This window comes from Paenibacillus sp. lzh-N1 (assembly GCF_002872435.1).
GTDB lineage: Bacteria > Bacillota > Bacilli > Paenibacillales > Paenibacillaceae > Paenibacillus > Paenibacillus polymyxa_C.
Genome location: NZ_CP025696.1, coordinates 1,128,358 through 1,186,028 on the forward strand (window position 1 = coordinate 1,128,358; position 57,671 = coordinate 1,186,028).

At 46.1% G+C, this 57,671-nt stretch carries 47 protein-coding genes, 19 tRNA genes and 3 rRNA genes (2 of these 69 only partly in view); 22 read left to right on the top strand and 47 right to left on the bottom strand.

What is annotated here, in order from left to right:
- Together C0638_RS05090 and C0638_RS05095 are read right to left on the bottom strand one after the other, a co-directional pair.
- On the bottom strand, positions 1-129 hold the start of the coding sequence (locus C0638_RS05090; protein WP_058710988.1) for a hypothetical protein. 1,038 nt of this gene lie to the left of the window's left edge; the window shows 129 of its 1,167 coding nt (coding positions 1-129); its start codon is at positions 127-129; the stop codon falls past the left edge of the window.
- A gap of 58 nt (positions 130-187) precedes the next feature.
- Positions 188-787 (bottom strand): dienelactone hydrolase family protein, encoded by a 600-nt coding sequence (locus C0638_RS05095; protein ID WP_040102258.1) that lies wholly within the window; start codon positions 785-787, stop codon positions 188-190.
- Positions 788-1,123: 336 nt separating this feature from the next.
- Here C0638_RS05095 and C0638_RS05100 point away from each other — a divergent pair, with 336 nt between their 5' ends.
- Positions 1,124-1,666, top strand: a complete 543-nt coding sequence (locus C0638_RS05100; RefSeq protein WP_025676229.1) for a GNAT family N-acetyltransferase — start codon at positions 1,124-1,126, stop codon at positions 1,664-1,666.
- A gap of 239 nt (positions 1,667-1,905) precedes the next feature.
- Here the strand turns inward: C0638_RS05100 and C0638_RS05105 are convergent, their stop codons facing one another.
- Both C0638_RS05105 and C0638_RS26130 read right to left on the bottom strand, forming a co-directional pair.
- Positions 1,906-2,721 carry a DUF2935 domain-containing protein gene (locus tag C0638_RS05105; RefSeq protein ID WP_025676230.1) on the bottom strand — a complete coding sequence of 272 codons (816 nt, stop codon included), beginning with the start codon at positions 2,719-2,721 and terminating at the stop codon, positions 1,906-1,908.
- A gap of 220 nt (positions 2,722-2,941) precedes the next feature.
- On the bottom strand, positions 2,942-3,082 hold the full coding sequence (locus C0638_RS26130; protein WP_442792755.1) for a hypothetical protein: 141 nt from the start codon (positions 3,080-3,082) through the stop codon (positions 2,942-2,944).
- Between the two features lie 208 nt (positions 3,083-3,290).
- Between C0638_RS26130 and C0638_RS05115 the strand changes: the two genes are divergently transcribed.
- Positions 3,291-4,211, top strand: coding sequence for an SPRY domain-containing protein (locus C0638_RS05115; RefSeq protein WP_058710989.1), 921 nt, complete (start codon positions 3,291-3,293; stop codon positions 4,209-4,211).
- A gap of 110 nt (positions 4,212-4,321) precedes the next feature.
- Here the strand turns inward: C0638_RS05115 and C0638_RS05120 are convergent, their stop codons facing one another.
- From C0638_RS05120 to C0638_RS05155, 8 genes are all read right to left on the bottom strand, one after another.
- Positions 4,322-5,377, bottom strand: coding sequence for an acyltransferase family protein (locus C0638_RS05120; RefSeq protein WP_058710990.1), 1,056 nt, complete (start codon positions 5,375-5,377; stop codon positions 4,322-4,324).
- Positions 5,378-5,572: 195 nt separating this feature from the next.
- The gene (locus C0638_RS05125; RefSeq protein WP_199771167.1) at positions 5,573-6,223 is read right to left on the bottom strand and encodes a glycosyltransferase; all 651 of its coding nucleotides are present in this window, start codon (positions 6,221-6,223) and stop codon (positions 5,573-5,575) included.
- 322 nt (positions 6,224-6,545) lie between these two features.
- Positions 6,546-7,274 carry a GntR family transcriptional regulator gene (locus tag C0638_RS05130; RefSeq protein WP_058710992.1) on the bottom strand — a complete coding sequence of 243 codons (729 nt, stop codon included), beginning with the start codon at positions 7,272-7,274 and terminating at the stop codon, positions 6,546-6,548.
- Positions 7,275-7,337: 63 nt separating this feature from the next.
- Positions 7,338-8,120: a fructoselysine 6-kinase gene (frlD, locus tag C0638_RS05135; RefSeq protein WP_058710993.1), complete on the bottom strand. Its 783-nt coding sequence runs from the start codon at positions 8,118-8,120 to the stop codon at positions 7,338-7,340.
- Between the two features lie 95 nt (positions 8,121-8,215).
- On the bottom strand, positions 8,216-9,229 hold the full coding sequence (locus C0638_RS05140; RefSeq protein ID WP_058710994.1) for an SIS domain-containing protein: 1,014 nt from the start codon (positions 9,227-9,229) through the stop codon (positions 8,216-8,218).
- Between the two features lie 161 nt (positions 9,230-9,390).
- On the bottom strand, positions 9,391-10,737 hold the full coding sequence (locus C0638_RS05145) for an amino acid permease (RefSeq protein ID WP_058710995.1): 1,347 nt from the start codon (positions 10,735-10,737) through the stop codon (positions 9,391-9,393).
- A gap of 16 nt (positions 10,738-10,753) precedes the next feature.
- Complete coding sequence (locus tag C0638_RS05150) at positions 10,754-11,581, bottom strand: TIM barrel protein (RefSeq protein WP_058710996.1); 828 nt, start codon at positions 11,579-11,581, stop codon at positions 10,754-10,756.
- 283 nt (positions 11,582-11,864) lie between these two features.
- A complete protein-coding gene (locus C0638_RS05155; protein ID WP_013369149.1) occupies positions 11,865-12,626 on the bottom strand; it encodes an SDR family oxidoreductase in 762 nt (253 codons plus the stop codon).
- Positions 12,627-12,789: 163 nt separating this feature from the next.
- Between C0638_RS05155 and C0638_RS05160 the strand changes: the two genes are divergently transcribed.
- The 4 genes from C0638_RS05160 to C0638_RS05175 all read left to right on the top strand — a co-directional run bounded on the left by C0638_RS05160 (position 12,790) and on the right by C0638_RS05175 (position 17,930).
- Positions 12,790-13,689, top strand: coding sequence for an AraC family transcriptional regulator (locus C0638_RS05160; RefSeq protein WP_058710997.1), 900 nt, complete (start codon positions 12,790-12,792; stop codon positions 13,687-13,689).
- A 258-nt stretch (positions 13,690-13,947) separates the two neighbouring features.
- Complete coding sequence (locus C0638_RS05165; protein ID WP_058710998.1) at positions 13,948-15,564, top strand: spore germination protein; 1,617 nt, start codon at positions 13,948-13,950, stop codon at positions 15,562-15,564.
- 12 nt (positions 15,565-15,576) lie between these two features.
- Positions 15,577-16,803 (top strand): Ger(x)C family spore germination protein, encoded by a 1,227-nt coding sequence (locus C0638_RS05170; protein WP_013369146.1) that lies wholly within the window; start codon positions 15,577-15,579, stop codon positions 16,801-16,803.
- 29 nt (positions 16,804-16,832) lie between these two features.
- Complete coding sequence (locus tag C0638_RS05175) at positions 16,833-17,930, top strand: GerAB/ArcD/ProY family transporter (RefSeq protein WP_013369145.1); 1,098 nt, start codon at positions 16,833-16,835, stop codon at positions 17,928-17,930.
- 305 nt (positions 17,931-18,235) lie between these two features.
- Here C0638_RS05175 and C0638_RS25975 read toward each other — a convergent pair whose 3' ends face one another.
- Positions 18,236-18,358 carry a hypothetical protein gene (locus tag C0638_RS25975; RefSeq protein ID WP_013369144.1) on the bottom strand — a complete coding sequence of 41 codons (123 nt, stop codon included), beginning with the start codon at positions 18,356-18,358 and terminating at the stop codon, positions 18,236-18,238.
- 195 nt (positions 18,359-18,553) lie between these two features.
- Positions 18,554-18,640, bottom strand: a tRNA-Thr gene (locus C0638_RS25135).
- Positions 18,641-18,910: 270 nt separating this feature from the next.
- Here C0638_RS25135 and C0638_RS05180 point away from each other — a divergent pair.
- The 4 genes from C0638_RS05180 to C0638_RS05195 all read left to right on the top strand — a co-directional run bounded on the left by C0638_RS05180 (position 18,911) and on the right by C0638_RS05195 (position 22,328).
- Positions 18,911-19,375, top strand: a complete 465-nt coding sequence (locus C0638_RS05180; RefSeq protein ID WP_226888891.1) for an HAD-IA family hydrolase — start codon at positions 18,911-18,913, stop codon at positions 19,373-19,375.
- Between the two features lie 175 nt (positions 19,376-19,550).
- The gene (locus C0638_RS05185; RefSeq protein WP_058711000.1) at positions 19,551-20,297 is read left to right on the top strand and encodes an SDR family NAD(P)-dependent oxidoreductase; all 747 of its coding nucleotides are present in this window, start codon (positions 19,551-19,553) and stop codon (positions 20,295-20,297) included.
- A 161-nt stretch (positions 20,298-20,458) separates the two neighbouring features.
- Positions 20,459-20,806: a winged helix-turn-helix transcriptional regulator gene (locus C0638_RS05190; protein WP_058711001.1), complete on the top strand. Its 348-nt coding sequence runs from the start codon at positions 20,459-20,461 to the stop codon at positions 20,804-20,806.
- A gap of 1,240 nt (positions 20,807-22,046) precedes the next feature.
- Positions 22,047-22,328: a tyrosine-type recombinase/integrase gene (locus C0638_RS05195; protein ID WP_082689631.1), complete on the top strand. Its 282-nt coding sequence runs from the start codon at positions 22,047-22,049 to the stop codon at positions 22,326-22,328.
- Positions 22,329-22,421: 93 nt separating this feature from the next.
- On the opposite strand, the gene C0638_RS05200 is transcribed toward C0638_RS05195, so the two are convergent.
- Together C0638_RS05200 and C0638_RS05205 are read right to left on the bottom strand one after the other, a co-directional pair.
- Positions 22,422-22,493 (bottom strand) — tRNA-Thr (locus C0638_RS05200).
- Between the two features lie 73 nt (positions 22,494-22,566).
- Positions 22,567-22,914: an MTH1187 family thiamine-binding protein gene (locus C0638_RS05205; RefSeq protein ID WP_040102273.1), complete on the bottom strand. Its 348-nt coding sequence runs from the start codon at positions 22,912-22,914 to the stop codon at positions 22,567-22,569.
- A 523-nt stretch (positions 22,915-23,437) separates the two neighbouring features.
- Between C0638_RS05205 and C0638_RS05210 the strand changes: the two genes are divergently transcribed.
- The 3 genes from C0638_RS05210 to C0638_RS05220 all read left to right on the top strand — a co-directional run bounded on the left by C0638_RS05210 (position 23,438) and on the right by C0638_RS05220 (position 28,749).
- Complete coding sequence (locus C0638_RS05210; protein WP_058711002.1) at positions 23,438-25,771, top strand: ribonucleoside-diphosphate reductase subunit alpha; 2,334 nt, start codon at positions 23,438-23,440, stop codon at positions 25,769-25,771.
- Between the two features lie 20 nt (positions 25,772-25,791).
- Positions 25,792-26,823, top strand: coding sequence for a ribonucleotide-diphosphate reductase subunit beta (locus tag C0638_RS05215; RefSeq protein WP_025676245.1), 1,032 nt, complete (start codon positions 25,792-25,794; stop codon positions 26,821-26,823).
- 171 nt (positions 26,824-26,994) lie between these two features.
- The gene (locus tag C0638_RS05220) at positions 26,995-28,749 is read left to right on the top strand and encodes a methyl-accepting chemotaxis protein (protein ID WP_058711003.1); all 1,755 of its coding nucleotides are present in this window, start codon (positions 26,995-26,997) and stop codon (positions 28,747-28,749) included.
- Positions 28,750-28,977: 228 nt separating this feature from the next.
- Here the strand turns inward: C0638_RS05220 and C0638_RS05225 are convergent, their stop codons facing one another.
- Complete coding sequence (locus C0638_RS05225; RefSeq protein ID WP_058711004.1) at positions 28,978-29,814, bottom strand: HAD hydrolase-like protein; 837 nt, start codon at positions 29,812-29,814, stop codon at positions 28,978-28,980.
- Between the two features lie 170 nt (positions 29,815-29,984).
- On the opposite strand from C0638_RS05225, the gene C0638_RS05230 reads away from it, so the two are divergent.
- Complete coding sequence (locus C0638_RS05230) at positions 29,985-30,479, top strand: hypothetical protein (RefSeq protein ID WP_025676247.1); 495 nt, start codon at positions 29,985-29,987, stop codon at positions 30,477-30,479.
- Here the strand turns inward: C0638_RS05230 and C0638_RS05235 are convergent.
- From C0638_RS05235 to C0638_RS05245, 3 genes are all read right to left on the bottom strand, one after another.
- A complete protein-coding gene (locus C0638_RS05235) occupies positions 30,463-32,109 on the bottom strand; it encodes a bifunctional ADP-dependent NAD(P)H-hydrate dehydratase/NAD(P)H-hydrate epimerase (RefSeq protein ID WP_058711005.1) in 1,647 nt (548 codons plus the stop codon). The genes C0638_RS05230 and C0638_RS05235 overlap by 17 nt on opposite strands.
- 33 nt (positions 32,110-32,142) lie before the next feature.
- Positions 32,143-32,775, bottom strand: a complete 633-nt coding sequence (locus tag C0638_RS05240) for an NAD(P)-dependent oxidoreductase (protein ID WP_013369130.1) — start codon at positions 32,773-32,775, stop codon at positions 32,143-32,145.
- 85 nt (positions 32,776-32,860) lie between these two features.
- The gene (locus C0638_RS05245; protein ID WP_058711006.1) at positions 32,861-33,334 is read right to left on the bottom strand and encodes a GNAT family N-acetyltransferase; all 474 of its coding nucleotides are present in this window, start codon (positions 33,332-33,334) and stop codon (positions 32,861-32,863) included.
- Positions 33,335-33,477: 143 nt separating this feature from the next.
- Between C0638_RS05245 and C0638_RS05250 the strand changes: the two genes are divergently transcribed.
- Both C0638_RS05250 and C0638_RS05255 read left to right on the top strand, forming a co-directional pair.
- The gene (locus tag C0638_RS05250; RefSeq protein WP_058711007.1) at positions 33,478-34,446 is read left to right on the top strand and encodes a hypothetical protein; all 969 of its coding nucleotides are present in this window, start codon (positions 33,478-33,480) and stop codon (positions 34,444-34,446) included.
- 273 nt (positions 34,447-34,719) lie between these two features.
- Positions 34,720-35,676: an ArsR/SmtB family transcription factor gene (locus tag C0638_RS05255; protein WP_025676046.1), complete on the top strand. Its 957-nt coding sequence runs from the start codon at positions 34,720-34,722 to the stop codon at positions 35,674-35,676.
- 120 nt (positions 35,677-35,796) lie between these two features.
- Here the strand turns inward: C0638_RS05255 and C0638_RS05260 are convergent, their stop codons facing one another.
- The 4 genes from C0638_RS05260 to C0638_RS05275 all read right to left on the bottom strand — a co-directional run bounded on the left by C0638_RS05260 (position 35,797) and on the right by C0638_RS05275 (position 39,753).
- Positions 35,797-36,849, bottom strand: a complete 1,053-nt coding sequence (locus tag C0638_RS05260) for a lactonase family protein (RefSeq protein WP_102163373.1) — start codon at positions 36,847-36,849, stop codon at positions 35,797-35,799.
- 224 nt (positions 36,850-37,073) lie between these two features.
- Positions 37,074-38,276 (bottom strand): MFS transporter, encoded by a 1,203-nt coding sequence (locus tag C0638_RS05265; RefSeq protein ID WP_013369125.1) that lies wholly within the window; start codon positions 38,274-38,276, stop codon positions 37,074-37,076.
- Between the two features lie 146 nt (positions 38,277-38,422).
- Positions 38,423-38,944: a GyrI-like domain-containing protein gene (locus tag C0638_RS05270; protein WP_102163374.1), complete on the bottom strand. Its 522-nt coding sequence runs from the start codon at positions 38,942-38,944 to the stop codon at positions 38,423-38,425.
- 47 nt (positions 38,945-38,991) lie between these two features.
- Positions 38,992-39,753, bottom strand: a complete 762-nt coding sequence (locus tag C0638_RS05275; protein WP_025676049.1) for an AAA family ATPase — start codon at positions 39,751-39,753, stop codon at positions 38,992-38,994.
- Positions 39,754-39,964: 211 nt separating this feature from the next.
- Here C0638_RS05275 and mprF point away from each other — a divergent pair, with 211 nt between their 5' ends.
- Positions 39,965-42,607 (top strand): bifunctional lysylphosphatidylglycerol flippase/synthetase MprF, encoded by a 2,643-nt coding sequence (gene mprF, locus C0638_RS05280; RefSeq protein ID WP_102163375.1) that lies wholly within the window; start codon positions 39,965-39,967, stop codon positions 42,605-42,607.
- Positions 42,608-42,713: 106 nt separating this feature from the next.
- Here mprF and C0638_RS05285 read toward each other — a convergent pair whose 3' ends face one another.
- Positions 42,714-43,340, bottom strand: coding sequence for a nitroreductase family protein (locus C0638_RS05285; protein WP_013369121.1), 627 nt, complete (start codon positions 43,338-43,340; stop codon positions 42,714-42,716).
- Between the two features lie 229 nt (positions 43,341-43,569).
- Here C0638_RS05285 and C0638_RS05290 point away from each other — a divergent pair, with 229 nt between their 5' ends.
- Positions 43,570-44,046 carry a disulfide oxidoreductase gene (locus C0638_RS05290; RefSeq protein ID WP_102163376.1) on the top strand — a complete coding sequence of 159 codons (477 nt, stop codon included), beginning with the start codon at positions 43,570-43,572 and terminating at the stop codon, positions 44,044-44,046.
- Between the two features lie 164 nt (positions 44,047-44,210).
- Positions 44,211-44,708, top strand: a complete 498-nt coding sequence (locus C0638_RS05295) for a CcdC family protein (RefSeq protein WP_040102282.1) — start codon at positions 44,211-44,213, stop codon at positions 44,706-44,708.
- A 229-nt stretch (positions 44,709-44,937) separates the two neighbouring features.
- Here C0638_RS05295 and C0638_RS05300 read toward each other — a convergent pair whose 3' ends face one another.
- From C0638_RS05300 to C0638_RS05400, 21 genes are all read right to left on the bottom strand, one after another.
- The gene (locus C0638_RS05300; RefSeq protein ID WP_102163377.1) at positions 44,938-45,900 is read right to left on the bottom strand and encodes a glycoside hydrolase family 26 protein; all 963 of its coding nucleotides are present in this window, start codon (positions 45,898-45,900) and stop codon (positions 44,938-44,940) included.
- A gap of 1,136 nt (positions 45,901-47,036) precedes the next feature.
- Positions 47,037-47,107: transfer RNA gene (locus tag C0638_RS05305), tRNA-Gly, on the bottom strand.
- A gap of 7 nt (positions 47,108-47,114) precedes the next feature.
- A tRNA-Pro gene (locus tag C0638_RS05310) sits at positions 47,115-47,191 on the bottom strand.
- A gap of 7 nt (positions 47,192-47,198) precedes the next feature.
- Positions 47,199-47,278: transfer RNA gene (locus tag C0638_RS05315), tRNA-Leu, on the bottom strand.
- Between the two features lie 12 nt (positions 47,279-47,290).
- Positions 47,291-47,367, bottom strand: a tRNA-Arg gene (locus C0638_RS05320).
- A gap of 5 nt (positions 47,368-47,372) precedes the next feature.
- Positions 47,373-47,447 (bottom strand) — tRNA-Gly (locus tag C0638_RS05325).
- Positions 47,448-47,458: 11 nt separating this feature from the next.
- Positions 47,459-47,539, bottom strand: a tRNA-Leu gene (locus C0638_RS05330).
- Positions 47,540-47,551: 12 nt separating this feature from the next.
- Positions 47,552-47,627, bottom strand: a tRNA-Lys gene (locus C0638_RS05335).
- A gap of 4 nt (positions 47,628-47,631) precedes the next feature.
- Positions 47,632-47,706 (bottom strand) — tRNA-Gln (locus tag C0638_RS05340).
- A gap of 102 nt (positions 47,707-47,808) precedes the next feature.
- Positions 47,809-47,894: transfer RNA gene (locus tag C0638_RS05345), tRNA-Tyr, on the bottom strand.
- Between the two features lie 4 nt (positions 47,895-47,898).
- Positions 47,899-47,974, bottom strand: a tRNA-Thr gene (locus tag C0638_RS05350).
- 13 nt (positions 47,975-47,987) lie between these two features.
- Positions 47,988-48,064 (bottom strand) — tRNA-Asp (locus C0638_RS05355).
- 25 nt (positions 48,065-48,089) lie between these two features.
- Positions 48,090-48,163 (bottom strand) — tRNA-Met (locus tag C0638_RS05360).
- A 29-nt stretch (positions 48,164-48,192) separates the two neighbouring features.
- Positions 48,193-48,268 (bottom strand) — tRNA-Val (locus C0638_RS05365).
- A 9-nt stretch (positions 48,269-48,277) separates the two neighbouring features.
- A tRNA-Glu gene (locus tag C0638_RS05370) sits at positions 48,278-48,349 on the bottom strand.
- Between the two features lie 19 nt (positions 48,350-48,368).
- A tRNA-Ser gene (locus C0638_RS05375) sits at positions 48,369-48,460 on the bottom strand.
- A 3-nt stretch (positions 48,461-48,463) separates the two neighbouring features.
- Positions 48,464-48,539, bottom strand: a tRNA-Asn gene (locus C0638_RS05380).
- Positions 48,540-48,543: 4 nt separating this feature from the next.
- A tRNA-Ala gene (locus C0638_RS05385) sits at positions 48,544-48,619 on the bottom strand.
- Between the two features lie 82 nt (positions 48,620-48,701).
- Positions 48,702-48,818: ribosomal RNA gene (gene rrf / locus C0638_RS05390) — 5S ribosomal RNA — on the bottom strand.
- 78 nt (positions 48,819-48,896) lie between these two features.
- Positions 48,897-51,822, bottom strand: a 23S ribosomal RNA gene (locus C0638_RS05395).
- 218 nt (positions 51,823-52,040) lie between these two features.
- Positions 52,041-53,594 (bottom strand): 16S ribosomal RNA (locus C0638_RS05400).
- The 16S, 23S and 5S rRNA genes sit together here with 17 tRNA genes alongside, the layout of an rRNA operon.
- A 576-nt stretch (positions 53,595-54,170) precedes the next feature.
- On the opposite strand from C0638_RS05400, the gene C0638_RS25295 reads away from it, so the two are divergent.
- Positions 54,171-54,512: an SDR family NAD(P)-dependent oxidoreductase gene (locus C0638_RS25295; protein WP_199771168.1), complete on the top strand. Its 342-nt coding sequence runs from the start codon at positions 54,171-54,173 to the stop codon at positions 54,510-54,512.
- 191 nt (positions 54,513-54,703) lie between these two features.
- On the opposite strand, the gene map is transcribed toward C0638_RS25295, so the two are convergent.
- A complete protein-coding gene (map, locus tag C0638_RS05410) occupies positions 54,704-55,450 on the bottom strand; it encodes a type I methionyl aminopeptidase (RefSeq protein ID WP_013369117.1) in 747 nt (248 codons plus the stop codon).
- Positions 55,451-55,642: 192 nt separating this feature from the next.
- On the opposite strand from map, the gene C0638_RS05415 reads away from it, so the two are divergent.
- Together C0638_RS05415 and gntK are read left to right on the top strand one after the other, a co-directional pair.
- Positions 55,643-56,338 carry a GntR family transcriptional regulator gene (locus C0638_RS05415; RefSeq protein WP_102163378.1) on the top strand — a complete coding sequence of 232 codons (696 nt, stop codon included), beginning with the start codon at positions 55,643-55,645 and terminating at the stop codon, positions 56,336-56,338.
- 239 nt (positions 56,339-56,577) lie between these two features.
- Positions 56,578-57,671 carry the 5' portion of a gluconokinase gene (gene gntK / locus C0638_RS05420; RefSeq protein ID WP_013369114.1) on the top strand. Its footprint extends 454 nt past the window's final position, so 1,094 of the gene's 1,548 nt are visible here — the first part of the coding sequence; its start codon is at positions 56,578-56,580; its stop codon lies beyond the right edge, outside the window.

Genomic DNA, 57,671 nt, shown 5'->3' on the forward strand with positions numbered 1-57,671 from the left:
GTTTCGATTTAGCATCGTTCGCCAAATCCGACTCTTCAACTTGAAAGCTTGATAAAAGGTAGCCACAGCCACATGCATCTCCTTTTCATAGTCAATGATGTATATACCTATGACTAATCGGCACATCATGACTGTGCGTTTCCCCAGAACAGTGAAAAAGGTGTGGGCTAGAAGCAAACGACTGCTTTTATTGATCAACCTTCCTGAAGAACTCTACCATTTCGTTAAATGATTGCTGCGCTGAGTGTACGTGATATCGGGTAGAGTAGGGGTCACTGAATCCGTGCTGTCCGTTGAATTTATGTACCCGGATATTATAGTTGTCTAAAGTTGAAATGAGCTCATCCACATTAAATGATTTTTCTTCCTGTGGGAAAAAAAGCAGTGTTGGACAATGTGGAGTTATTTCCAAATAATTTCGAATACGAGAGCCATAGTATCCTACGATTCCATCAGCATATTTTTCTTTGCTACACAACCAGGCAATCGTTGCCCCGATGCTAAATCCGACGATAAATATCTTTTTATAGCGAGCTCGAATACTTAATAATACACTTTCGATATGATAGGAAGCGCGTTCAAATCCTACACTCCCCATAAAATGGGCATAGGCCGCCTCCTCTTGCGAATAGTCAAAAGGCGTTTCTTTGCCAATTAAATTTGGACAAATGACGTCATAACCCTGACCCGATAATAAACTACAAAAATTTTGTATATGCTGGTTAATCCCATAAATCTCATGCAGCACAACAATTAGGGTGTCCGATTTTTTATCTATGCTTATCATGTTGCTCCCCCAACCAGGTTTGAATATGGTAAAACAAATCCTCCGGATACATATATTTATACTTAGCCGCCACTTCTAAGGATAACCGGTTGAACAGTTCAATGGATACAACCAGTGCTGCTCAAATATACGCTCCTCGAGCACTTGGTAAGCATTATTCATACTTTCCAGCCTCCCTTTTTTAGAAAATACTATATCCAATATGATCATTTCGCTATATATTTTTGGTTAAAATTCAGAGAAATGCTTCTCATATACATACTCATCAAGTCAGTTTCTGCATCCTCATCCTATGATATAATTCCTTCAATATCATCGTATGGAAGGATGGTGCAGATGTCGGAACAGCAAGTATACGTCCGATTCCCAGAAGAGGTGGACGTCACAGAATTGACAGCGATGTACAGACGCAATCGCGAGTTCTTTGATAAGTTTTCGCCAAACCACCAAGAAGAGCACTATACGGAGGAGCACCAGCTCCAAACGATTATTAAGAGTAAGGCTGACATGGTGGAGGATCGGAAATATTCCTTCGTGGTATGCCACAAGGAGGACGACCGGATTATAGGTAGCATAGGTCTATCGTTTGTGGTGAGGGGACCCCTTCAGAGCTGTATGATCGGATACAGCCTAGACCAAGCATATAACGGCAAAGGTTATATGACGGAGGCGGTGAAGCAGGTGGTTCGCTACGCTTTCGATGAACTAAAGTTTCATCGGATCGTCGGAGAAGCCTCCCCTCGAAATCCAGGATCCATCCGTGTGCTTGAGAAGGCTGGCTTTCACAAAGAAGGTATTTCTCGAAGCAACGTAAAAATTAATGGAAAGTGGGAGGACCATCAGGTTCTGGCGATTATAAATCCATCAGAGGATATCTAAGTTTAGTCAACGCTAGTAGAGCCGAGAGGTGTAGTAAATACCGGAGGATCGGAGTCAGAATTAACAGCAGCCAATGATATTGGACAACCTAACAGAATACGTTAGTTGAATAACAACAGCGGCAGTCTAAGACTTTATTTTTAAGTCTTGGTCCGCCGCTGTTTGATTTTTTTGCTCAATCTAAAACTTTATTTCCAATGCACATTTTACAGAAACTGTATTCGTTTTGTAGGGGGATCTCAGTGCATAATTTCATTCTTATTCACCTTGACACCGGATAAGGACTGATCAAACATATCGAGAATAAAAAGGAAACGCTCAGCCTCACGAAATACATGATCAGCTAATAAAGGATGGATAATGCTTTTTATTCGACACTCGTCGATCAAATCACGCGCTGTTTTCTTAAAATCTCGCAAGGACTTCACAGAGATACGGTTTTCATCCACAAATTGACTCAGAAGTGGAACCGTCTGCGACTGTGGGCGCATATAACTTAAATCAATCGCTTGAAACATCAGTGTATCAAAATCATTACTAAACTCCCTAGCTTGTTCAACCAGTTTACGTTCGGAGGGATCCAGCAGATGGCCTATGAATTTTGCGTGATCGGCCATAATCTTTAAGAAAAATACATTTTCGTCAATAATAGCATCAGGTAAGGGTTCAAGCGTTCCTGAATTGAGTTCCCCTAAACGATTTCTGAAGTAATTTGCTTCCCGGCTTACGTGATCTACCAGTAAGGGAAAATTGGTTTGCCCAGGAAGTTTGCATTGTAATATAAGGCCCAATACCATTCTCTTAAATGCCCAAATATTCGTCGCCGCATTCTGGACTTCCGTATTAAACTCTCTAATTGTATAAGGATCTGTGTCAGTCTTAAATTCATACGATCTTTTCTCAATATCCTCGAAAATGGCGTAAAACCGATTGGCTTCTGTTTTAAGCTGAGTATCTTCTGCTCTAAAACCTAACCCCAGAAAAAAGGAATGCTCCTTCATGATCCTCGACCAAAACCGTATTTCATCTAATGAACGCGCCACGAATGCATCCAATCATATCCCTCCTCTATGTGAGCCAAAAAGCACCTACTTAGTCATATGGGATATGCCAGGTTATTATGAATATCAAAGTTCCACGTCTCATACGAATCTAATTCCGAAAATTGAGCCGGAGTTATTAGATCATTCAGGGTTTTCTCCTGCTACCAGGTTTACGCGAAACTCAAGCTGGTTTCTCATAAAAATTTTACCTGCTATCTTGAACGATTCTGGCTTAATCCTCTACTATTCCCCCATAGTCCTCAAATGTCACGCGTAATTCCTCATTAACGGACACCACATATACATGCGCCTGGACCAAAGCAGCTCCAAACAACTCCATGTCTGTCTTCAATATTTTATATGTACATTTCACAACGATCACCTCAACTATTTTCATTCAGTAAATTATAAATAGCTTCCTTCTGCAACAAATATTTCTGCGTATGTTACTTATGTTCCTCCGAAACAAATTTATTTCCATAATTATACTCATATTTGAATATATATCATTTAATGTTTGGACAATTATCCCAATCCAGTTCTATAATTCACTTGTTATTACATAATTTTAGGAGGAAGTCATGAAAAATATTTATAAAAAACTAGGAACAATAGCGTTAGCCTTTCTTATTGGGATTTCGGTGTTCTCATTGTTCCCCACCGTTACAAAAGCGGAGACTACAAATGTGACTTGGACGAATGGATCTTTAGTAGCTTCTCTTGATGGGTCAGGAACAAGAGACAGAGCGAACGTGGGGAAAACAAACGGGAAATGGTATTGGGAAGTAAAAGTAAACAATGTTGCCTCATTCGTAGGAATAACAGGTGAATCAGATCAAGAGACTCAAACTATTTATGGAAATAATGGATCGATTTACAATAGTATCAAATCACCTGTAATTATAGGTTACAGTTCTGGCTTTGGGACTGGTGACATTATCGGCATCGCATTGGATTTGGACAACGATAAAATTGTTTGGTATAAGAATGGGGCTTCCCTCGGAGCTAATTCCATTAAACCATCTGAACTAGAGGGGACGCGGGTTTTCCCTGTGATTGCAAGTGGAACTGGTACGAAAATAAATTTTGAAGCTAATTTTGGAGTAAGTGATTTTAAATATCCAGTTCCTGAAGGGTTTTTGCCTTACCAAGAATCCGGTACATCTACAACACCTGATCCATCAACAAAACCCGACCCATCTACAAATCCCGATTCGTCTACAACACCTGATCCGTCGGATACAGATGGTTCCTCACCAACTGGTGACCGCGCCATTCTGACTGTAACGATGGACAATGGATTTGATAAAGAATTCGATCTGAGTAAGAAAGAATTGAATGCCTTCATCGCTTGGTACGACGCTAAAGATGCCGGCAGAGGTCCTTCATTTTTTGCCATTGATAAGCACAATAACAACAAAGGTCCATTCAGTAACCGTAAAGACTACGTTATCTTCAACAAAATTCTCACATTTGAAGTAAGTGAGTATTCAACCAGATAAACATAAGGTTTGCAACACGCTCATTTAAATAAAAAAGCGCAGCTTCCAAAAAGCATGGAGGCTGCGCTTATGTTTTATAAACTGCTCTTGAATGAATGTCAATAACCAAACTACACTTGGCTTCCAACTTGGTTTGGATTAAGATCCATATTTTTAGTGTGCACCTTGTTATTAATGAGACTGATGATGCTGTTAACAATAATTGAAGTAAGTACCGTTAACAAGGTTAACCACAACAAGATCAAGATAGATACCTTGGGGAAGAAAACAATACTCTGAAAATAATAATAACAAAAAAAGGTATGGGTTAACCAAATATTCATTGAATTTTTGCCTAGGTAAGCGAAAGGTCTGGTTAGTTTTAATTTATTCATTAAATGAATACTAACGAGGATAACTACAGGGGCTATGATCATATCAATCGTTGTCTTCTCAAACCATTGACTCGTAGTACGAAAACGGAATAACAGCACAAGAACAACAATATCAAATAGTATATTATTGAAAATAATAGAATTATAAATCTTATTCATCCATGAGTACAATTTATATTTCGCAAAGAACAGCCCTATCATAAACGGCAACTGCCAATACATAATGCTGTAATAGTTTCCTTGTGAATATGAATTATAAAAAACTAGGCCAGCAATTAGAAGGGTTACCCATGTGTTACGTTGGAAGGCTTGGAAGGTGACCGGAAAAATCAATAGCAGCAGAATATAATCATATAAAAACCACCACTCACCATTATATGAACTGGATAGCGCTATAAAATTTCGCAAAAAGTCCATTATTGAATTATGTTGAAATCTATCGGAAGTTCCAAAGAAGTACAAACCCACCGGAATAAAAAGTAAAAAAACAACCCAGTAGTTTATCATAATTTTGCTTAATCTTGTAAAGCTTTTCTGCATTAAATGCTGTGGATTTTGAACATTGCTCTTATATAAACCATAACCACTTAAAAATAAAAAAATAGAAATAGCGATCTGGCCAAAATGCCCTAAATAGAACTCTCCTCTTTCATGAAATAAACTAAATAATGAAACATAGTCGTACTTTAATCTGTCAGGAAAAGCAAAAAGATGATGAATCAAAAGTAGTATTACAGCAATCCCTTTCGCAATATTTGTTTCTACAAGCTTTAATTCCTTGTCATGGTGCACAGAATATCCTCATTTCTAGTTGTATTGGAATAGAGATATATTAGCACAAACAAATAATATAAAATATTTATTTTTTTGAGCACCATATCACATCCCATTATTATACAAAAAAGGGGGAGTATAAAAAAAGCTTTCCATAGCCACCCTTGGGGTGATTATAAAAAGCTATCTGCTTTGCAGCGTCTAATGCGCTCACTAAAATTTTCCAGGAAACTGTTTGACAATACCTTCTGTCAGGATGTCCGCTAAGTGAATCATATGGATCTCATTTTTATCGGTTGCTGCAATATCTGCTTTCCAATCTCCTTTGAGACAGTTAAGGACTATTTCCGTAATCAACTGAAGGTGCGTATACAGCATATCTTGTAGTGTTTTGAACTGCCAGTTCGGATTCGCTTCACTTAAAAATTTGGCAATATCGTCGGCGTTTGTATGCCAATCCGCATCTAGCTTTTTCATATCCGCCTGATTGCCCGCTTTGGCAGCGGCTACAATTTTTCCTGCGATCAGAATATGCTCTCTCAGAAGGTCAGCCAGCTTATTACCGGCAGCATCCCCATAATAAGGCTTGATCACATTGCCTATATCCTGCTGGTTCCGTAAAAGCCGGTCCAATACGTCCTTCTGGTCTAGGCGATTAGATATGGCGCTGACAATATAGCTTCTCGTCCATATCGTATGGTCGATCCATACCTTCTGCATATCTCCTTTCAGTTGCACCATTTTGGGACTTAGGCAAGTGGAACCCTTTTCCTCACCCGCCTTCGCTTGCGCGACTACTACCGGAGTCATGCTAAAAACGAGCGCCAAGGTTAACGACAATGCCAGTAACCATTTATTTTTCATATTCATCTGCTCCTCTTACGTTTGGAATAAACAGGCTGTCTTATTATGGTTGAAGTATACGATTCTATGCGCAGGAATATTTATAGCTTTCAGCCGTTTCCATCTAACATACTTATTACACTTGTAAATATCTCACAAAAACATGATCTCGTATTTCAAAACACAAAAAAGGCCTGCCGGCGCTTAGCCAGCAGAGCCTATGACTCCATTGATTCAAGTAAAAGGAGCTATCCTGATGAACAAAGCTACGTTCTGAAGTAGCCGTATACTCGTTTCGAAGCTAAATCCTTTTTTGAAAATAAGCCATGCCGATGGGCATAACTTATTTTGCCCGGTGGACCGTCAGGTTGACCCGATTCGTCTCACACATAAATGTGGAGAGATGAACAGGCTCATCTTTTGCGTCAAAAGCAATTTTCAATATCCGGAACAAGTTCGCTCCAATATCACATTCAAGCAATTTCGCATAATCTTTGGTCGCACCAATTACATCAATGATCTTATCATTGCTCACGATCTCGGTGTTATAATCCTCCGACAGAATCTTGTAAGTCGATTCTTTCATTGCGATCTTCTTTTCCAAATCTGGAAACCGGGTGAGTGAATAATGGGCTATATCATAGAAAAGCGGGCGGTCATCTACATACATCAACCGTTCAAGCTCCAACACAGGGCTGCCTTCTTCAATATGAAGATGTCCGGCCACCTCTCCAGACGCCGGGATTACTTCGCTTCTTAATATCCGTGAGTTTGGAATCATGCCCAGCTGGTGGCTGAACTCTGAGAAACCGCTTACTGATAACAGTTCATTATGAAATTTGTTGGAGGCCACAAAGGTGCCTCTACGAGGAATTCGCGTCAGGGTTCCTTCCCGCACAAGCTCCTCAATCGCTTTCCGTATGGTGATTCGGCTTACACTATAAGTATCACAGAGCTCTGCTTCCGTTGGAATCTGTTCATCCGGTTTGTATCGTCCGTCCTGGATATCGTTCTTCAACATTTGCCTGATCTGCATGTACAGCGGCTGGGGGGTTGAAGGATTCAAATTCATGGTAAATTCATCCTTATCCATCAATGATTATAATAAGTATTATACATTGATGATTATCTCCAGTCACCATGCACCGAAATAACCTATCGTCTTCCCAGCTGTGATTGTCCCAAGCTCCAGGCAGTTCTCGACTGAAAGCCCTTTCAATCGACCGTAAATGAATCCGGCAATGAAGGAATCCCCAGCTCCCATCGTATCTACGACGTTCACCTTACCCACGCCGTGCGGAAAGAATTGTTCCCCGTCGTAAGCAAGTGAGCCGTTCTCTCCCAAGGTAGCCACGGCAATCTGCGCTCCTCTTTGCTTGACCTCTACCAAGAGTTGGCGGATATAGTCATCATCCTGAGTGTACGAAAAGAATGGATAGTCTACATATGGCGTTAACGTCTGTACCCGATCATCCTGCAGTTGATCTGAAAAATCAAAGGAAGTGATCAGGCCCTTTTCCTTAAAGAGAGGAAAGTACGGATCGGCATGGCCCCATATCCCCGAGTGGACGAGCTGATAACTGCCAGCAAAATCGAGCTCTTCTGCTGTAAGGAAAAATTGTGCCATAACTCCCTCGTCGTAATCGCCGAACTTCCGGTCATTCTCCACCATCTCTACGTGGGTTACCGCTGTTTTTCCGTCCTTTTTTGAAATCCGGGAAGTATCCACGCCCTTGTCCTGAATAGCCTGGATCATGATCTCCCCATAAATGTCGGTGCCCACCCAGCCCAGATAGGCCGTCTTTGCACCCATTTCAGTTAAATAGACGGCAACATTCACCGGATTGCCTCCAGGATAGGCTTTGCCACTTGCTTGATAGACATCCATGCAGTTATCCCCGACTGTAATGATTCTCATCTTGCTCCCGCCTTCCCTACTATTAAAGAATGAGCACTACAAAGTAGTGCTCAAATCAAATGCATCAATATAGAATGAACTAAAGACTGCGTATCTTAATATTCCATTTGGCGATAGTATCTTCTAAGTGTTAACGGATGATTTCTCTCACGCTCCAGGTAGGCGCTGATACGGCTTAGTACAGACCAGTTGATACTTACGGCAAAATGCTTTCTGAATTCCTCGCTGATGCCTTCCAAGGCAAAGTCTTTGGTATCAATAATCGTCAGTTTCTTCGTAATCTTCTCGGCGAATCTCTCCACTCGGTCCATCAGAGGTCTGGTCTCATCTTCGCCTTTCAACAAAATAACACTGGTATCTTCAACCACAAGCTCAAGCGTGCCATGGAAGAATTCCGCCGCATGAATCGACTTGGCATGAATCCACTGCATTTCTTCCAGGATACACATCGCGTAGGAGTACGTATTCCCCCACAGGTTGCCGGAGCCAACCATCATATGATAGTCAGTATCTTTATGTTCTTTTGCAAAAGCTTCCGCTTTAGGGTCAAAGGTCTTGACTGCGTCCAGAATCGCACGCGGCAATAAGGCAACTTCCTTCGTGAACTGCTCATATTGAGGGAACTCATTGTTGTTATACATGAACCGGAACACAACCATGTACAGGAGCATGAAGAATGTATCGAAGGAATGTTTCTCCGAGCCGGTTGTGATGCAGTGATCTACAATTTTGGTTAATGGAGTATCCCTTTCCGCCACAAGTGCAATCGTAGTCGCTCCCCGTTCCTTACAGAACTCGGCTGCCGCAACGGTCTCCTGCGTAGTTCCCGACACAGATGTAAAAATACATACGGAATTTTTACTGAAATGTCTGTTGTTCATCACCATAAACTCAGCGGCAATCGCCGCATGCACATCAATGGTCGAGTTTGATTTAAGAATATACTCATAAGGATACATCATCGCAATTGTGCCACCCGCACCAATCAGAAAAATATTGCTGTACCCTTTCTTGGCAATCCCGTCTACAATCTCTTCAATTTGTCCTCTAAAGGCCAGGCCCTCTTGCTCCACAAGCTTAAGGAATAACTGTTCGTCAAAATTCAACATTTACGTTCCCTCCCTAATACTGGAGCGGTTCCTCTCCAATATCATCCAATTTTATTTGTTATATACAGTAGTATAATCAGGCAATACAATTAAAACAACTCTTTTTGTAAAATCTGAAGGAAATCAGTAAGTTAGAGTTCGCTCCCTTCATTTCATCCGGGCTAAATGACTATATTGCTGCTGTCATGACTGCTTTTAGATCCATACTTCTTCTCCCAGTAGTAATACACAGGCAGACCCGTTGCGATGACGATCGCCGCGGCAATCATGCCCTGCACTGGAGCCCACGTAAAGGTTCCCCAAGCCAGCCATCCTGCCCCAAGGATAGCGAGAATAGTGGTTACTCTCCACATTGGCATGCGGTAAATCGGGTTATAATCCTCTCTCTTACGGCATTTATAGACTGCGGCAAAATCCAGAATGTTAATGACCAGCTGAATCAGCGTGAAATAACCAAGCAGTTCGGTTAAATTGCTGAAGAACACAAGAATACAGGCCAAGGTAACCTGAGCAATAATCGAGAAGCTTGGTGTTTCGAATTTAGGATGAACTTTTGCAAAACGCTGAAAGAACAGCCCATCTTTCGCCATGGCATACTCCAGGCGAGGCTGAAACATAATGCAAGAGCTCAAAGAACCCAGAATAACAATAGTCGCGGTAACGGCTACAAAGGATGAGGCCATGCCGGATAATCCGGGAATATACTTAACGGCGTCGGACACAGCCGAGCTGGAACCCATCAGTTTATCGAACGGCATTAGGCCAGTGACACATACCGCAAGCAGTGTATATAGACCCAATACAATCAGTACTGAAATAATTAATGCCCGAGGGAGAACTTTCCCTGGATTTTTGAATTCTCCAGCCATAAAACAAATGGCGGCCATTCCCGTGTAAGCCCACGTCGTGGCAGATACGCCACCAATTAAGCTTGAACTTGTCGCTCCTGCAGCAGGTGTGTATGCAAAGTTGTCAAAGTTCATGTACATGAGGCCCAGCACAATGACAATCAGGAAAGGGATGATTTTGATAGCCGTAATAATGACCTGAAAACTACCGCCTGCCTTGACACTTCGATAATGGATGGACGTGATGATCAGAATGATCGCTACTCCTAGCAGTTTACCGGCAATTCCAACGAAGAAAGGGAAGAAGCTCGCCAGGTAGGCAACAATGGCCAGAGCCATAATTGAAATGGACGGAGGATCGAGGGCCCAGAAGGTTGCCCATCCGTACAGAAAGGCCAAGGGCCTCCATCCTGCTTTATTCAGGTATACGTAACCGCTTCCATTTTGCGGGTAGGCAGTCGCCAATTCGGCCAGCACCATGACCTGCGGAATCGCAATAACCCCACCAATAATCCAGGCTAGAATTGAGATCGAGGGCATACCCGCAGCTTTTGCGACATCACCGGAAGAGACAAAGATTCCGGAACCTATCGTAGTTCCAACAGCGATGGCTAGGGCCGACCAAAAGCCCAGTTTTCGTGTAAGTGAGCTATTACTCATAACGAGTTCCTCCAAATCAAGGTGATAAGAATTGCATTCCCCTTATTTTCCTGACCGATTCCCTAAGTGCTTCCTGCGGATTCTGATAATAATTGAACCCCATAATCTCTAGTGTACAAGCTCCCTCGTAATTATGGCTCTGAAGACTGGTTAGATATTCCCGCCAATTCAGCACCCCATCATCGAGAGCCAGATGCGCATCAGACGAGCCGTCACCGTCGATCAGATGAAAATGAACCATCTCCGGGAGTAAGGAGAAATAATCTTCGGGTGTCTCGCTAGCGAGCTGCATCGCTACGGTGTCGATCATCCCTTTTAATGACGGGGAACGGATCTCCTCCAACATCCTCTTGATTCCCTTAGCATCGATAATAAGATTCGATTCGAATCGGGTCAGAGGCTCCAACGCTAAAGTCATCCCTTCCTTCTCAGCCACCCTGGATATCTGATAGATGGAGTCGCTCGCATATTTCCATGATTCCAATTGCGGTACAGCGAAGTCTCCTATTCCTGAAGTCACAAGCATCATATCGGTCTCCAGCTCCAGCGCCGCGTACAGATTATCTATGAAGTAATCGATGCTCTTCTGCCGTAGCTGGAGGTCAGAAGCGGCAATATTGAAGGGATAGACACACTGTTCCGGCGTATAACAGACGACCTTCATGTCTCGGGATTTCAGCTGCTGCCTCACGTGCCTCAAGTTGCCAAGAACATTCCGGTAGACGTATAAATGAGGCTCGCCCGCCCACAGCTCGATGTGCTCAATCCCAAGCTCGGCGACTTGGTCCAAGAAGTGCTCGAAAGGAAAATACCTGTACGTAATATTCATTCCTGCAATCTTCATCTGCTTCACCCCCTCTAATGTAAGCGCTTTTAATTGTTATGCCTTGTATTATAACTAGGAGTTACAAAGATTTCAATGTCTTTTTGAAAATAAATTAAAAAGTCATTCAGCCGGTTTCTATGTGGGTTGCTCAGCTCCTATAGGAGCAAAAAAAGCAAGCCTCAACGAGTACATTTGCTCGTTTGGCCTGCTTTTTTGTCCTGTCCAGGGATTAAGTGCTCTTGTAATCGCACCCACATTACTTTCGCTGAAGCACTGGCTTACTTATCATACCCTTTATACCTTACACTTGAGATGTGGGGCGAATTACGATCTCATTCACATCAACGTCAACCGGCTGCTCAATCGCGTACGCAATGGCACGGGCAATCGCCTCCGGTGGCAACGCGAACTGGTCACGAGACTCTTCGAGCCGGGCCCTCACCTCCAGATTCGTCACACCTTCAGCGAAATTCGTCCGAACCAAACCGGGTGAAATGATCGTTACCCGCACCTTATCACCGGCTTCCTGTCGCAAACCCTCAGAGATGGCGCGGACAGCGAATTTCGTGGCAGAATAAACAGACTGGTGCGGTACAGTTTTATGTCCTGCTGTAGAAGCAATGTTGACGAAATGTCCGGAACCCAGCTTGCGAAAGACAGGCAGTGCTGCGGCGATGCCGTACAAAACACCTTTAATGTTGACGTCGATCATGTCCTCCCAATCCTCAACACGCAAGTCGTCAAGGGGAGAAATCGGCATCACGCCGGCATTATTCACGAGAACGTCAATCGTGCCGAATCGCTCACATGCCAAATGGATGAGCTTGGTTACGTCCTCCCGCCGTCTGACGTCTGTGCTAGCATACACGACTTCACCGCCAACCTCCGCGATGCGGGCCGCAAGAGCTTCAAGGCGCTCAGGTCGCCGTGCCCCAAGTACGACTTTTGCCCCATGCTCAGCCAGTAAAAGTGTAGTTGCTTCACCAATCCCACTGCTTGCACCCGTAATGACAACAACTTTATCTTTGATTCCGGACAGGGTTGCATTCTGGATTAATCTCATTTCCGAATCCTTCTTTCATCTGGAAATTTGTCTTTCGCCTTGAATTATAAGAAATATCAAAATAAAGCAGATAGACGATTCATACGCGTTCCTTGCCTATTCCTGTCCGGTTTGAATTACAATATTCATATCAGATTAAATGAAAAAGGATTGGTGAATAAGTTTGAACCAACTCATTACGGAGTTAGCTAAGCAAATAGCACGGCATACGCCTAAGGATGGTTTACACCAAACAGCGATTCCAGAGCTTTGTTTCAGGCGCGCATCCGCGGAGTCGAAACCGACACATACCCTCAACATGCCCTCTCTTTACATAATTGCCCAAGGCTCTAAAACCGTCACGTTTGTTGGGGAAAGCCTCATGTGCGATTCGTCCAGTTATATGGTTGCATCCGTACATCTACCAGTGATTGGGAAAATTACTCATGCTTCTCCACAGTTGCCGTACCTAAGTTTACAATTAACACTTAGCCCTGATGTCATTATAGATATAAGCAAGAAATCTAGTTCGCAGAAAAAGGGAGTCACGGGAAGGGGCATTTTGGTTAATCCGTCCACTTCCTTTCTTTTAGATGCGATTCTACGCCTCGTCAATCTTTTAGATTCACCCACGGATATCGAGATACTAGCTCCACTCTACATCCGGGAGATATTTTATCGTGTGCTGGAGGGAGAGCAAGGAGCGTTACTCAGGCAGTTCGCCGTGATCGGAAGCTATGCACAAGGTATTTCAAATGCAATACATGTAATCAATCGTGACTATTCTGAACAGCTAGTCATTGAAGAGTTAGCAAAAAAAGTGAACATGAACCCAACAACCTTTCACAAGCACTTCAAAAGAGTAACGGGAACGAGCCCCCTTCAGTATCAAAAGATCATTCGATTGCAGAGCGCACGTCGACTGATGCTCACGGAAGGCTACGATGCTGCAACGGCAGGATTTCAGGTCGGTTACGAAAATCCTTCTCAGTTCAACCGAGAATACGCTCGCTTATTCGGACGCCCACCGATGAGAGATATCAGTCATCTACGTGACATAGAACTACCATCCCAGCTAATTTAGAAGTTTACCAACGTCAGGCAGATGAGTCAGCTGATGATGTCTTTTATCTGCCTTAAATAGAACATAAATAGCCCATCGCCCTGTAAATTGGAAGTAAAGAAGCACTGCCAGTACACTGTTAAGCTAACGGGCATCTCCACAATAAACATAGCTGCAATGGATTGATATGCGACCATCTTTTGACAAGAACAGTACATATAAACTGTGGAATAGTAGCATATTACAGTTGACCGTTATCTAGAAGGGAACTGTATTGCTATGGTTGACAAGTTAAAAAAATGGCTATTTAAGCAGCCTTCACGATCTAATAGTGGCACGAGCCCTGAACCAGTTAATGACGAAAAATTGACTGAGCTATCTGAGGAGCTGAGTGGCACGCTTAAGGACAACGTGACCATGCTGAAGCAGAAAATAGGACATAGCACGGATTTCATTCTTCGTTGTTTGAACGATAAACAGGGCAATCCGGTTCTCGCTGTAGGTTTTCTTCAAGGCCTGATTGATCAGCAAATTTTAACGACACTGCTGGAGGAACTTACTGCAGGTATTCGAAATGGGGATCTCTCTGATCGTAATGTTGAAAGTTGGTTGATGGATCGTATTCCTATTGGGGGCATCACTTGCCTTAAAAATGAGAAAGCACTTATCGATGCCGTTCTTTATGGACAGGTGGTTCTCCTTGTCGAAGGCAGCACCAAGGCCTTTGCTGCTTCTATGGGCGGGGGGGCTAAAAGAGCGGTTGAGGAGCCAACATCGCAGACAGTAATTCGCGGCCCTAAAGAGGGGTTTACCGAGGATATATCCACCAATATCGCACTCCTCCGGAGAAGGATCAAATCAACTGAACTCCACTTTGATTCTCGAATTATCGGATCATACACGCAAACGAAGGTATCGGTAGCATATGTTCGAGGCATTGCAGATCCAGAGGTGGTTAAGGAAATCTCCAAACGATTAGATTCCATTAACACTGATAGTATTCTCGAAAGTGGATATATCGAGGAATTTATTCAAGATGGGGTATGGACGCCCTTTCCAACCATGGTTAACACCGAGCGGCCGGATACTGTAGCAGGCAGCTTGCTTGAAGGGCAAGTAGCGATATTGGTTGATGGGACCCCATTTGTACTGATTGCTCCCGTAACCTTTTTTCGGTTCATCTCTTCCAGTGAGGACTACTACCAACGTTATGATCTAGCATCTTTTCTTCGGATCGTTCGGATGGCATCCTTTTTCTTGGCATTGCTTTTACCCGCGTTCTTTATTGCAACAACTACGTTTCACCAGGAAATGCTGCCTACAACAATGCTCATCACTTTAGCTGCACAGAGAGAAAACACACCATTGCCAGCCCTACTTGAGGCAATGATAATGGAGCTCACCTTCGAAGTCATCCGCGAAGCAGGAGTACGAATGCCTCGTGCCGTAGGGCCTGCAATCTCTATCGTTGGGGCTTTGGTTCTTGGACAAGCTGCCGTTCAGGCGGGATTGGTTTCCGCAGCTATGGTCATTGTGGTATCATTCACAGCCATCTGCAATTTTGTGTTACCTGCATTCAATATGGCTGGGTCTGTTCGTTTGCTCAGGTTTGTACTTATGCTAATGGCAGGTTTATTGGGGTTATACGGCGTTTTGTCAGTCTTGGTTCCCATCCTCGTTCGATTAGTATCTGTGAATTCGTTTGGCGTTCCTTATATGATGCCGCTCGCACCTTTCTATAAGAGCAATATGAAAGACCTGTTTGTGCGTGTACCTAGGTGGAAGATGAAGAAGCGGCCTGTAATGATTGGGGATTCCAATCCAGTAAAGCAGGCAACGGAACAGGAATCATTTGCAGAACAGGCAGGGGAACACGGCCGAGATCCCATGGCGTAAGGAGGAATCGATATGTCCCAATTAGGCAGGTTTATTTGGGTCTTGGTCATATTATTCATTTTGCCGGGTTGCTGGAACCGAGTCGAACTGAATGAGCTGTGGGTAACTGCGGCTACAGGAGTAGATATGATGGATGACGGACAGTGGATGGTGTCCTATCAGATTATTGTTCCCTCCGCCCTTGCAAGTGGTACCGGTGGAGGAACGGGAGGGTCTTCTCAACCGGCATCCCATGTATTCTCAGTAAAGTCCAAAACCTATAATCAGGCGTTATCGTACAGCAATTTAAAAACATCAAGACGAATTTACGTAGCACATAATCGTGTTGTATATATCGGCAAAAGAGCGGCTGAGAAGGGAATGGACCGTTTAATCGATTTTTATCTTCGTAATACGGAAGCGAGGGAGATGGTCAATATGATTGTAACGGACGGATTAGCATCCGATCTAATAAAGAAATTATTGCCGCCTGAAAAACTTCAAGGCGCCGCTATGGCTGAATTGGTCAACAAAGAGAGCGATATGATATCGTTGTTTCCAAAAGTTAGGGTTTATGAGTTCGTATTAAGTATGAACTCGGATTCCAAATCTATTGGAGTACCAGTCGCCGAGTTGATTGGAGAAAGGGACTATCAGGATGAGAAGGAAGCAGAGAGTCTGGATGTCTTCAAAAAAACCTCAACCCCGCTCAAGCTGGCACTGACTAAATTGGCGGTGTTCCAAAAAGGAAAGCTCAAAGGGTTTCTCAACAAGAAAGAGAGTCTGGGAGTATCTTATCTGTCTCAAAAGGTTAGCAATACTGAAGTTTCGTTTCCATGCGGTGAACAATCTAATAGGGAAATGTACTCTTCCCTGCTAGTAAACTCTGCTGATGTAAAGCTTACACCCAGAAAAACGAATTCTCATTACACTATGCAGGTTGGAGTGAAAATTAACGGGACTTTAAGTGAAACAACATGCACTAAGGATATTTCCAAGACGAAGACCATACATGATTTGGAAGAAGAGATTGCAAAAGAAGTGACCAGTACGATAAATGAGGGCTGGGCTAGACTTCAGGAACTTGGGGTAGATGCAACTGGTTTCGCTGACCGGATTCACCGGAGGTTCCCAAAAGAGTGGAAGACAGTGAAAAAAGACTGGGAGCAGGAATTCAAGAGGATAGAACTGGACATTCAAGTGGATGCACGGATTAAGCGTCCTGGACTCCTACAAAAGCGTATCGGAAGTCAAACCTAAACCAATTTGTATGAAGGGACTCAAAAAGTATGAGGGAAACCGTCACCAGGGTATCCGGGTTAGCTATCGCCTTTTCCTTGTTTCAGGTTGGCAGTACAACATTATTCCTATTGGGAGCTAAAGCCAAGCAGGATGCATGGCTAGCCATGCTGATCGGTGCACTTGCAGGCTTCGTCCTGCTAATCATGTATTTATACATGCATAAGCTTGACCCACACCGAGATTTGTATGAACTCCTATGCCATTATTGGGGAAAATGGGTTGGTAGTTTGGGTGGTCTTCTGTTCATCAGTTACTTTGCTTATGAAGCTTCCAGGAATGCCAGAGACATGGGTGAGCTCGGCGCATTGACATTGCTGAACAGAACCCCTACCGAAGTTATTACGTTTATAGCATTAATTGCCTGTGCCGATGTGGCATGGTTTGGGCCGAGAGTCTGGTTCCTTCTATGTCATATATTTTTTCTTCTGCTTTTTTTTGGTTACAGCACTTTACTCTTGCTTACTCCTTTTACGGGACTCATCCACTTTGAGTTTTTGTTTCCTGTATTGGAGAACGGTTTAACTCCCGTAGTGAAGGCTGCTATTCCCGAGATCATGTCTTTTCCCTTCGGTCAGACGATTCTTTTTCTTGTGTTGTTCAAGCTTGTCACGGATAAACGTAAATTAAAGCGATCGATCGTCATTGTTTACTGGATCACTGCTGTGTTCCTTATTTTAATGAATGAGCTAACAATCCTAGTTCTAGGTCCGGAATGGGCAGCATCAAGCACCTATCCCTTATTTGAAGTTACACAACTTATTCAGCTACCAAAAATCTTCGAGAGAGCTGATGTCCTATTTTCGATGATTCTATTTATTGGAATCGGAGTTAAAACTACTGGTTTTATGTTTGGCGCCGTCATTGGACTTCAAACAATAACCCCTCTTAGATATAAGCCTGCGTTACTGTTGCTAAGCATCATCATATACGGCCTTACGTTTCTCTCCCCAAGGTTAACCGAATTTTTGTGGTTCGGTCTTAATGTTGCTTTGATTCAAATCTGGCCTATCTTTCAGATTGCTCTACCTGTCCTCCTTTTCCTGACCATGCTAATTCGGAAGAAGAAGAGAAGGGCTTATAGTTAGTACCTATTTTTTCTTTTGGTTAATAAGCAGGTAAATAACCATATTATTGAAGCGCACCCCCTCGACTATTTATCTGATCTTTATGGTTACTTTGTCTTAACCTGCCAATTCAATTAATCATAACAGACAGCTTATTTTGTATACATTATTTGTAATGCAGCATTGCTTTTAATTACACATTAATTCATCACTTCTGAGAATCATAAATTTGTACAAGGGGTACTGTACAATACACTGTCCTTAGATTGTTCAACAAAAATCCCCGCCGAACAGTTCAGGTTAGCGGGGATTTGCTTTGCTTACGTTTAAGCTCCTCCAATGGTAACCTGAGGCTGGATACTATGGTGGTAAAAGGCTTGATCTGGAACAGTTATAATAAACAACAAAAAGCTAGCCGCGATAATCAGCAGTACCGTTTTTTTCAACATTAGTCATCCACACCTTTGCAATAAGATTTAAAAAAACAGCTTTGGTTTCAGGACTGCATGATTCCGAAAATGCGAAAATAGCCCCACCTTTACTAGACTAAAGGTTAGAAAAATGGTTGAAGATTGTCCAAAATCACAAAAAAAGCGCGACCCCCGAAAAGCTTGGAAGCCGCGCTGTGCTTGAATTTTATAAGATGCTGGTGAAGGGAATTGAACCCCCGACCTACGCATTACGAGTGCGTTGAAATAAAGTTTTGATGGGTTTTACAAAGCTCCTATAGCCTGTCCAACAATAAATAGGGTTCCGTCAGGTATTACAGATATCCGTATTTCGGTAGAAGATTTGGTAGAAGAAAATAATTGAGGCAACAAGTACAAGGCAGATGCCTTAATGGTCTCAAGTCCCTCCGTCTCATCTCCAGATCCTTCATAGCAGCATCCTACGGTCGCCTGCTGAAAACTGTAGACTGAACCGCGACGTTAAGCTAACGGGCAGGATAGTTCAAATACGTGGTATCATGTGGTGAGTAATTAATGGAGCCCTCTTTTACAATGTTGAGAATGGGGGAAATCGTGGTCGGCTTGGAATGGGAAGGTTTGTATAGAGAATTGTTGGGAGATGGAAACCAATTGCTTATGGAAGGCGCAATGGATGTCTGTCATCGCTTATCAAAGACCCATCGAATGTTCGTAATCACGAATGGTATCACTCACACGCAAATCAAACGCTTGAAGCAGTCTGGGCTATATAAGTTTTTCGAGGATATCTTTGATTCGCAAAGCATTGGTTATCAAAAACCGAAGGAAGAATTTTTCAATTACGTCATAAGTCATATTTCAGAATTTAATAGAAAGGATGCGCTTGTCATTGGAGATTCATTAAATACGGATATCAAAGGTGGTCTTCAGTCGGGCATTGACACCTGTTGGGTCAACAGAACCGGACAAATAAGTCCGGCAGAAATTAAAAGCACATATACAATCTCAAACTTAATGGAGCTCACTTCCATCTGTTAGGCTGTAAAAACAAATGCTTGTGCCGCCTCAATTATCACTTTTTGGTGACTATATCACAAAAAAGTGGGTACTGTTTTTCTTGTAACTTTTCCCCCATACTATCGTTCATAGGAGATTCATGAAGCAGACAGAGCATCCTATACCATATAAATCATTATAAAAGGAGTGTAATAGAATGGGGAAATTTGACGGGAAGGTAGCAGTTGTAACCGGAGGTACAAGCGGCATCGGTCTCGCGTCGGCACAACAGTTCGTAAAAGAAGGGGCTTACGTTTTTATCACGGGACGCAGACAACGTGAACTGGATGAAGCAGTAAAGCAGATCGGAAAGAATGTTACAGGTGTCCGAGGTGACATATCTAAATCGGAAGATCTAGATATATTATTCGAAACAGTTAAGCGAGAAAAGGGACACTTGGACATTCTCTTTGCAAATGCCGGACTAGGGTCATTGCTTCCATTAGGAGAAATTACAGAAGCACAATACTACAAGACTTTCGATGTCAACGTGAAAGGAACCATCTTTACAGTACAAAAGGCATTAGCTTTGTTTCCAAATAAAAGAGGTTCGATTATTCTAACGGGATCCACTGCTGGCTCGACGGGGATGCCAGCGTTTAGTATCTATGGTGCATCCAAGGCAGCGATCAGACAGCTCGTCCGCAGCTGGATTCTTGATATGAGAGGGACCGAAATTCGTATAAACATCCTTAGTCCGGGAACAATCGTAACGCCGGCGTACGATGAGTTATTTGGCTCTGAACTAGATCATTTCCTGGAACAGGCAAAAAATGATATTCCGCTCGGCAGAGTGGGGCAGGTTGAAGAGATCTCCAATGCTGTCATGTTCCTAGCCTCTAATGAAAGCAGCTATATGAACGGCGTTGAATTATTCGTAGATGGCGGAGTAGCTCAAGTTTAACCAGGACATAATAATTTTCAAACGACAAAGATTTTTTAAATCAACTTAAATGCGATTGTATTATCCCCTCCATGTAACGTTCAATTTTTCCTTCAGTGATCCTTGAAGGATCAAGCGATACATGAAGGGGATATTCTTAGATCGGGAGATGGTGCATTGATATGAAAACATTTTTCTGTGAACTGGAAGTTACACTAGAGGTTATCGGAGGAAAGTGGAAGGGGCTTGTTCTGTACTATTTAATAAAAGGACCTAAACGGACGGGAGAGCTTAAGCGACTCGTTCATAATATATCGCAAAAGATGCTGATTCAAACTCTTCGGGAACTGGAAACAGACGGATTAATTCGCAGAAAGATGTACAATCAGGTACCGCCTAAGGTGGAATATTCAACGACGGAACTGGGTCAATCACTTGAACCCATTTTGAGATCGCTTTGTGATTGGGGGGGGAATTACGCAAAGCAATCCTTCGCTCCGGGCGAGATTGAGATTTTGTATCTGGATTAACTGTCGGGGGACAAGAGCATAGTCCCATTTGAAGTCGCTATTTTAGCGGCTTTTTTGTTTTATCGTTTTACGTTGATGTTTTTGAGTGATGAGCAATATTCTAGTACAGGTTACTTCGTAATTAACAAGATGCACTACAAAACTAAGGACACAAAACTTGTCTCAGAGATTAATAAGTACGTCTTGGATTATGGCAAAAGCATCATGCCCCAGCTGTTGCCAGGAGTCTGAGCAAACAGGTAAGCGGTTGAGGCTAATGACAATGAACCCATTACGCTAACGGGAAACGTTAGTTCAATGAAACAGATGAAGCAGCGACAGTCTAGGGCATATTTTCTCGTCCTAGCCTACCGTTGTTTCTTTTATTGTAGTTATCAAAACTTTATTTTCAACATACATTTAAAGTTGATTCATATCAGTTCCGCCTTAAATGTCCGTCTGTAAGCAATTTTACAACTAAAAAGCTCTGCCGACCTTAAGGTTAGCAGAGCTTTTTAATTTATTTAGAGTATTCACTTACTTCAAACGTAAGGATACGATCAGCTGTTAACTCAATTGCATTAATATTAGGAATGCTTTCACTGCCGGGAATAGTTGTTCAACTGGTATCCCTGCTTAACATCAATGAGAAGAAAACTTTTTCATTGACTTCCCAGTGCCCTCATTGCAGACATTTAGTTGAAATGAAAATGAAAGAGGATTAAGAACATACGTTCCGTTTGTAAAATGCAGGTGGCCGCCGTAGCCCGTGAGGTAGAGGCCACCCTGCAAAGGATTTATTTAAACAGCAGTTGATTGAACCGTTTGCTCTTTAACGCGCTCTTTGTATTTGTTCAACTTTCCAGTGAGCTGTCCAGAAGATAGGCCGACACTACGAGCCAATCCCCAAAATGTTCCTCGATGCTGCATCTGAAGATCAATACTTTATGGCCTTCGAGCTCGCTGCTTCTACTGGCATGCGTCAAAGTGAGATACTTGCACTACCCCGATCAGAGGTAGATTTACAGAAAAAACGGCTTCGGTTCGACAAGCTTATACCATTTCTGAAATAGGACATGATCTTGATGATACTAAGAATGATAGTAGCGTTCGCTCCATCGCACTGTTTGCTAATACCGTTAATTTTCTGGAAAATCACTTTAGAAAGCAAGAACATGAGCAAGCCAGAAATAAGCTATACAATGATTCAGGCTTAGTAATTCAAACGAGTGTGGGAACGCCTCTCGGCCCCCGCAATCTTATGAGACATTACTATCGTATTTTAGACAGAATTGTAAAGGAACATCCCGACTTTCCTCGGATTCGTTTCCACGATCTGCGACACACTCATGCAACACTACTTCTCAAAGCTGGTATCCATCCAAAGATCGTTCAAGAGCGACTTGGACATTCGTCTATCAATGTAACTCTGGATACCTATTCACATGTTCTTCCGAATCTCCAAGAAGCGGTGTTAAAAAACATTGGCGATTCAATCACAGGAGAGAGCATTAGCACCGAAGAACCCACTTTATTAGACTAAAGGGTAGAAAAATGGTAGAAGAATGCTCGCTCCAACGAAAAAGCGCGACCTCCAAAAAGCTTGGAAGCCGCGCTGTGCTTGAGTTTTATAAGATGCTGGTGAAGGGAATTGAACCCCCGACCTACGCATTACGAGTGCGTTGCTCTACCCCTGAGCTACACCAGCAGGTCAGTATGACTGACAACAAAAACTATTATACTCTTAGTTACATAAAAATCAATCACTTACATCAACTTTATCAACTAGGATTTGGATTTAATTCTGTAACATTTCCTGTCGTGGTTCCGGATAGTTTATCTGCGACCGATCTGAGCTTCTGGCGACTGGATGAAGGCTTATCACGGCGATCATCAATTTTGACCGAGGTGGACACACGTTTGGCTCCTGCCAGGAATGGCGCTTCGTGCAGCGCAGCAATAGCGGTGAACACATCATCCAACGACCCCTCAATAATCGTACTCATGGAGGTAAGCTCATAGGTAATTCCTTTTTGCGTCTTCAACACTTTTTGCATTTGAGCAACATAGTCGCTCAGGCTCGTACTCCCCGTTCCAATCGGGATCACAGTCACTTCTGCAATAGCCATCACCAAGTTCCTCCTTTAATTTAAAAAAAATCTTCTTTTTTAAAATTCTAAAACCCAGTCCATAAAGCAACCTTGTTTTGCAAGAAAATTTCCATATGTATACCGCTTGTTTCTGTAGGAAGCATCTATATTATTTATTGTACCGTCCACTCCGTCTCAATTCAAATACGGCTCGCGACTTCTCTGCATATTTTGATTTTCCATTCCTTTTCCTTTACGTATGGCTTCGAATGTTGCTATAATACTCCTTGCACTTATTTGAAATTTTAAGTTTATATACACAATATGTTGGGTTAAATATTCATAACACCTCTAAATATAGTGATGTAGCCGATAAATCCTACGGGAACCATCTTTTTCCCCTTCATTGGCAGGCGCATCGCTATTTCTATGTTATTGGATTACATACAGCCCCAAAATGCTGTCTGACCATCGCTTTTTTCATCATTTTCTTTTCTCAGATCATTTTCATGCCTATTCCCTAAGTATGAATTCCAAATCAAGAAAGCGAGGAATTAATCCTATGCCACAACTCGTAACCAAACCAAACAATCGCCAGTTGGCTTTTGATGAAATACGTATATCCGTATATGCTGACCGTGTGCTCAGCGGGCTGGACAAGCTGGATAAAGATCGACTCATTCGCGGTGTAACCAGTAAGCTGCGCCGGGATGAAGTCACGGGGGATGAAATTAGCAACGCATTTGCAATGGCTGCCCTGGAACTGGTTAGCAAGGAAGAACCGGACTGGAAATTTGCTGCTGCGCGTGCTTTGCTCACTTCTTTATATAAAAAAGCAGCTACTCACCGCCGTTACAAATCGTATGCAGACGAGCCTTACGGCGCTTTTTACCCACTGATCACCGATTTAGTTCAAAAAGGAATCTACCGTCAAGAGCTGCTTGACTGCTACACCAAGGAGCAGATTGATGAACTCGGCGATTCCATATTGCCGCAGAATGACCTGCTGTTCGACTATATCGGACTGTTGACGCTGTCTGAGCGCTATTTGGCCAATGATTTTGACGGACGCGTGATGGAACTTCCGCAGGAACGCTACATGATTATCGCAATGTACCTAATGCATCAAGAGCCTGCCGACAAGCGTATGGAGCTGGTTAAGGAAGCATACTGGGCGATGAGCAACATGTACATGACAGCAGCTACACCTACCATGTCTAATGCCGGAAAAAAGGTGGCTGGACAGCTTTCCAGCTGCTTTATCGACACCGTAGACGACTCGCTGGAAGGTATTTTCGATTCCAATACCGATGTAGCCCGTCTTAGCAAAATGGGTGGCGGCATCGGCGTATACCTCGGTAAAGTACGAGCGCGCGGCTCCGATATCCGCGGACATAAAAATACAAGCTCTGGTGTTATTCCTTGGATTCGCCAGTTGAACAATACAGCGGTTAGCGTAGACCAACTGGGTACACGCAAAGGTGCAATTGCCGTTTATCTGGACGTATTCCACAAAGACATTCTGGCATTCCTGGACCTAAAGCTGAACAACGGTGACGAGCGGATGCGTGCGCATGACGTATTCCACGGCGTATGTCTGCCCGATCTGTTCATGGAGCGGGTCGAAGCACGGGGCGAATGGAATCTGTTCTGTCCGCATGAAGTGAAGAAGGTCATGGGCTGGAAAGATGACAAGGGTCGTCCACTGGGACTGGAAGATTTTTATGATGAAACCTTCGGTTCAGGCTCCTTCCGCGAGAAGTATGAGGAGGCGTCACAGCATCCGATCCTTTCTCGTATTACGGTGCCTGCCATTGACATCATGAAGCGTCTGATGAAATCACAGTTGGAAACAGGTACGCCGTACATGTTCTACCGCGATACGGTAAACCGGGCTAACCCGAACCGTGCCCATGGTATGGTGTATTCCTCCAACCTGTGCACGGAAATTATGCAAAATCAATCTGCAACGGTAGTAGAAAAAGAAGAACTGGTCACCAAGGACGGACAAACACGCATTGTTATTTCCAAAATTCCTGGCGACTTTGTGGTGTGCAACCTGAACTCCATTCATCTGGCTCGTGCTGTTCCGGCAGGTGTGCTGGATCGTCTCGTACCGATTCAGGTACGTATGCTGGATAATGTTATTGATATCAACAACATTGAGGTGCTGCAAGCACAATACACGAACAGCCAATATCGTGCAGTCGGCTTGGGTACATTTGGGCTGCATCATCTGCTCGCACTTGAGGGTATCCGCTGGGAGTCCGATGAAGCGGTAACCTATAACGATCATTTGTATGAAAAAATTAACTACCTGGCTGTAAAATCCAGCATGGAGCTGGCGAAAGAAAAAGGCCGTTATGCCAAATTCGAGGGTTCCGACTGGGCGACCGGACATTATTTCACTTCCCGTGGCTATACAGACGGTACACGTGAAGGCAAATTCGTCACTACGTCCGAGTGGAGTGAGCTTGCGGAAGAAGTCCAACAAAACGGTGTCCGTAACGCATGGCTGTTCGCCATCGCGCCTAATGGTTCCACGTCCATCATTGCAGGCTCTACCGCTAGCATTGATCCACTGTATGAGTTGCTTTCCTATGAAGAGAAAACAACCTACAAGATCGCAAACCCTGCACCAGACTTAAATGAAAAAACCATCTGGTACTACAAGACAGCTTTCTTGCTGGATCAACATGCTTCGATCAACATGGCTTCTGCACGTCAGCGTCATATTGACCAAGGTCAAAGCTTTAACCTGTATGTGCGCCCAGATATCAAAGCTACCGAATTTTTAGAGCTGCACATCCATGCTTGGAAATCAGGTATGAAGTCGACCTATTATGTACGCAGCCGCGCACTGACGATTGAAGAATGCGAAAGCTGCGCATCCTAAACTAAAGGAGAGAGCCTCTCATGCAGTTACAAAAGATTTTTAACACAGAAGCGCCTAACCGCTCTACCCGTATTATTGAAGGCGAAAACTCCGGTATTCTGAACTGGAACGATATTCGGATGCCGCATATGTACAAACTATATAAAGTACTGCTACTGAACCACTGGATTCCGGATGAAATTCCGATGTCCAAGGATGCGTCCCAGTTTCCTATGCTGGATGCCGAAGAACAGCGCACCTTCAAAATTAATATCGGCCTGCTGGCCGTGCTGGACTCCATGCAGACCATGTTTGTCGGAGATGTAAAACGATATTTTACCGATTCATCGCTGGAAGCCATTTCGGCCATTATCGGACAACAGGAAGTCGTGCATAACCAGTCCTACTCTTACGTGCTATCTTCCCTGGTATCGGAACAGGAGCAGAAAGAAATTTTTGAATATTGGAAAAACGATCCTGTCCTGCTGGAGCGCAACACATTCATCTCGGCGATCTACCAGGAGTTCCGCGATGAGCAGAATCCCCAAACCTTCTTCCAAGCGATGGTAGCGGATTTGATTCTGGAAGGTATTTTCTTTTACAGTACGTTTGCCTTCTTTTACAATTTGGCCCGTGACCAAAAAATGATGGCTACCAGCCAGATGATCTCGTATATTCAGCGCGATGAAAATCAGCATTGCTACTTCTTTGCCGAAGTGTTCAAGCAGCTTTTGGCTGATTTCCCTGAGCTGAACACGAAAGAGAACATGGACTACGTCTATCGTATGATCAACCGCGCTGTGGAGCTGGAAACGAATTGGGCGCATTACACGCTCAAGGAGGTTCGTGGTATTGACTTGAACGAGCTGAGCGATTATATCAAATACATGGCAAACATGCGCCTGAGACTTCTGGGTATGGACAAAGCCTATGAAGGTGTAGATGTAAATAGTATGCCTTGGATCAAGCCATTTTCGGATGAAGCCCTGAATGCAACAAAAACGGACTTTTTTGAAGCAAAATCACGCAATTATGGCAAAGTCGGAGATGACAACGGATTTGACGATTTGTAAGTCATACGCTACAAGCCTTAACTCGGTTATTACTGAGTTAAGGCTTTTTTCTATGGGATGAAATTTGCACAAATGCGCAGAATTTTCATGAAACATATGAATTACTATTCATATTTCCCTACTTGAACACGATATTATATGAAGGTGAAATAATATAGTAAGGAGCATATTATGAAAAGCAAAGTCAAAAAAAGAATGGGATTACAATCCAAACTCTACTTCATCTTGCTCATTCCTTTAGTTGTGATTGGCGTCATGATTCTGTGGACGACCAAACTGTCTATTCAGAATGCTTCTCTATCAACCATGCAGCTCAACAATGAAGCGCTGGCAGTGAATACGGCCAAGCTATTGGACAAATCAGCCGTCAAAAGCTTAAATACGAATCCATCCGAGCAGAGCAGCGAGTATAAAGAACTTCGGAACGAGTTAAATACGCTTAGGCTGCAAAGCGGAGTCCTGTATATGTATATGTACAACCGTGTTGGCGATGAGTGGAAGCTCACGGTGGACGGAGCTGCTTGGGACGACAAAGACTACAGTCCTTTTGGAAGCCCTGTTAGTTTCACCCGTAAAGAAACGGCAGATAGATTGAAACAAGGGGAGACGGTCACTACAGATATCACAACGGACCCTGATTGGGGAACGATGTTTTCTTCCTTTACACCCATTAAGGATACAGATGGAACCATCATAGGCTATCTGGGAATTGACAGATCCCTTGCCTCTGTAACTGAAGTATACGAGAAAACCCTGCCTGAGGCCTACCGGCTAGTTATCCCTGTGGTCTCCATCATTCTGATCATTTCCATTGCGGCAATGGTGCTGGTAACCCGTCGAATACTGCGTCAGGTGCGATTCATTAAAAATACACTGGAGCAAGTAGCCGACGGCAATCTTACGGTTACATCGCAGCAAGTTACGTATGATCAGCTAGGTGAAATCAGCGGCTTGACGAACCGAATGGTGGAAGCCATGTCCAATATGATTGTGGACATTCAAAGCAGTTCAAGTACACTTCAGCAAGTATCAGAGAATATCGTCGTGACAACAGAAGGAACACTCCACCAGACTGAGGAACTGTCCCGCACACTCCAGCAAATTTCTGATGTATCTACAAACCAAGCGGATCAAACGTTAGAATCGGTTCAGCAATCTGACCGCTTAGGGCAAACGCTGGATGAAGTCGGAAGCCATGTGCACCAGTTTACGGATACGGCGCGCCATCTCAATGAGGTCCGTAATCAGGTAGCCAGTGAACATGAACTGCTATTGGAGAAGGGACGAGAAAGCGCCCTGCGAATCAAGCAGATGCAGCGTATGTCACACGCGCTAACCGAAAAATCCCGCGAAGCAGCTAACATCGGGCAGCAGGTACAGGGCATCGTAAAGCAGACGCAGATTTTATCCTTTAATGCCTCGATTGAAGCCTCGCGTGCAGGGGAAGCTGGTAAAGGTTTTTCTGTCGTAGCTCATGAGATGGGACAACTTGCCCAACAATCTGCCATGTCCATTCGTGAAATCGATCAAATCCTAAGCAGCTTTGTCGAGCAAATTGAGCAAATGGGCGATCAATTTGATCAAAATATAAACACTGTCAATGAACAAGAAAAACAAATTGCATTATGTTTACAGTCTGTTGACAAAGTCACCCAGGTTTCAGAGGAAGTTCAGGAACTTGCTGCACATCTGGCCCAATTGACGACAGAAATGCACGAGGTACGTCACAGCGTAGATCAACATCTGAATCACACAGCCAGCGCGGCGCAGCAAACTGCCGGAATGACGGAAGATGTATCCACAAGCGCACAGAAGCAGGCTTTAGCGGTAAAAGAACTATCCGCAGTAGCCCGTAATCTGACTACACTATCAAACAATCTACAGCGTCATGCTGATCAGTTCCGGGTAAAGAGTTCAGACCAATAATGATTTCGGTGAACTGTGACCCGTAAGATGGACACTTGATCTAAAGTGTCCATCTTACGGGTCATTTTCCAAACGAAAGGGAGTACATTCAAAAGGAGCATTCGCTAACATAGCGAATGCTCCTTTTGAGGTTAGAAAGCCGGGCTGAGTACACCTTTATCCAGATAGATGCATACATATATAACCTAGAAGGTCTATTAAAGGTACTTAAGAGTTGTGCCGTTATTCTCACGATGGGGGAGCCGCGGCTGTTTTCATCGGTTTCATATAAGAAGGATAGCCTCCCGTATGCTGGAGCATTTCAATTTCACGCAAAATACGCGGCAAGTCAGCGACCGAGTTCATCACGATGTGGGCCCCTGCCCTTTTCAAGCCATATATACTCTGTCTGCGTCGTTCCTCAGATACTCTGTCGTCCGTTTCACAGCTTGTAGTGTGATCCGGGGTCAAAGCACTCTCGTTATGGTTCAACACACCAATCGTCCAAACGCCGGCATTCCGTCCTTCTTGCATATCGGCAGCTGTGTCTCCTACCTTCACAATATCGCTAAGCGGGAATACCTGCAGGCGATGTGCAATTTCATAGATCATCCACGGATAAGGCCTCCCCTGCGAAACTTCACAAGGGGCTACCATACAATCCAGTGTATAGGGTGACTGTGCAGGCGTGAATACGTGACTCAGCATCTCCATCGGGCAAGATGCAGTAGCGCCTGACTGAATGCGGCGATCTTGAAGCTCCTGCAGCGCCCTATCTATACCGGTAGCAGTCTCAGCCCCTTGGATCAAAGAGCGAAGAACAGGGACAAGCTCAAGATAAATATGCTCAATATCCACTCTGCCAGGATGCGCACCAAAGCACTCCAGCCATTTTCTACGAACCTCTGAAAGTCCGAGCACATTCGCAATATGATCCCGGATGGGCAGTCCCCGTCCATGAGATACCTGCTCTTCAGTTACCTGTATGCCCTTCCATCTGAAGATGTCGCACATTCCCTGGATTAAGCCCCGTCCCCCGGGGTCTAACAATGTACTTTCAAGATTAAAAATAACCGCCTGTATCATGCAATCCCCGCCTTTCCGTACCGCGGCTATCCGCAATCTTTATTTTGCTTAGGAACATGATACACAGCTAACGTAAACTCAAATGTCGCAAACGGTAAGCGGATTGTAATTGAAAATAAATTCCTTGAATGGTTTTGATTTACCGAGTGAAATAAGGAGGGAGTCGCAATATGAGACAGCCTTGGAATGAGTTTAATTCCAAAATGCCTTGGCGGATGGAGCTTGGTTGTTATGCCCTGAATAAGCTAGCCTGTGGAGGATTGGTTTTTGGTCTCTTATGGGTCTACTGCTATCTGACAGAGGAAATAACGGGATTGCCTGTGAGTATAGCAGGCAATAGCGGTGAACTGACCGCGCAGTTGTGGGCCTATGGCTTTGCTCTTCCGGCGGCTCTTGCCGCTGATGCGCTACGTGATCTTTTACCCTGGCTTCGCAAGCCTGAGCAGTTCACGCTATACCTTGCCGTAGGGTTCAGTGTCTTTCTTCTGCTAGGATCTCTGATGTCGCCTGCTGGAACAGGTATATCATGGAGCAACGGCATAGCCGGTGCAGGGATTACACTACTCTATTATGGGGGAAGGCACTGGCTGAACCGTGAATATGGAATACAGATCATGCTGGCCTTCCTCCTGCCACTGCTGCTATGGGTTATAGGGCTTCAATAATATCGCCGGCTACTACTGAAGCGGGATGCTGGCGATGATGCGCGGCCGTTTCCCCAGCCACGCCATGCAGATACACGCCAAAGGCTGCTGCCTGCGAAGCGTTCAATCCTTGGGCCAACAACCCTGTGATGATGCCTGTCAGCACATCGCCGGCACCGCCTGTCGCCATGCCGGCATGGCCTGTGGTATTGACGTAGGCCGTTCCATCGGGACACGCGATGACCGTGCGTGCTCCCTTGAGCACCAGCGTGACTCCGCGTGTCCGGGCGTATTCCCGGGCATGGCTGATTCGGTCACGCTGCACCTCTGCTGTCGGTATGCCCAGCAGACGAGCCATTTCACCGGGGTGCGGCGTTAGCACGACCGCCGCATCTCTCAACTTCCAGGCATCCAGCTCAGGCCCCGCCGAGGCCAGGATGTTCAAGGCGTCCGCATCGAGCACGAGCGGACCGCTGTATTCCTCCCACAGGCGGCGCAGCCAGCCAGTGTCCCCTGCGAAGCGGCCGAGGCCGGGCCCGACGGCCAGCACATCGCGCGCCTGCGCAAGCTGGAGCAGCTCAGCGGCAGAGTCAGCGTTCCATTCGCCGTCTCCCCCTGTTGCTGCGGCAGCGAGCATCAGCTCCGGCGCGGCACCAATGACGCGCGGAAGCAGTGCCTCAGGCACCGCCCACGTCACAAGGCCGCTGCCGATGCGCAAGGCGGCGCGTGCAGCCAGTAGGCCTGCACCGCTCATGCGCAGGCTTCCGGCCGCGACCAGAACGTGGCCATAGGTGCCCTTGTGCCCGTCCGGCACACGACTACGGCTGACATCCACGTCCAGCGCGTCGCGTAGCGTAGCGCTGGTCAGGAGCTGCAGCTGTACGCCGCGCTCACGGGCAAGGCTGGGCGGAATACCGATGTAGCGTACCACCACATCACCAGCGTTTCCGGCGCCCGGATATTGGGCGAGCCCACACTTCAAGTAGGCGAGGCATACGGTGAGACGCGCATGAATGCACGGCTCGTGCAGTGCACCTGTGTCGGCGTCGAGGCCGCTAGGCACGTCTACCGACACGATTGGCGCGCCGCTGGCATTGGCCTCGCGGATTAGCGAGGCATAGGGTTCACGCGGTGGACCTTGCGTGCCTGTGCCCAGCAGGGCATCGACGATGCCCGAGGCACCGCACAGGCCGAGGTTATCCCGACCATAGAGGATAACCGGGATATCCAGCGCCGCGATGATGTCGCGCTGGGCAGCTGCTTCACCGCGTAGCGTTTCAGGCGGCTCGGCATACACAACGGTGACGCGCAGACCTGCATCGGTCAGATGGCGGGCTGCCACCAGTCCGTCACCGCCGTTGTTGCCTTTACCAACGAGGATATACCAGTGTGCTCGTTCACATACATCATATCGCCCTCGGCTCGATGAATCCGTCCGTATAACACTGCCATGTCCCGGTACATCCCCCGCTCCTGTGTGTGTGACCTCATTTATGCCACCGCTTTTTCCACGTCTCTCAGCACAAAGTTTCAGTACCTCGTCAGCTACTGCTCGCCCGGCATTTTCCATCAAGGTCAGGGCCGGGATCCCCAGCTTATCAATCGTGTACCGATCCAGTTGCCGCATTTGTTCGGCGGTCACCATATACATGCTTATTCGCCTCCCATATAGCCATCCCTGTGATTAATATCCGACGGTAAAGCGGGAATTGACAAATTCCCCTTCTACTAACTCATCAATCAGGGCTACCGCATAATCCTCTACAGAGATGCGACTATGGCCTAATTCGTCCACTACCAAATGATCCAAACCAATACGGAACTGCCCTGTACGTTTACCCGGTTCAATAATTCCGGCAGGACTACAATATGTCCAGTCTACATCCGCAGCACGGTACAACTCCAGTGCATCAGCGTGCGCCGCCGCCAGTGGCTTCACTTCCTCTGGAAACTCAGCGGTATCCATGAGACGCTCACCGTTTTCTGTTTTCAGACTACCCGCTCCGCCAACGACAAGTATGCGCTCCGCACCGGAACGCCGAGTTCCTTCCAGTAAAGAACGAGTCGCTTCGAGCAATTCTTCCTCAGCTCCAAACTTGGGACCATAGGCGCTAATGATAGCATCGTGCCCTTTGGCTACCTCCGTAACGGAATTCGGGTTTAGAATATCCGCCTGAACCACCGTCAAATATTCATTTTGCTCTGTCACTCGTTGCGGATCGCGCACTGCCGCCGTCACCTCATACTTACGCTTGATTGCTTCCTTTACTAACGCTTTGCCAATTGTTCCTGTTGCTCCGAAAATAATCACTTTCATATTAACGTGCCTTCTTCCTATCTATAATTTTCTTACTGTTATTTATCCGTTTTATAACCAGCTCAAACTCGTGCAGGATTTCAGCTTACAGTCCTCCCGGCTGTCGCCAATACATCCCTTCCGACCTTGGACTAACCAGTTGGAAGCCGAACTGCGCATATAACCGGTCGGCTGGCTTATCCGCAATCAGCGTTGCAAAGCTGCCCACAGGAACCTCCCGTTTCAAATACTCCATAATCTCTTCCATAAGCTTACGTCCATAGCCCTTCCCCTGATGGGAAGGCTTGACTGCAATATCCGTAACCAGAAAAAACACACCGCCATCACCGCTCACCCGGCCCATCCCGATCAATTCATGTCCAAGCCGTAGCGTTACAGCAAATAGGCTGTTCGGCAAGCCCTTAGCTGCCGCTTCTTCCGTAATTTGCGACAAACCAGCCTCCTTGCGTAAAGCCTGATATTCCTCGACGGCTGGAATAGCGTAATCTACGCGAAGCAGCTCGTACGGTTGATTCGATGTCTCATGATGTTCTGTTGCAAAATCTATATTTTTATTCATGCCGAATCTCCCTTCCTGCTGTAATCTTGTCTATTTTACCAAAAAATACTTCATAGTTCTTGGTTTAGAGATATACAAGCCCTTGAAATGCCTGTGTGGTCTGTGCAATAGTGTAGAAAGAACAATGGAAGGAGGGATTGCGGGTGTCCCCGACGGACTTCGCGGCATTAGCCGCATATATCTCACCCGGTCTGATCGCCTTCCTGCTGGCGTTATCCTTGCTGGTATGGCTGTATGTTCACAGTGCAGCCCAGCTTCGCAATTCGCGTCAGCAGCGGCTCGAAGAATTACAGGAATCACTGCGTATCTATGGGCGGTTAGCTGGTTATCTCCAGACTGCTACCCAGAACGCGATCAACAACAGCGAAAAGCAGCAGCACCAGCATGGACTAATCCATGCTCTTCAGGAGGCTAAAGCAGCCCCCTATTTGACCCCTCACCTTCAAGAGCAGGTTCAAGCATCCCTTCGGGAATGTGATCCATTCCGCCGGGAATTGCTTCTCAAGTCACTGGAGCGTGAAATGAACAAACTGATCGAGGAACGGCGACTTGTTCTGCTGGAATCCCATGCTCCAGGCTGGGGAACAGCATTATGGAAGCTATTGCGCCCAGCGGCCGGTCCGCTGACGCTGGCGGGAATCGTCTGGTTGACCTCAAGACTGGTTGTGGAACTGATGACTTACAGTCATGTCGATGTTAGTCTACCCGACACCACACAATCTGTATCATGGCTTATAGGGTATGCATGGATAAGGTTCGTTTCTGGCTTGATCGCCTTGCTGTATGTCTATCGTCTGATGACCCTGCGTAGACAAAATGATCTGGACGTGACGGCATCCCATTTCCCAACAAGCCTATTATGTATGGTCATTGCCGTTGTCGCCCTGTTTCAGTGGCTTGGGCCAGAAGCGTCTCCCTACATACTGGCTGCACAGCTTGTGCTGTTCTTGATTGGCTTCCGACTTACCCGAGGCCGCTCGCGAAGTGATCGTCCTTATGTGGGTCATCCCAGCTTGATGAAGGCTGATGCTTCGCAGCATCAGGAATTACACGCAACTGACAAAGATACAACCGCTGATTCTTCTTTGGCTGATGAACATATGCGGTCCTAAACACCGTTGCGCCTGAAATTAGATCCCGTATACATCCCGCAAATCACCTACCATCACAGGACATCCCAACACACAAAGAAAGAGTTTATGGGGTGTCCTGTTTTTTGAACAATTTTTGGCTTTTTACGGGGTTAGGCTTGTGCCAACGATCAAGGAAAGGGTATATTGTTTATATAAATGTAAATCATATCGTTTTATATGTATGAATATTGAAAAAATCCATATATGTTAAACTACCATCAATTTATGATGTGCGTTAGAATTGGAGGAACTATGCAACTGGACATTTCTGAAAAATCACTTCCCGTTTATGAAGCGCTGGCCAGTGAGGTTCGGCTGAACATGATTGTTCTGCTTGCGGAGAAGCCTATGAATATACGTGAGCTGGCGGAAGCCCTGGGACTCAGTAGTGCGATTATGACCATGCATGTTAAGAAACTGGAGAGAGCATCCATTATTTCGACTAAAATGCTGCCCGGACGAGGCGGGGTTCAGAAGGTATGCTCATTGGCTACGGACAAAATTGAAATCGCCATGCCACGCTATCAGCAGGATGTACGGCAATTTCATCAGACGGAGATTTCCGTCGGACACTTTACAGATTTTGAAATTCAGGCAACCTGCGGCCTAGCCACCGTCGAAAAGATTATCGGAGAATTCGATGAGCCTCGTTCGTTCTTAGACCCTGAGCGCTTCAATTCCAAAATTCTGTGGTTTAGCCAAGGGTATATGGATTATAAAGTGCCGAATTTCCTATTGTCCAGTCAAAAAGCTGAGGAACTGGAAATTTCGATGGAATTATCATCGGAGGCCCCTTTTACCAATGATAATTGGCCTTCAGACATCACGTTTTTTCTAAATGATGTGAATTTGGGCACTTGGACCAGCCCGGGGGATTTCGGTGATAATCGTGGTAAATATACTCCTTCATGGTGGCCTGATTTTATCAATCAATATGGTCTGCTTAAGAGACTTCGCGTTACATCCGAAGGTACCTTTATGGATGGCAAGCAGATATCCGATGTGACCCTAAGCGACGTGCTGATTGATCAGAAGCAATGGAAATTCCGTATTGCCATTTTGGATGATGCCCAGCATATTGGCGGGGTAACCCTGTTCGGTACTGGATTTGGTAACTACAACCAGGATATCCTGTTCCGTTTGTACTACAAACCTGCGGAAAACCATACCAAAACAGCAACAGTAGAAGCTGGCGATAGCAGCAAGTAATCATTAGACCATTCAAAACCTGAACACGGCGTTTTGCCCATGCCTTTCTTGGGAGACAAAGCGCCGTGTTTTACTTTCTCATTCTCTTTTAATGGCCCCTTTTTGCCATGCGCTGTGTAATTAGCGTACAGGTTCAATACAAACTGGTGAAGGAACATCCAATACATATCCCGTTCGGGTCAACCGTCCATCATCCCCATGGATAGCAAAGGATACGACGTTGTTTCCCTCTTGATTCGCCACTAGCAAATAACCAGACAAGATGTTGAAGTTACGCGGCGTACTGCCGAAAGTCTCGACCCATTCAATCGTCTTTAGCTTGCCGCTGTCTAGATCGACATGGTAGAGTACGATGCTGTTGTGTCCTCGATTGGATACATACAGAAAACGTCCACAGGGTGTAATTCGAATATCCGCTGCTGTATTTTCTACATCTATAATGCCTTCTGGCAGTGTGGACAGACTTTGCAGCAAGGTAAGCTTACCATTACGTTCGTTATAACCAAACACAGTAACGGTATTATTCAATTCATTGGCGACAAAAGCATATCGACCTGAGGGATGAAAAACCAGATGACGTGGACCGGAACCAGGTGGCAAATCTGTCTCACGGTGGGTCACCAGTTTCCCATCCTCGGTCAAACGATATACTATAATCTGATCCAGCCCCAGATCACATACCATGGCATACTCTCCTGAAGGATCAGGAATAATCGAGTGTGGATGTGGCGCATCCTGGCGGTCCTGACGAATCCCTGACCCCGTGTGCTGAACCTGCCCCGACATGTCTCCCAACCCTCCTGCTTCTGTCGCAGGGAATACAACGGCATTGCCCCCAGAATAGTTAGAAGCCAGCACATAGTTTCCATCTGTTGTTACGGATACATAGCAAGTATGTGCGCCCTCCATTCCTTTTCGATCCAAAGGATGCAATTCCCCCGTTTGGGTGTTCACCTGATACGTGTACAGTTCGCCTGGTTCTGTTTCACTGGCAGCATACAACTCTGCCCCATTCGGATGCAGTGCCAGAAAAGAGGGTCTCTCGATTCCTTCCACACCTCCAACCATACGCAAATCACCCTTGTCCGTATGCAAAGCTCCTATATAAATTCCTCTTTCCTCACGAGACGCATAAGTTCCTATATAAAATAACTGCTCATTCCGCTCTTTCATCCGATCTCAGCTCCTTTTAGCGTATTCCTCACAAGTTATTCGACTTTTAAGTTCTACTTTTTGACTGGTTATAAACTTATCATGCATTATTACCCAAGATTCTGCCGTTTCATTAACATGTGGCTATGTATGCAAAAAAATAGCCTCTTCCGCTGTAATCTGTAGTAGTTCATAAGAACGCCACAGTTCACACCAAAAGAGACTATTTTACAGAAAAAATAATATTAAACCGCTGTGGATTGCGTATCTCTGCTTTTCCATTTTACAGCCAGCCCCAAACTAAGCATGAGAATGACCGCCCCAAAAATGTACGGCAAATTGATATGCACCTCAAACAATGTACCAGCAAGCGCAGGTCCCAAAATATTACCAATACTCATATAAGCATTGTTCATCCCGGCTGCAACTCCCTGCTCATCCCCTGCCATTTTGGATAAAGCAGTATTAATGGCTGGTCGCAGCAACGACGTAGCGGTAAAGAAGATAAGCGATACTCCGAGTACATAATAGAAGTTCCCTGAGAGCAACATAAGCACAAGGGAAATCGCGGAAAACAGAAAAGAACCGATAATCACACCTTTTTCACCAAAACGGTTCAACATCGGACTAATGACCACAGCTTGAATTATAGTTCCGACCAACGCACCTACCGTAATAATGATAGCAATATCACGTTCATTGTAATGAAACTTGCCTGTTACAAAGAACGGAAACATCGTTTCAAAATGCGTCAGGCCAAAGGTTAACGTGAATATCATAATCAACAGCATAAAGTACGGCTTGCGGAAAGACAGCGCAAACTGTTTAATCACATTGTCCCGTTTCACCTTAACATTTCGAAACTTCAACTGCTTCTCCAACGACAAGGTTTCGGGCAGTAAAATCAATGAAATCAGTGCCGCTAAACCTGATACCGCCGCCGAAACGTATAAGGGTGTACGAAGCGAGATATCTGCCAGCAAACCACCTACACCAGGACCGATCACAAAACCAAGCGACATAGCGGCCCCCAACAGCCCCATTCCTCTGCCTCGGTTATGGACTGTTGTGATGTCGGCAATATAAGCCATCATTGGAGGGATCATAAATGCCGCTCCTGCGCCTCCAAGCAAACGGGAAATATACAGCATGGTCAATGAGTGTCCAATTGCAAACAATACAGAAGACACCGTCATGATGACCAGACCGATAATAATCATTTTTTTACGTCCGTATTTATCGGACCATTCCCCCGCTAACGGCGAAAATATAAACTGGGTCAAGCCAAACACGGCAACCAGATAGCCTCCCGTTTCACCACTGCCTCCCAAGGAACCCATGAACTTGGGGAGGATCGGAATAATGAGTCCAATTCCCAGCATGGCAATAAACATATTAATCATCAAAATGACGAGCGGCCCCATTTTCAACTGTTGTGAATCCGACATGTTGCGTTTTGTCCTCCTCAGGTTCTTTATTTCGTATACGAAATTCTTATTTTGCAACCATTTCAGCAAAACTCTCCATTATATTAATAGAGCGGGAGGCAAATAACAATCATAAAATACTTCCGATACCCCTGAATGTTACTCCTTTATTTTTGTACTACAATAGCGATCGCAATATCATAATCAAATTTTTGAATTTCTGCAGAGGGAATATCAAAAGGGTTCACCGGCTTTAGCCGATTCGACTCGATCCAATATACCCCCTCTGTCGTATTACGCTCATAGCCATTACGGTCCAACCAAGCAAATAGATCATCATAAATCGTATTTAATCGTTCTCGATCTCCCTGAAAACGGGTCACTGCATACTCTCCTTCGGGCACCTCGATGCGTTCAAGACTATCCGGTACTTCATTCCACGAGGACACTTTTACGCCCACCTTGACCGCAGTACTTCCGTTCTCCTCAACAACTGTCCATTGAGGAGTTAACACATAGCCCATATCCGCGTCCAGACGACCTGAGTGGTTCTCTGGGACGCTTTGTTGCACTTGTTGCCACTGTCTGCGTACCTCATCACCCAATTCGGCAAAAGGGGCTTGCGCAGTCAGCGCTGCTACCTTGAAAGCCGATATCCGCTGAATAACTACATCGAGATTTGAACTCATACGGTTTCCTCCTCATCAAAGTGGATACTACCAAACTTACTATATCCTTATGGTGAATCTTCGAATAGCTCCTGCAATAACCTTTCCTTGTTATTCAGAAATTGTTTGGTAATGATAAAATGATCGGTTTCCTCTAGCGTCCGTGTGTCGATCCCTTCATGTGTCAGATGATACAGGACCGAATCTGGATAAGACATCAAGATGGGGGAATGGGTAGAAATGATAAACTGTGATCCCTGCTGCACAAGCTCATGAATCCGGGCAAGCATGGCCATCTGACGCAAAGGCGATAGCGCTGCCTCTGGCTCATCCAAAATATACAATCCTTGTCCCCCAAACCGATGCACAAATGCAGCAAAAAAAGACTCGCCATGCGACTGCTCATGCAGCGACTTCCCCCCGTACGAATCTCGAATAGGTCGCCCTCCTCCTTCTCGATCCAGCTCGTCGATATGAGTCGCCACATTATAGTAGCTCTCCGCCCGGAAAAAGAAGCCATCCCTCGGCTTTTCGATCCCTCTCACCAACCGGATATGCTCATGCAGCGCGGAATGCGTGGCTTGTGTAGAAAAGTTGAAATTTTTAGTGCCACCCTCTGGATTAAAGCCCCACGCGACCGCGATTGCCTCCATAAGCGTCGATTTACCTACCCCGTTTTCTCCAACAATATAGGTAACGGAAGGATGGAATTTGAGTTCGTTCCACTGTTGAAGAGCCTTTAAGTTAAAAGGGTATTGGCTCCTGTCTGCATCTGGAGGCCATAATAGCTCCAATCGACGTATAAAAAGATTACGATCCCATATACTCATGTCCAGTCAGCTCCATTGCCAAGCAATTTACTAGGTATTCCATCATTATATTGGAATTATTTACAGCAATCAATCTCAACTCCCATTTCGTAACCCTTCTGTTGTTATTCAAGCTATTATTACAGGTATAATATAACGAAGCCTTTTATTTGGGCAGGAAGTTTTCGCGCATTATCAGTCTCAATCTTATCCTTTTCAAGCAGGTGAATCTATGAATTCAAATCACAAACCGTTCCAATCCTTTAAAATCGTACAGTACATGATGACCATCTACAGGCAGCGATTGACGCGTATTTTGCTACCGCTGGCTGTACTGGCTTTTATTATATGGGAGGCTGGACGAGAGCTAAAAGACTTTAATCTGGCACGGATGCTTCATGAGCTACGGCGAATGGATGCCACGTTTCTCATCGAAATTGGCTTGTTCTCCCTGGTAGCCGTGGCTGCTATGAGTGCTTACGATTATGTAATCAGGCATCATTTCAAGCTTCAGGTCAAGCCTGGAACGACATTTCGGTACGCCTGGATCTCCAATACCTTCAATAATGTCTTCGGCTTTGCAGGCTTTACAGGAGCTGGACTACGTACTGTACTGTATAAAAAGAGCGGTGTGCCATTGGGTGTCATCACCTCGGCAGTCGTATTTCTTTCGCCTGTCGTCATTACCGGACTATCTTTGCTAGCTTGGGGTGCTATTGTCCATTTGTATCCGGTGCAGCCTGTGCTGGATACTCACCCATGGCTTCATTGGGCACTATGGGGAATGGCACTATACCTGCCTCTATTTCTGATCATGCAGCGCTCCAAAAGGTATGCCACATGGTTCAACAAGGGAGAAGGACAGCTCTCCTGGTTCACCATCTCTGCCTCCATTGGCGCCTCTCTGCTGGAATGGCTGCTGGCTGGTCTTACCTTTGCATGGATCGGCTCGCACTTGCTCCATGAGCTGCCGCTCCATTCTGTGTTCGGTATTTATGTAATAGCCGCAATTGCAGGGTTAATCAGCCTCGCACCCGGAGGAGTCGGCGCATTCGATATTATTGCCCTGCTCGGGCTGCAAATGGCAGGAGCCAACTCGGACCGGGCGCTGGCTGTGCTGCTGGTCTTTCGTGTCTTTTATTACATCATTCCGTGGCTCATCGGCTTGGTATTAGCCGCGCTGGAAATGATTCCGCGTAACGAGCGCCTGAGCCAGCTCGCTGAGACAGGCTGGGATTACTCCCTTAATGCCTGGCAGAAGGTATGGGGCTGGCCTGGTCAATTCCGGTTTTTGGCCGATCTGGGGGTATGGGCGCTTGGGAAACTGGTACTCATCTCCGGCGTGGTGCTTCTGTTGTCGGCCGCTACGCCTGGTCTGCTGTATCGGCTCCGTTTTGCTGAACATTTGCTCAGCCTGCCCGTTATGCGCTTATCGCACGAAATCTCGGTTATCATCGGAATTATGCTTGTCGTTCTGTCCCACGGAATCTCTCTGCGTATTCGCAGAGCATTGCGGCTGACCTTGATACTTCTGCTGACAGGAGCCATTTTCACCTTCACTAAAGGTCTGGATTTTGAAGAAGCCTTTTTCCTGCTGTTCGTGGCATTAATGCTGTGGATTTCGCGTTCACGGTTTTATCGGGTCAGTGCGCCGCTGAATCGGCACAACATTTTAATATGGGGCGGATTATCTCTACTCGTAACCGGCGCTTATTTTATGATCGGGGCAGGCTCCAATACACCATTTATGCGTCATATACATGCCAAGGTCCATCTGGACTTTTTTATGAACCGCAGCGATTACGGAGTTACAGCCGTATTTAGTTTGATTTTGGCATGGGTATTCCTGACGGTGTATTTCTTTCTTCGTCCTCAGCGTAGCATCAGCAATCTACCCGACGCACAGGAGCTGGTTAAGCTAAAAGAATTTTTGGAACGACAGGGTGGTAACCTCGTTTCTCATATGCTTTTTCTGGGCGATAAATATCTGTATTGGACCAAGGACGAACAGGTGGTTCTCCCCTATGCTCGCAGCCGGGACAAACTGATTGTATTAGGTGACCCTCTCGGTCCAAAAGAACGTGTGAGTGAAGCCATTCAGGAATTCCAACGGTTCGCGGATCGATATGCATTGACGGCTGTATTTTACCAAGCATCACCGGAATATTTGTCCATCTATCACGAAAACGGCTATCGCTTTTTTAAATTGGGCGAGGAGGCGCTCGTGCCGCTCGAGTCCTTTACACTAACGGGCAAAAGCAATCAGGCGCTGCGCAGCGCCAAAAATCGCTTTGACCGCGAAGGCTATTCATTCGAAATGGTCCAGCCGCCTCTAGAGGCGTCATTAATTGAGGAGATGCGTCATATTTCGGATATTTGGCTTGATGGGCGCAAGGAGAAGGGATATTCTCTCGGCTGGTTCAAAGAATCTTACCTTCAGTTGGCTCCAATTGCATTGCTTAGAGACTCCGAAGGGAAGGTCATTGCTTTCGCCACGATGGCCCCTGCTTATAATCATGGGCAGACGGTCTCTATCGACCTGATGCGTCACCTGCCCGACACACCCAATGGAACGATGGATTACTTATTCACACGGGTCATCGAGTGGGCCAAGGAGAGTGGATATACGACATTTAACCTGGGCATGGCCCCGCTGTCCCAGGTAGGACAAAGCGAAAAGGCATTGCGCGAGGAAAAGCTGGCTCGACTCGTTTTTCAATACGGGGGACATTTTTACGGCTTCCAGGGGCTTCGACGCTTTAAGGATAAATTCAAGCCGCAGTGGGAGCCGCGCTATCTGGCCTATCCAGCTTCTGTTTTTCTGCCGATCCTGACGCTGGAGCTGGTATATCTCGTGTCCAAACGCTCGGACTAAACAAGGTACGATACAAAAAGGATTTTGACAGTTTAAAACGATGTAAAAAAGGGTGTTCCCCGCCACAAGTGGTTGCAGGAACACCCTTTTATATTCACTATTCTTCTTAGAAGCTGCCTTTTACAACAACGTCAGACAGTGGGAAACGTCCTGATGGACGTGCTGGCACTTGTGCCTTACCTACACTAATGAGCATGGTTGGCAGGTATCGTGCTGGAATATTGAATTGCTCGATCAATTGTGCTGGAATAAATCCGCCCATTGCGCAAGTATCGTAGCCCAAAGATTTAGCAGCCAGCATAATGTTTTGTGCTGCAAGAGCAGAGTTCAGGATCGCTGCATCGCGAGCTACCTGCGGGTTTTGATAAGCACCATTGATTTGACCTACCAATGCGTCACGGATTTCCGCTGGCAATGCGCCTGCTTCTACCGCTTGATCATAAATGACAGCATTGCGGTTCGCTTCCAAATCACCCAGTACGGCAATCGTAACAGAGCTTTCTGCTACTTGACCTTGGTTGTAGGCGATAGGCAGCAATTTTTGTTTGTCCGCTTCACTTTCGATAACAAGGAATTTCCAATGTTGAAGGTTCCAAGCGGAAGGAGCTTCTACCGCGGCAGTCAAGATAGCTTCCAGATCTTCCTCTGGCATTTTAAAATCCTTTACATAGCTTTTTACCGCGTGTCTTTCACTAATAACAGATAGGGTTTCATTTTTCCGGCTGCTCGACATTCTGGGCACACTCCTAATTTCTTAATATATATCTTGAATCTTTATTAACTTCCCAAACTACTGCAATTATAAAAATGATAGTGAATGATGTCAATATGTTTAAGTATGACCCCGCACTCAAAATACAGTACAATATGGATAAACACATGATATCGGCAAATGCCTGCCGATGGGACAAGACACGATGAGTTCATACTGTTCTCATTTGAATTTAAAAAGGAGCGTTACTATGATCGGATCGTTTAAAAAAACGGATATTGCTTTATTTGCCGCGTGGGTAGTAGCTTGTGTGGCGACATTGGGCAGTCTGTATCTCAGCGAAATCTTGGGGTATGAGCCTTGTAAGCTGTGCTGGTTTCAGCGCATTCTAATGTATCCCTTGACCCTTCTGCTCGGAATTGCATATTTTCGAGGTGATACGAAGATACGCATTTACGTTATGCCATTAGCTATTATCGGTGGTGCGATTTCGGCCTATCATTTTATTATTCAGCGTATCCATGCAGCCGCCAGAGCAGCCACGCAAACTTCAACGGCCTGCGGCAGAGTATCCTGTGAACAGGATTACCTGAACTGGTTGGATTTCATCACCATTCCGTTTCTCGCACTCATTGCTTTTATCCTTATTATTGCAGCGATGGTTTATATCATGCGCCAAGAGAAAAAATCAGCCGCAGGTGAGGTACAAGCACAAGAACTCGCATAAGATGAAAGAGACCCGATTATAGGGCCGGTTACCACCAAAAAGCGTATAATCCGCTTGCCGGAGGAAAGACTGTAACTAAAAATATCCATTGTATATGTGCTATAATGTAAAAGGTTTGCAGTCTGTCCAATAACGCTTATATTCCTTATAGAGGGGGCCAGTCCATGTTTCATATCAGCACCCCATTGCTGCAATATGGCGCAACTTTCGGTATGATCTTAATCGCTATATCGGCTATTTTCATCCGTATGAAGACAGGTCATCGCCCGATTAATGCCAAAAAAATCATCATTCCTCCGCTCGGCATGAGCACCGGCTTTATGATGTTTGTGGTGCCAGAAGTACGGGTTCCCTGGCTTTGGGCGCTGGGCGCTTTTCTGATCGGCTGGTTTATTTTTTCCTACCCGTTGATCCGTAGCACCAAATTTGAGTTACAAGAAGGGCTGGTTTTCGTGCAACGCTCGCGCACCTTCTTTTTTATCCTGATCAGCCTGCTGATCGTCCGATTGCTGCTGCATGAATTTATTCAGCATTACATTACCATCCCGCAAACAGCAGGGCTATTTTTCATACTAGCCTTCGGGACGTTGTTACACTGGCGGCTCCGTATGTATTTTCAATATCGTCAGTTCGTTCCGGATGAGACGGAAGTCCGCATCTGACCAACCGATATTTAACGTGCATACTCGCATGTTACTGTGTAGACCCAAAAGACCCGTTCTCCTAACAGGAGGTCGTGTCTTTTGGGTCTTTTAGTCTATCAGGGGCCAATTTATTAAGGTGGTGCTTTTTGTTGTCGTTCTTGAAAACGTCTCACTCTCCCAAGGCTCTGCGGTCAGCTTGGGATTAACGCCTTGATGCCGTGCTGCCTGGACGACGGGCGCTAGGCACTTACTGGGAGCTCTCCTTTGTAAACAGCACGCTGCCGTTTGTGTTATTCTGCGGAGCATAAGCGCCATCCCAGGTGATAAAGAAGCTTGCTCCAGTGTAGACTTCATTCAGGGCGTTGTTCCAAAGCGAATAATCGAATTCCTTGAGCTGATTATTGTTGCGATCTACATGGTCGCCACCCACGGCTGGCCCAATTTCGCAAAAGCCATAAGTTTTGCCAAGTCCTTTAATGTCATTGTAAGCCATCTTGATTTCATTGTCATTGGACGGATCGTCGCTGTAAGCGTCGATGCCAATCCATGTGACATAGCTAGATCCGGGGTAATAAGCAGCCGCGTTAGCTCCTTTATTTGGGGCATAGACAAAATTGACGTTGGACATGCCATTGGTCGTCACGATGTAATTGTACAGATTGATGTACAGATTCTTATAGTCTGTCGTATTCTTGTTTCCCCACCAGAACCAGCCTCCGTTCATTTCATGGAAGGGTCTGTAGTAAACGGGGGATGAGTTAAACTTTTGCAGACCGGTCACAACATTGTCAACCTGGGCCTTATAATTCTGCAGCCATGCAGGGCTGGACGAATTGATGGATGAAATGTCTGTATTGGCCAAGATATTAAAATCGGACTCAGACATCGGGGCGTTTACATTTCCACCCTGGGGATTGGGCATGTGGGTGGAAACGGTGACGATTTTTCCCAGGTCTTGGATGGCAGAGGCGCTATTAGAAGTAATAGAGGCTGCATCGGTGCCCCCCTGGTTCCAGTTCAGCAGATCATAGGAGACAATGTCAGGGTTGTAGGTCCAAACAGGGCTGGTGTTTACACTTCCGTCATAGCCTAGGAACATGCCTGTATAGTTGATATTGCTCTCCGCGCCTGCCGTTATTGGTAGCGAGAATAATAGTGCAGCCCCGGTCAGGGCGCTGATCAAGCTCTTCGTTTTCTTGAATGAATTCATATTGGTTATCCTCCTAATGTTTATATCTTGCTGCTTGTAATCGCAAGGCTTATGGTCAATTACTTCATCCAGCAACTTTTATCATTCTTTTTGTCCATAACATAACCTCCGTTTTTCCTCAATTCTGAGTTCCGTAATGAGTCTTTTTTCTAGTACACCCCTCCTGTTCAATAAGACAATTCTGATTCGCCAACCTACATATTTTTCGTTTTAGCGAGTTGATCTCCATTTGCCTAAAGGAATACACTTTTGTGACCCTCAATTATATCGACATCAAGGGAAAAGGTTGAAATAGTTCTATTAGATCAAAAAAATAATTCAGTTAACAATAAACAAACAAACTTTGCAAAGTGTGGTAGAGACTAAGTGTGTAATAAAGGAAATACTTTTATTTCACTCTTATGAATTCAGATTCAAATTATTGCTATTTTTGGACTATATAGAAGATTCATAATCACACACTTAACGTATCCTGTTATCAGTAGCCTAGAAAATAAACACACGTGCAGAATAGTTAGCAACGGTGGATCACTAGCGTCTATCAGAACTAAACTGATCACTCTGAAAACATAGCGTTTATTTTCTTTAAAATGTTGGCTTGGCACTCATGAAACAAAAAAACCGATATTCGGCCTTTGGGCCAAATTCGGTTTTTAGAGGTGAAACTATTATTCCCCAGTTTCCTATATTCTTCTTCCTGCGATTTATGTGGAATAATGTAATGCCATTACTCCGTTTCGTTCCAGCATTCGTACAACCAAACAATCAGGAAATGGTCTGGAAAAACTTGTACGTGCCAACTCTATTCAAAGTGGGACGGATCCAGAAAAATCAAATCTTCAGAGAAATCATACAACTACAATCGTGCTATCGAGTTAGGAGATTGGAGCTCCGAGCGACTTGAATTAGAAAAGGAGTTTTAAAATAGTGGGGCAAATAACGGGGCATGTTAGGTTAGTAAGGACGATGAGTAACCAGTCTGTGTAAATCTATGAAGTATAATAACAACTACAGAACCATCATCGATTTAGACTATAATGTTCTAACTCTTGAGCTTTATTGATTAAGGACACGATGTTTTTTAAAAGCACAAAAAAAAGAGATGGCATAAGCCGTCTCTTTTTTCATCTATAGAAAGCGGGTGATGGGAATCGAACCCACGCTACCAGCTTGGAAGGCTGGAGTTCTACCATTGAACTACACCCGCAAAAAAATGGTCGGGATGACACGATTTGAACATGCGACCCCCTGGTCCCAAACCAGGTGCTCTACCAAGCTGAGCTACATCCCGTAATAGATGCCGGTGAGAGGACTCGAACCTCCACGGTTTCCCTCACGATTTTGAGTCGCGCGCGTCTGCCAATTCCGCCACACCGGCTTATGAAGTTAATGGCGCGCCCTGAGAGATTCGAACTCCCGGCCTTTTGATTCGTAGTCAAACGCTCTATCCAGCTGAGCTAAGGGCGCAAATATGGAGCGGACGACGGGAATCGAACCCGCGACCCTCGCCTTGGCAAGGCGATGCTCTACCGCTGAGCCACGTCCGCAAAAACAGGTATGCGCGTGGAGGGACTTGAACCCCCACGTCAAAGACGCTAGATCCTAAGTCTAGTGCGTCTGCCAATTCCGCCACACGCGCATACAATGATAATGGTGAGCCATGAAGGACTCGAACCTTCGACACCCTGATTAAAAGTCAGGTGCTCTACCAACTGAGCTAATGGCTCTTAATGGCTGGGGATATAGGATTTGAACCTATGCATGACGGAGTCAAAGTCCGTTGCCTTACCGCTTGGCTAATCCCCATTATGTATTTAACAGGGCGATCAATGGGCCTTGGACCCACGAATGCCGTAGCCACAATTCGGTACGTTAATCCATTCGTCACGACCACCATAATAATAAAACTGGTGGAGGATGATGGATTCGAACCACCGAACCCGTAAGGGAGCAGATTTACAGTCTGATGCGTTTGGCCACTTCGCTAATCCTCCAAAATGGTGCCGGCGAGAGGACTTGAACCCCCAACCTACTGATTACAAGTCAGTTGCTCTACCAGTTGAGCTACACCGGCATATTAAGTTAAATGGCGGAACTGACGGGATTCGAACCCGCGATCTCCTGCGTGACAGGCAGGCATGTTAGGCCTCTACACCACAGTTCCAGAGGCATTTCCATCAGGAAATTAATTGCGGGGGCAGGATTTGAACCTACGACCTTCGGGTTATGAGCCCGACGAGCTACCGAACTGCTCCACCCCGCGACATTGAAGGTACTTCTCAATATTACTCATGGTGGAGGCTGAGGGGATCGAACCCCCGACCCTCTGCTTGTAAGGCAGATGCTCTCCCAGCTGAGCTAAGCCTCCATACTACTATGACCCGTAGGGGATTCGAACCCCTGTTACCTCCGTGAAAGGGAGGTGTCTTAACCCCTTGACCAACGGGCCACATATCTATTATAAGAGCTGGCGGAGAGAGAGGGATTCGAACCCTCGAGACGCTTTTGGCGCCTACACGATTTCCAATCGTGCTCCTTCGGCCAACTCGGACACCTCTCCATATGGCTCCCCGAACAGGACTCGAACCTGTGACAACTCGATTAACAGTCGAGTGCTCTACCAACTGAGCTATCAGGGAATATTGGTGGAGCCAAGGGGGATCGAACCCCTGACCTCCTGCGTGCAAGGCAGGCGCTCTCCCAGCTGAGCTATAGCCCCATCTTAGAAATAACCATTAAAATTCTGATTATGTAAAGGTTAGTCTTACAGGCGAAAAAAAATCCCCAGAGAAGGGGCTTATGCTTGGCGGCGTCCTACTCTCCCAGGACCCTGCGGTCCAAGTACCATCGGCGCTGGAGGGCTTAACGGTCGTGTTCGGGATGGGTACGTGTGGAACCCCTCCGCTATCGCCACCAAACATGAATTTGCCTCGCAAATTCTAACTTCAAGGTTACACCCTGAAAACTGGATCCGAAACTTCCTTGCGTCTTATCTTTAGGATAAGCCCTCGACCGATTAGTATTGGTCAGCTCCATGCATTACTGCACTTCCACCCCCAACCTATCTACCTCGTCGTCTTCAAGGGGTCTTACATACTGGGAAATCTCATCTTGAGGGGGGCTTCACGCTTAGATGCTTTCAGCGCTTATCCCTTCCGTACATAGCTACCCAGCGGTGCTCCTGGCGGAACAACTGGTACACCAGCGGTACGTCCATCCCGGTCCTCTCGTACTAAGGACAGCTCCTCTCAAATTTCCTACGCCCACGACAGATAGGGACCGAACTGTCTCACGACGTTCTGAACCCAGCTCGCGTACCGCTTTAATGGGCGAACAGCCCAACCCTTGGGACCTACTTCAGCCCCAGGATGCGATGAGCCGACATCGAGGTGCCAAACCTCCCCGTCGATGTGGACTCTTGGGGGAGATAAGCCTGTTATCCCCAGGGTAGCTTTTATCCGTTGAGCGATGGCCCTTCCATGCGGTACCACCGGATCACTAAGCCCGACTTTCGTCCCTGCTCGACTTGTAGGTCTCGCAGTCAAGCTCCCTTCTGCCTTTGCACTCTTCGAATGATTTCCAACCATTCTGAGGGAACCTTGGGGCGCCTCCGTTACTCTTTAGGAGGCGACCGCCCCAGTCAAACTGCCCACCTGACACTGTCCTCGTACCGGATCACGGTACCAAGTTAGAACCTAGATACGATCAGGGTGGTATCCCAAGGATGCCTCCTCTCAAGCTGGCGCTCAAGATTCTACGGCTCCCACCTATCCTGTACAGATCGTACCCAAATTCAATATCAAGCTGCAGTAAAGCTCCATGGGGTCTTTCCGTCTTGTCGCGGGTAACCTGCATCTTCACAGGTATTAAAATTTCACCGGATCTCTCGTTGAGACAGCGCCCAAGTCGTTACGCCATTCGTGCGGGTCAGAATTTACCTGACAAGGAATTTCGCTACCTTAGGACCGTTATAGTTACGGCCGCCGTTTACTGGGGCTTCGGTTCATAGCTTCGCCCGAAGGCTTACCACTCCCCTTAACCTTCCAGCACCGGGCAGGCGTCAGCCCGTATACTTCGCCTTGCGGCTTCGCACAGACCTGTGTTTTTGCTAAACAGTCGCTTGGGCCTTTTCACTGCGGCCCCCTCGGGCTATTCACCCTACCGAGGCACCCCTTCTCCCGAAGTTACGGGGTCATTTTGCCGAGTTCCTTAACGAGAGTTCTTCCGCGCGCCTTAGAATTCTCTTCTCGCCTACCTGTGTCGGTTTGCGGTACGGGCACCTTCTCCTGGCTAGAGGCTTTTCTTGGCAGTCTGAGATCATGACCTTCGCTACTCCAATTTTCGCTCCCCATCACAGCCCAGCCTTAACGATGTGCGGATTTGCCTACACATCAGCCTCACTGCTTAGACGGACATCCATCAGTCCGCGTCACTACCCTACTGCGTCACCCCATCGCTCATAACGGATTACGGTGGTACAGGAATTTCTACCTGTTGTCCTTCGACTACGCCTATCGGCCTCGCCTTAGGTCCCGACTTACCCTGAGCGGACGAACCTTCCTCAGGAACCCTTAGGCTTTCGGCGGATCTGATTCTCACAGATCTTTTCGTTACTCATACCGGCATTCTCACTTGAATGCAGTCCAGCGCTCCTTCCGGTACACCTTCAACCCGCATTCAACGCTCCCCTACCCCTGATGCAAGCATCAAGCCATAGCTTCGGTGGTGTGTTTAGCCCCGTTACATTTTCGGCGCAGAGTCACTCGACCAGTGAGCTATTACGCACTCTTTCAATGGTGGCTGCTTCTAAGCCAACATCCTGGTTGTCTGTGCAACTCCACATCCTTTCCCACTTAACACACACTTGGGGACCTTAGCTGATGGTCTGGGCTGTTTCCCTTTCGACAATGGATCTTAGCACTCACTGTCTGACTCCCGGAACTAAATCTATGGCATTCGGAGTTTGACTGAGCTTGGTAACCCTTGCGGGCCCCGCACCCAATCAGTGCTCTACCTCCACGATTCTTTTTTCCGAGGCTAGCCCTAAAGCTATTTCGGGGAGAACCAGCTATCTCCGGGTTCGATTGGAATTTCTCCGCTACCCCCACCTCATCCCCGCATTTTTCAACATGCGTGGGTTCGGGCCTCCAGTGCGTGTTACCGCACCTTCACCCTGGACAGGGGTAGATCACCCGGTTTCGGGTCTACGTCCACGTACTCAGTCGCCCTATTCAGACTCGCTTTCGCTGCGGCTTCAGCTCTTCACCTTAACCTTGCACGGGAACGTAACTCGCCGGTTCATTCTACAAAAGGCACGCCATCACCCATAGATCGGGCTCTGACTTCTTGTAAGCACACGGTTTCAGGATCTATTTCACTCCCCTTCCGGGGTGCTTTTCACCTTTCCCTCACGGTACTGCTTCACTATCGGTCGCCAGGGAGTATTTAGCCTTGGCAGATGGTCCTGCCGGATTCATACGGGGTTTCACGTGCCCCGCACTACTCGGGATCCGTCTCGGAGGGAACAAGTTTTGAACTACAGGGCTTTTACCTTCTCTGGCGGGCCTTTCCAGACCTCTTCATCTAACCGGTTCCTTTGTAACTCCATGTGAGACGTCCCACAACCCCAAGGAGCAAGCTCCTTGGTTTGGGCTAATCCGCGTTCGCTCGCCGCTACTGACGGAATCACTATTGTTTTCTCTTCCTCAGGGTACTTAGATGTTTCAGTTCCCCTGGTCTGCCTCTCACTCACCTATGAATTCAGTGAGTAGTGACTGTCGATGAAGACAGCCGGGTTTCCCCATTCGGACATCCCCGGATCAAAGCTTGCTTACAGCTCCCCGAGGCCTTATCGTTGTTCGCCACGTCCTTCGTCGGCTCCTGGCGCCTAGGCATCCTCCGTGTGCTCTTTGTAGCTTAACCTAGTATCTACAATGTAAATACGATTTGCTACCTTTATTTCACTTGTTTACACAAGATCAGCTTAAAGGAATATTCTAAAACGCAATTTCGTTTCGGTATCCAGTTTTCAAGGTGCAATTTGAGAGTTTGAACTCTCAAAACTGAGCAACGAGTGAGTAATTTTTGAAGCTTATGCTTCATATTTGAATGTTTCCATTGCAGGAAACGATTCTCCATAGAAAGGAGGTGATCCAGCCGCACCTTCCGATACGGCTACCTTGTTACGACTTCACCCCAATCATCTACCCCACCTTCGGCGGCTGGCCCCTTGCGGTTACCTCACCGACTTCGGGTGTTGTAAACTCTCGTGGTGTGACGGGCGGTGTGTACAAGACCCGGGAACGTATTCACCGCGGCATGCTGATCCGCGATTACTAGCAATTCCGACTTCATGTAGGCGAGTTGCAGCCTACAATCCGAACTGAGACCGGCTTTTCTAGGATTGGCTCCACCTCGCGGCTTCGCTTCCCGTTGTACCGGCCATTGTAGTACGTGTGTAGCCCAGGTCATAAGGGGCATGATGATTTGACGTCATCCCCACCTTCCTCCGGTTTGTCACCGGCAGTCTGCTTAGAGTGCCCAGCTTGACCTGCTGGCAACTAAGCATAAGGGTTGCGCTCGTTGCGGGACTTAACCCAACATCTCACGACACGAGCTGACGACAACCATGCACCACCTGTCTCCTCTGTCCCGAAGGAAAGGCCTATCTCTAGACCGGTCAGAGGGATGTCAAGACCTGGTAAGGTTCTTCGCGTTGCTTCGAATTAAACCACATACTCCACTGCTTGTGCGGGTCCCCGTCAATTCCTTTGAGTTTCAGTCTTGCGACCGTACTCCCCAGGCGGAATGCTTAATGTGTTAACTTCGGCACCAAGGGTATCGAAACCCCTAACACCTAGCATTCATCGTTTACGGCGTGGACTACCAGGGTATCTAATCCTGTTTGCTCCCCACGCTTTCGCGCCTCAGCGTCAGTTACAGCCCAGAGAGTCGCCTTCGCCACTGGTGTTCCTCCACATCTCTACGCATTTCACCGCTACACGTGGAATTCCACTCTCCTCTTCTGCACTCAAGCTCTCCAGTTTCCAGTGCGACCCGAAGTTGAGCCTCGGGATTAAACACCAGACTTAAAGAGCCGCCTGCGCGCGCTTTACGCCCAATAATTCCGGACAACGCTTGCCCCCTACGTATTACCGCGGCTGCTGGCACGTAGTTAGCCGGGGCTTTCTTCTCAGGTACCGTCACTCTTGTAGCAGTTACTCTACAAGACGTTCTTCCCTGGCAACAGAGCTTTACGATCCGAAAACCTTCATCACTCACGCGGCGTTGCTCCGTCAGGCTTTCGCCCATTGCGGAAGATTCCCTACTGCTGCCTCCCGTAGGAGTCTGGGCCGTGTCTCAGTCCCAGTGTGGCCGATCACCCTCTCAGGTCGGCTACGCATCGTCGCCTTGGTAGGCCTTTACCCCACCAACTAGCTAATGCGCCGCAGGCCCATCCACAAGTGACAGATTGCTCCGTCTTTCCTCCTTCTCCCATGCAGGAAAAGGATGTATCGGGTATTAGCTACCGTTTCCGGTAGTTATCCCTGTCTTGTGGGCAGGTTGCCTACGTGTTACTCACCCGTCCGCCGCTAGGTTATGTAGAAGCAAGCTTCTACATAACCCCGCTCGACTTGCATGTATTAGGCACGCCGCCAGCGTTCGTCCTGAGCCAGGATCAAACTCTCCATTAAAGACCAACCAGAGTTGGTTATAGAAAGAGCGATTAGCTCATTTTGAAACTGACGAGATAAAATATCTCATTGTTTGATTTTGCGAACAAAATCATTTACTCACTCGTTGTTCAGTTTTCAAAGATCAAATTCTTTTCACTGCGTTTTTCAGCAGCTATAAGATCATATCATGTTCGTTTCAAAAATGCAAAGGTTATTTTTTTCTTCTTTTCGAAGGTTATTTCGCCCTAGTTATACTTTTTCGAAACGGCTGTTTTGTTGTCAGCTCAAATAATATACCATTTAGCTTTACTGATTACAACATGTAAAAAATTCCAGTTAATAACCACCAACCGATTTTTTTCAACATCAGTTCTACAACTGTATCCATTAAACCTTTGAATTTGTTTTTCTTCATTATAGACATCGTGAGTATTTAACTGGATCTATTGCATGCAGGCAATTGCTTTAGAGCAAGCATCATTAGCTTAAGTCAGATAATGACCTTGTTTTTGAATAGTATAAAACTAATGCATTTAAGTGTATATTAGAGCATGAAAATCGAGATCCAACAAATGCTAAAATGGCGGAGGATCAATGGTCAATGTTTCTTCCATTGCTGGTCTGAAAGCATTTCCGGCATACGGCGCTTACGTGGCATCAAAACATGCAATTCAAGGTCTTACCAATGAAGCGAGCTGGCGATCCAGCAGTTGCAAAAGGTATCGCTTGATTCTCTCTGACGAAGCTTCCTATATAATTGGATCAACATTAACGATTGATGTTGGCTTGGTACTTTTTAAAATTACTTACCCAAAAAATAGCATCCTTGTATATTTCACATATATGCTTTCCCATCACCGTCAGCATCACCCCCATACCTCTGGATCAGCATCAGGCTCTTCTTTTCTTCAGCAGAAAAGTAGCCTTCTTCCATAGGTTGTCAGTCCGGTCATTCTCACTACATGCAGAACCGTGAAATACGGTCCACTTACAGAACTAATCCGAGTCAGAGAATTCTTTTATAGAATGCACGTGGTAAAAGAGGCTGTCCTTTGGACAGCCTCTTTTCTGTAATATGTCTACTTATTTAATTCGTTAGTCTGTACGTTACTGATGGATGCCTGCTTTTATTGCTGGGTCAAAATGATTGGACCGTCTGCTGTAATTGCCAGCGTATGCTCGTATTGTGCCGACAAACCGCCGTCCAACGTACGCGCGGTCCAGCCGTCTGCATCAATTTTACTACGGTATGTGCCTGTGTTGAGCATCGGCTCAATTGTAATGACCATGCCCTCTTTCAAACGTGGTCCACGATGCGGAGGTCCGTAATGTGGAACCTGCGGTTGCTCATGCATTTCTTCCCCAATGCCATGCCCAATAAATTCGCGTACGACCGAGAAGCCTTCCGCTTCCGCGTAAGTTTGGATCGCATGGGAAATATCCCCGATCCGATTACCAACAACAGCTTGCTCAATCCCTTTATACAGAGACTCTTTGGTAACGTCCAACAGCTTTTGTGCCTGCTCAGACACATTCCCTACCGCGTACGACCAAGCAGAATCAGCCAACCAGCCATTCAGGTTCACAACCATGTCGATCGTCACGATGTCGCCATCCTTCAATGGTGTTTTGTTAGGAAAGCCGTGGCAAATCACATCATTAGGTGAACCACAAGTTGCAAACTGGTAGCCGTTATAACCCTTTTGCTCCGGCGTTGCGCCGTGCTTCTTCATAAATGATTCTGCAAAGGCGTCGATTTCCAGTGTCGTAATACCCGGCTTAATCATTTTGGCAATTTCCCGGTGGCAGGCAGCCAAAATTTCGCCGGCTTTTTTCATATTTTCAATTTGTTCTTTGGTTTTAATGATAATCATTAAACGTTCTCCTTCTTATCCGTGTTCGTTCCACTTTTCACTGTTTCTTTTTTCTGCTTCTATTGTAACGCTAAAAGCAGCGAAATGGAACCGATGTCAATTGATACCGTTTACAGGGACTTAAACGGGGTTTATAATACTCCATAATTTGTATACATGTATGCAAAATTATTTGCAAGATAGGAGTATTCTATGAAATATCCAACAACCTGGTTACAGGGCGCATCGCTTGGAGAGAGGATTGCTTGTGAACTCCGACTTCAGATTATACGCGGTATGCAGACACCCGGCACTGTTCTATCTGAGAATCAGATTGCTACCGATTTTGGTACCAGTCGTTCTCCTGTGCGTGAAGCCATGAAAGTGCTCTCAGGCGAAGGACTTATCCGTTTGGAGCGCATGGGGGCGGTTGTGATCGGTATGACACCCAGTGATATGGAGGAGCTATTCGACGTACGAATGCTGATTGAGCATTTTGTTGTTCAAAGGTATGTACATAAGGATAATACCATATTGGTAACCACTTTAAATCAGATGATCGACAAAATGGAAGTCGCTCTCAAGCACAGGGATATCGCTGAATTTTCTCTTCAGGACTTTAATTTTCATGAAAGTCTGGTTCTGGAAGCAGGCCATACCCGTATTCTCCATACATGGAATGGTATGAGACAGTTGATCCTGACAGTTATGCTGGCTGCGACAGAACAACGATTTGCGTCTAACATCGAAGAATCTCAAGTCACAATTCGCAAGCACCGCACCTTTGCAAATGCTTTAAACCAAGCGAATGCTCAGGAGTTGTCACGACTTATCGAGGAACATTATCGAGACACCCGCAACGCGGTTAACGATAGCGTTTTGTCCTCCTATAGAAAGACATTATCCTAGTTGCAACTTGCTTGGCAAAGAGCCAGTGTACCGCGCCTTTATGCGTGCTCCAGCTGACGCGGCTCTTTTTCCAGACTCAATTGTCGACAAGTATACAATTATCTATACATATTGTTGCCTTCATTCTTTTAAATGTTATGGAACCATCCTCTCCCTGGTCGCTTTCGGTTTGATTATGCTGCTGAATGTGTTAATTTAACGATAATGAGCTAATAAGGTAAGTGAAGGGGAGAATGAATATGACTGAAACCCGATATATGATCGGCGTCGATATTGGCACAACCAGTACCAAGGCAGTGCTTTTCGAAGAAAACGGCAATATTGCCGCGCAGCATCATGTGGGCTATCCACTCCATACACCTGAGCCAGATGCGGCAGAACAGGATCCTGAAGATATTTTCAAAGCTGTCGTAGCGACGGTGCAAGAGGTCATGACACAAAGCGGAGTACCCGCCGAACATGTGCTGTTCGTCTCCTTTAGTTCGGCTATGCACAGCGTACTGGCGGTAGACAAGAACGGTAAACCACTGACCGCCTCCATCACTTGGGCAGATAATCGTAGTGCCAAATGGGCTGAAGCGCTCAAACATAAATACAATGGACACGATATTTACTTACGCACTGGAACGCCCATTCACCCCATGTCACCGCTGACGAAACTAATGTGGATTACACGAGATTTACCGGATGTTGCGGCCCAGACGTACAAATTTATTTCTATAAAAGAATATGTCTTTGCCCGGTTATTCCACCAATATGTCGTGGATCACTCGATCGCCTCCGCTACCGGACTCATGAATTTGAAGCAGCTGGATTGGGACGAGGAAGCGCTCACTATTGCAGGTGTGACGAAGGAGCAACTGTCCGAACTGGTGCCGACAACTCATGTGCTAAAAGGGCTTGACGCAGCCTATGCACATGACATGGGCCTGCTGGAGACGACTCCTTTTGTGATCGGAGCCAGTGACGGTGTCTTATCCAACCTCGGTGTGAATGCAATCAAACCTGGAGTTGTCGCTGTTACCATCGGCACCAGCGGAGCCATCCGTACTGTAGTTGATAAGCCTCTCACCGATGCCAAAGGGCGCTTTTTCTGTTACGCCTTGACCGAAAAGCTGTGGGTCATCGGCGGCCCGGTGAACAACGGCGGTATCGTTTTCCGCTGGATACGGGATGAATTTGCAGCCTCTGAGGTGGAAACTGCCAAACGCTTGGGAATTGATCCGTATCATGTACTGACCCAAATCGCGGAACAGGTGCGTCCCGGCTCGGACGGTCTGCTTTTCCTTCCGTATCTATCCGGCGAACGCGCTCCTCTGTGGGACCCAAATGC

Coding starts and splice junctions, on each gene's coding strand:
- C0638_RS05290 (WP_102163376.1), top strand. CDS start 43,570: ATGATCGGATCGTTTAAAAAAACGGATATTGCTTTATTTGCCGCGTGG.
- C0638_RS05165 (WP_058710998.1), top strand. CDS start 13,948: ATGGTTGACAAGTTAAAAAAATGGCTATTTAAGCAGCCTTCACGATCT.
- C0638_RS05145 (WP_058710995.1), bottom strand. CDS start 10,737: ATGAGTAATAGCTCACTTACACGAAAACTGGGCTTTTGGTCGGCCCTA.
- C0638_RS05190 (WP_058711001.1), top strand. CDS start 20,459: ATGAAAACATTTTTCTGTGAACTGGAAGTTACACTAGAGGTTATCGGA.
- mprF (WP_102163375.1), top strand. CDS start 39,965: ATGAATTCAAATCACAAACCGTTCCAATCCTTTAAAATCGTACAGTAC.
- C0638_RS05285 (WP_013369121.1), bottom strand. CDS start 43,340: ATGTCGAGCAGCCGGAAAAATGAAACCCTATCTGTTATTAGTGAAAGA.
- C0638_RS05205 (WP_040102273.1), bottom strand. CDS start 22,914: ATGGCTATTGCAGAAGTGACTGTGATCCCGATTGGAACGGGGAGTACG.
- C0638_RS05265 (WP_013369125.1), bottom strand. CDS start 38,276: ATGTCGGATTCACAACAGTTGAAAATGGGGCCGCTCGTCATTTTGATG.
- C0638_RS05170 (WP_013369146.1), top strand. CDS start 15,577: ATGTCCCAATTAGGCAGGTTTATTTGGGTCTTGGTCATATTATTCATT.
- C0638_RS05225 (WP_058711004.1), bottom strand. CDS start 29,814: ATGATACAGGCGGTTATTTTTAATCTTGAAAGTACATTGTTAGACCCC.
- C0638_RS05275 (WP_025676049.1), bottom strand. CDS start 39,753: ATGAGTATATGGGATCGTAATCTTTTTATACGTCGATTGGAGCTATTA.
- C0638_RS25975 (WP_013369144.1), bottom strand. CDS start 18,358: ATGTTGAAAAAAACGGTACTGCTGATTATCGCGGCTAGCTTTTTGTTG.
- C0638_RS05220 (WP_058711003.1), top strand. CDS start 26,995: ATGAAAAGCAAAGTCAAAAAAAGAATGGGATTACAATCCAAACTCTAC.
- C0638_RS05240 (WP_013369130.1), bottom strand. CDS start 32,775: ATGAAAGTGATTATTTTCGGAGCAACAGGAACAATTGGCAAAGCGTTA.
- C0638_RS25295 (WP_199771168.1), top strand. CDS start 54,171: ATGGTCAATGTTTCTTCCATTGCTGGTCTGAAAGCATTTCCGGCATAC.
- C0638_RS05185 (WP_058711000.1), top strand. CDS start 19,551: ATGGGGAAATTTGACGGGAAGGTAGCAGTTGTAACCGGAGGTACAAGC.
- C0638_RS05195 (WP_082689631.1), top strand. CDS start 22,047: ATGAGACATTACTATCGTATTTTAGACAGAATTGTAAAGGAACATCCC.
- C0638_RS05095 (WP_040102258.1), bottom strand. CDS start 787: ATGATAAGCATAGATAAAAAATCGGACACCCTAATTGTTGTGCTGCAT.
- C0638_RS05300 (WP_102163377.1), bottom strand. CDS start 45,900: ATGAATTCATTCAAGAAAACGAAGAGCTTGATCAGCGCCCTGACCGGG.
- C0638_RS05255 (WP_025676046.1), top strand. CDS start 34,720: ATGCAACTGGACATTTCTGAAAAATCACTTCCCGTTTATGAAGCGCTG.
- C0638_RS05245 (WP_058711006.1), bottom strand. CDS start 33,334: ATGAATAAAAATATAGATTTTGCAACAGAACATCATGAGACATCGAAT.
- C0638_RS05230 (WP_025676247.1), top strand. CDS start 29,985: ATGAGACAGCCTTGGAATGAGTTTAATTCCAAAATGCCTTGGCGGATG.
- C0638_RS05180 (WP_226888891.1), top strand. CDS start 18,911: ATGTTGAGAATGGGGGAAATCGTGGTCGGCTTGGAATGGGAAGGTTTG.
- C0638_RS05125 (WP_199771167.1), bottom strand. CDS start 6,223: ATGAAAAATAAATGGTTACTGGCATTGTCGTTAACCTTGGCGCTCGTT.
- C0638_RS05155 (WP_013369149.1), bottom strand. CDS start 12,626: ATGAGATTAATCCAGAATGCAACCCTGTCCGGAATCAAAGATAAAGTT.
- C0638_RS05210 (WP_058711002.1), top strand. CDS start 23,438: ATGCCACAACTCGTAACCAAACCAAACAATCGCCAGTTGGCTTTTGAT.
- C0638_RS05215 (WP_025676245.1), top strand. CDS start 25,792: ATGCAGTTACAAAAGATTTTTAACACAGAAGCGCCTAACCGCTCTACC.
- frlD (WP_058710993.1), bottom strand. CDS start 8,120: ATGAGAATCATTACAGTCGGGGATAACTGCATGGATGTCTATCAAGCA.
- map (WP_013369117.1), bottom strand. CDS start 55,450: ATGATTATCATTAAAACCAAAGAACAAATTGAAAATATGAAAAAAGCC.
- C0638_RS05150 (WP_058710996.1), bottom strand. CDS start 11,581: ATGAAGATTGCAGGAATGAATATTACGTACAGGTATTTTCCTTTCGAG.
- C0638_RS05175 (WP_013369145.1), top strand. CDS start 16,833: ATGAGGGAAACCGTCACCAGGGTATCCGGGTTAGCTATCGCCTTTTCC.
- C0638_RS05270 (WP_102163374.1), bottom strand. CDS start 38,944: ATGAGTTCAAATCTCGATGTAGTTATTCAGCGGATATCGGCTTTCAAG.
- C0638_RS05140 (WP_058710994.1), bottom strand. CDS start 9,229: ATGTTGAATTTTGACGAACAGTTATTCCTTAAGCTTGTGGAGCAAGAG.
- C0638_RS05130 (WP_058710992.1), bottom strand. CDS start 7,274: ATGAATTTGAATCCTTCAACCCCCCAGCCGCTGTACATGCAGATCAGG.
- C0638_RS05100 (WP_025676229.1), top strand. CDS start 1,124: ATGTCGGAACAGCAAGTATACGTCCGATTCCCAGAAGAGGTGGACGTC.
- C0638_RS05415 (WP_102163378.1), top strand. CDS start 55,643: ATGAAATATCCAACAACCTGGTTACAGGGCGCATCGCTTGGAGAGAGG.
- C0638_RS05115 (WP_058710989.1), top strand. CDS start 3,291: ATGAAAAATATTTATAAAAAACTAGGAACAATAGCGTTAGCCTTTCTT.
- C0638_RS05235 (WP_058711005.1), bottom strand. CDS start 32,109: ATGTATATGGTGACCGCCGAACAAATGCGGCAACTGGATCGGTACACG.
- C0638_RS05295 (WP_040102282.1), top strand. CDS start 44,211: ATGTTTCATATCAGCACCCCATTGCTGCAATATGGCGCAACTTTCGGT.
- C0638_RS05260 (WP_102163373.1), bottom strand. CDS start 36,849: ATGAAAGAGCGGAATGAGCAGTTATTTTATATAGGAACTTATGCGTCT.